This is a genomic window from Devosia sp., assembly GCF_014860165.1.
Classification (GTDB): Bacteria; Pseudomonadota; Alphaproteobacteria; order Rhizobiales; family Devosiaceae; genus Devosia.
Genome location: NZ_JACZKG010000058.1, coordinates 1 through 56,976 on the forward strand (window position 1 = coordinate 1; position 56,976 = coordinate 56,976).

General features: G+C 63.1%; 53 protein-coding genes and 1 tRNA gene (1 of these 54 only partly in view). 23 read left to right on the plus strand and 31 right to left on the minus strand.

What is annotated here, in order from left to right; translation table 11 throughout:
- Positions 1 to 100: 100 nt before the first annotated feature.
- The 6 genes from IH615_RS14015 to IH615_RS14035 all read right to left on the minus strand — a co-directional run bounded on the left by IH615_RS14015 (position 101) and on the right by IH615_RS14035 (position 5,178).
- Complete coding sequence (locus IH615_RS14015; RefSeq protein WP_291362557.1) at positions 101 to 805, minus strand: hypothetical protein; 705 nt, start codon at positions 803 to 805, stop codon at positions 101 to 103.
- The gene (locus IH615_RS14020) at positions 802 to 1,749 is read right to left on the minus strand and encodes a TraM recognition domain-containing protein (protein WP_291362559.1); all 948 of its coding nucleotides are present in this window, start codon (positions 1,747 to 1,749) and stop codon (positions 802 to 804) included. The genes IH615_RS14015 and IH615_RS14020 overlap by 4 nt, the downstream gene beginning before the upstream one ends.
- On the minus strand, positions 1,635 to 2,321 hold the full coding sequence (locus IH615_RS22265) for a helicase HerA-like domain-containing protein (RefSeq protein WP_366485156.1): 687 nt from the start codon (positions 2,319 to 2,321) through the stop codon (positions 1,635 to 1,637). The genes IH615_RS14020 and IH615_RS22265 overlap by 115 nt, the downstream gene beginning before the upstream one ends.
- A 242-nt stretch (positions 2,322 to 2,563) precedes the next feature.
- Positions 2,564 to 3,139 (minus strand): hypothetical protein, encoded by a 576-nt coding sequence (locus tag IH615_RS14025; protein WP_291362561.1) that lies wholly within the window; start codon positions 3,137 to 3,139, stop codon positions 2,564 to 2,566.
- A gap of 241 nt (positions 3,140 to 3,380) precedes the next feature.
- Positions 3,381 to 4,250 (minus strand): hypothetical protein, encoded by an 870-nt coding sequence (locus IH615_RS14030; RefSeq protein WP_291362563.1) that lies wholly within the window; start codon positions 4,248 to 4,250, stop codon positions 3,381 to 3,383.
- Positions 4,251 to 4,305: 55 nt separating this feature from the next.
- The gene (locus IH615_RS14035) at positions 4,306 to 5,178 is read right to left on the minus strand and encodes a hypothetical protein (RefSeq protein ID WP_291362565.1); all 873 of its coding nucleotides are present in this window, start codon (positions 5,176 to 5,178) and stop codon (positions 4,306 to 4,308) included.
- Between the two features lie 803 nt (positions 5,179 to 5,981).
- Here IH615_RS14035 and IH615_RS14040 point away from each other — a divergent pair.
- From IH615_RS14040 to iolG, 10 genes are all read left to right on the plus strand, one after another.
- A complete protein-coding gene (locus IH615_RS14040) occupies positions 5,982 to 6,776 on the plus strand; it encodes a hypothetical protein (RefSeq protein WP_291362566.1) in 795 nt (264 codons plus the stop codon).
- Between the two features lie 128 nt (positions 6,777 to 6,904).
- A complete protein-coding gene (locus IH615_RS14045) occupies positions 6,905 to 7,243 on the plus strand; it encodes a tyrosine-type recombinase/integrase (protein ID WP_291362569.1) in 339 nt (112 codons plus the stop codon).
- Positions 7,243 to 7,836, plus strand: a complete 594-nt coding sequence (locus IH615_RS14050; RefSeq protein WP_291362571.1) for a GIY-YIG nuclease family protein — start codon at positions 7,243 to 7,245, stop codon at positions 7,834 to 7,836. The genes IH615_RS14045 and IH615_RS14050 overlap by 1 nt, the downstream gene beginning before the upstream one ends.
- Positions 7,837 to 7,953: 117 nt before the next feature.
- Positions 7,954 to 8,029 (plus strand) — tRNA-Ile (locus IH615_RS14055).
- Positions 8,030 to 8,154: 125 nt separating this feature from the next.
- Entirely contained in the window at positions 8,155 to 8,886 is a 732-nt protein-coding gene (locus IH615_RS14060) for a phosphotransferase (protein WP_291362573.1), read from the plus strand.
- Positions 8,887 to 9,079: 193 nt separating this feature from the next.
- On the plus strand, positions 9,080 to 9,913 hold the full coding sequence (locus IH615_RS14065; RefSeq protein WP_291362574.1) for a TIM barrel protein: 834 nt from the start codon (positions 9,080 to 9,082) through the stop codon (positions 9,911 to 9,913).
- A gap of 79 nt (positions 9,914 to 9,992) precedes the next feature.
- Positions 9,993 to 10,934, plus strand: coding sequence for a sugar ABC transporter substrate-binding protein (locus IH615_RS14070; protein WP_291362576.1), 942 nt, complete (start codon positions 9,993 to 9,995; stop codon positions 10,932 to 10,934).
- A gap of 182 nt (positions 10,935 to 11,116) precedes the next feature.
- On the plus strand, positions 11,117 to 12,142 hold the full coding sequence (locus IH615_RS14075) for an ABC transporter permease (RefSeq protein WP_291362578.1): 1,026 nt from the start codon (positions 11,117 to 11,119) through the stop codon (positions 12,140 to 12,142).
- A 23-nt stretch (positions 12,143 to 12,165) separates the two neighbouring features.
- The gene (locus IH615_RS14080; protein ID WP_291362580.1) at positions 12,166 to 12,951 is read left to right on the plus strand and encodes an ATP-binding cassette domain-containing protein; all 786 of its coding nucleotides are present in this window, start codon (positions 12,166 to 12,168) and stop codon (positions 12,949 to 12,951) included.
- Between the two features lie 70 nt (positions 12,952 to 13,021).
- On the plus strand, positions 13,022 to 14,059 hold the full coding sequence (gene iolG / locus IH615_RS14085; RefSeq protein WP_291362582.1) for an inositol 2-dehydrogenase: 1,038 nt from the start codon (positions 13,022 to 13,024) through the stop codon (positions 14,057 to 14,059).
- A 147-nt stretch (positions 14,060 to 14,206) separates the two neighbouring features.
- Here iolG and iolB read toward each other — a convergent pair whose 3' ends face one another.
- The 6 genes from iolB to IH615_RS14115 all read right to left on the minus strand — a co-directional run bounded on the left by iolB (position 14,207) and on the right by IH615_RS14115 (position 21,276).
- Positions 14,207 to 15,007 carry a 5-deoxy-glucuronate isomerase gene (gene iolB / locus IH615_RS14090; protein ID WP_291362584.1) on the minus strand — a complete coding sequence of 267 codons (801 nt, stop codon included), beginning with the start codon at positions 15,005 to 15,007 and terminating at the stop codon, positions 14,207 to 14,209.
- Entirely contained in the window at positions 14,952 to 15,206 is a 255-nt protein-coding gene (locus IH615_RS14095) for a hypothetical protein (RefSeq protein ID WP_291362586.1), read from the minus strand. Before IH615_RS14095 ends, iolB begins: the two co-directional genes overlap by 56 nt.
- Before the next feature lie 42 nt (positions 15,207 to 15,248).
- Positions 15,249 to 16,166, minus strand: a complete 918-nt coding sequence (gene iolE / locus IH615_RS14100; protein WP_291362588.1) for a myo-inosose-2 dehydratase — start codon at positions 16,164 to 16,166, stop codon at positions 15,249 to 15,251.
- 166 nt (positions 16,167 to 16,332) lie between these two features.
- The gene (gene iolD / locus IH615_RS14105) at positions 16,333 to 18,180 is read right to left on the minus strand and encodes a 3D-(3,5/4)-trihydroxycyclohexane-1,2-dione acylhydrolase (decyclizing) (protein ID WP_291362590.1); all 1,848 of its coding nucleotides are present in this window, start codon (positions 18,178 to 18,180) and stop codon (positions 16,333 to 16,335) included.
- Between the two features lie 145 nt (positions 18,181 to 18,325).
- Positions 18,326 to 20,263: a 5-dehydro-2-deoxygluconokinase gene (gene iolC, locus IH615_RS14110; RefSeq protein WP_291362592.1), complete on the minus strand. Its 1,938-nt coding sequence runs from the start codon at positions 20,261 to 20,263 to the stop codon at positions 18,326 to 18,328.
- A 170-nt stretch (positions 20,264 to 20,433) separates the two neighbouring features.
- Entirely contained in the window at positions 20,434 to 21,276 is an 843-nt protein-coding gene (locus tag IH615_RS14115; RefSeq protein ID WP_291362594.1) for a MurR/RpiR family transcriptional regulator, read from the minus strand.
- 121 nt (positions 21,277 to 21,397) lie between these two features.
- Here IH615_RS14115 and IH615_RS14120 point away from each other — a divergent pair, with 121 nt between their 5' ends.
- Together IH615_RS14120 and IH615_RS14125 are read left to right on the plus strand one after the other, a co-directional pair.
- A complete protein-coding gene (locus IH615_RS14120) occupies positions 21,398 to 22,519 on the plus strand; it encodes a Gfo/Idh/MocA family oxidoreductase (RefSeq protein ID WP_291362596.1) in 1,122 nt (373 codons plus the stop codon).
- Positions 22,516 to 23,352, plus strand: a complete 837-nt coding sequence (locus tag IH615_RS14125) for a sugar phosphate isomerase/epimerase (protein WP_291362598.1) — start codon at positions 22,516 to 22,518, stop codon at positions 23,350 to 23,352. The genes IH615_RS14120 and IH615_RS14125 overlap by 4 nt, the downstream gene beginning before the upstream one ends.
- On the opposite strand, the gene IH615_RS14130 is transcribed toward IH615_RS14125, so the two are convergent.
- Complete coding sequence (locus IH615_RS14130; RefSeq protein WP_291362600.1) at positions 23,349 to 24,224, minus strand: LysR family transcriptional regulator; 876 nt, start codon at positions 24,222 to 24,224, stop codon at positions 23,349 to 23,351. The genes IH615_RS14125 and IH615_RS14130 overlap by 4 nt on opposite strands.
- Before the next feature lie 134 nt (positions 24,225 to 24,358).
- Between IH615_RS14130 and IH615_RS14135 the strand changes: the two genes are divergently transcribed.
- Positions 24,359 to 25,855, plus strand: a complete 1,497-nt coding sequence (locus IH615_RS14135) for a CoA-acylating methylmalonate-semialdehyde dehydrogenase (protein WP_291362602.1) — start codon at positions 24,359 to 24,361, stop codon at positions 25,853 to 25,855.
- A 21-nt stretch (positions 25,856 to 25,876) separates the two neighbouring features.
- On the opposite strand, the gene IH615_RS14140 is transcribed toward IH615_RS14135, so the two are convergent.
- From IH615_RS14140 to nirB, 4 genes are read right to left on the minus strand one after another with little or no spacing between them, the layout of a single operon-like run.
- Positions 25,877 to 27,598, minus strand: a complete 1,722-nt coding sequence (locus IH615_RS14140; RefSeq protein WP_291362603.1) for a bifunctional protein-serine/threonine kinase/phosphatase — start codon at positions 27,596 to 27,598, stop codon at positions 25,877 to 25,879.
- A 60-nt stretch (positions 27,599 to 27,658) separates the two neighbouring features.
- A complete protein-coding gene (locus IH615_RS14145) occupies positions 27,659 to 28,492 on the minus strand; it encodes a formate/nitrite transporter family protein (RefSeq protein WP_291362605.1) in 834 nt (277 codons plus the stop codon).
- A gap of 57 nt (positions 28,493 to 28,549) precedes the next feature.
- Positions 28,550 to 28,882 carry a nitrite reductase small subunit NirD gene (gene nirD, locus IH615_RS14150; RefSeq protein WP_291362606.1) on the minus strand — a complete coding sequence of 111 codons (333 nt, stop codon included), beginning with the start codon at positions 28,880 to 28,882 and terminating at the stop codon, positions 28,550 to 28,552.
- An 11-nt stretch (positions 28,883 to 28,893) separates the two neighbouring features.
- Complete coding sequence (gene nirB, locus IH615_RS14155) at positions 28,894 to 31,338, minus strand: nitrite reductase large subunit NirB (protein ID WP_291362608.1); 2,445 nt, start codon at positions 31,336 to 31,338, stop codon at positions 28,894 to 28,896.
- Between the two features lie 431 nt (positions 31,339 to 31,769).
- Here nirB and IH615_RS14160 point away from each other — a divergent pair, with 431 nt between their 5' ends.
- The gene (locus tag IH615_RS14160) at positions 31,770 to 32,123 is read left to right on the plus strand and encodes a YciI family protein (protein ID WP_291362610.1); all 354 of its coding nucleotides are present in this window, start codon (positions 31,770 to 31,772) and stop codon (positions 32,121 to 32,123) included.
- Between the two features lie 147 nt (positions 32,124 to 32,270).
- Here IH615_RS14160 and IH615_RS14165 read toward each other — a convergent pair whose 3' ends face one another.
- The 3 genes from IH615_RS14165 to IH615_RS14175 form a co-directional block, all read right to left on the minus strand.
- Complete coding sequence (locus IH615_RS14165; RefSeq protein ID WP_291362612.1) at positions 32,271 to 32,882, minus strand: LysE family translocator; 612 nt, start codon at positions 32,880 to 32,882, stop codon at positions 32,271 to 32,273.
- Positions 32,883 to 32,978: 96 nt separating this feature from the next.
- Entirely contained in the window at positions 32,979 to 33,533 is a 555-nt protein-coding gene (locus tag IH615_RS14170; RefSeq protein ID WP_291362614.1) for a fasciclin domain-containing protein, read from the minus strand.
- A gap of 115 nt (positions 33,534 to 33,648) precedes the next feature.
- Positions 33,649 to 34,590: a nucleoside hydrolase gene (locus tag IH615_RS14175; protein WP_291362616.1), complete on the minus strand. Its 942-nt coding sequence runs from the start codon at positions 34,588 to 34,590 to the stop codon at positions 33,649 to 33,651.
- A gap of 147 nt (positions 34,591 to 34,737) precedes the next feature.
- On the opposite strand from IH615_RS14175, the gene IH615_RS14180 reads away from it, so the two are divergent.
- The 9 genes from IH615_RS14180 to IH615_RS14220 all read left to right on the plus strand — a co-directional run bounded on the left by IH615_RS14180 (position 34,738) and on the right by IH615_RS14220 (position 49,956).
- Positions 34,738 to 35,991, plus strand: coding sequence for an AI-2E family transporter (locus IH615_RS14180; RefSeq protein WP_291362618.1), 1,254 nt, complete (start codon positions 34,738 to 34,740; stop codon positions 35,989 to 35,991).
- 84 nt (positions 35,992 to 36,075) lie between these two features.
- Positions 36,076 to 37,938, plus strand: a complete 1,863-nt coding sequence (locus tag IH615_RS14185; protein WP_291362620.1) for a monovalent cation:proton antiporter-2 (CPA2) family protein — start codon at positions 36,076 to 36,078, stop codon at positions 37,936 to 37,938.
- A 97-nt stretch (positions 37,939 to 38,035) separates the two neighbouring features.
- Positions 38,036 to 40,513, plus strand: a complete 2,478-nt coding sequence (locus tag IH615_RS14190) for a glycogen/starch/alpha-glucan phosphorylase (RefSeq protein WP_291362622.1) — start codon at positions 38,036 to 38,038, stop codon at positions 40,511 to 40,513.
- 106 nt (positions 40,514 to 40,619) lie between these two features.
- Positions 40,620 to 42,815, plus strand: a complete 2,196-nt coding sequence (gene glgB / locus IH615_RS14195) for a 1,4-alpha-glucan branching protein GlgB (protein ID WP_291362624.1) — start codon at positions 40,620 to 40,622, stop codon at positions 42,813 to 42,815.
- Between the two features lie 52 nt (positions 42,816 to 42,867).
- Positions 42,868 to 44,139 (plus strand): glucose-1-phosphate adenylyltransferase, encoded by a 1,272-nt coding sequence (gene glgC / locus IH615_RS14200; protein WP_291362626.1) that lies wholly within the window; start codon positions 42,868 to 42,870, stop codon positions 44,137 to 44,139.
- Positions 44,139 to 45,599: a glycogen synthase GlgA gene (gene glgA, locus IH615_RS14205; protein WP_291362693.1), complete on the plus strand. Its 1,461-nt coding sequence runs from the start codon at positions 44,139 to 44,141 to the stop codon at positions 45,597 to 45,599. Before glgC ends, glgA begins: the two co-directional genes overlap by 1 nt.
- Positions 45,580 to 47,214 carry an alpha-D-glucose phosphate-specific phosphoglucomutase gene (locus IH615_RS14210; protein ID WP_291362628.1) on the plus strand — a complete coding sequence of 545 codons (1,635 nt, stop codon included), beginning with the start codon at positions 45,580 to 45,582 and terminating at the stop codon, positions 47,212 to 47,214. Before glgA ends, IH615_RS14210 begins: the two co-directional genes overlap by 20 nt.
- 13 nt (positions 47,215 to 47,227) lie before the next feature.
- A complete protein-coding gene (gene glgX / locus IH615_RS14215) occupies positions 47,228 to 49,225 on the plus strand; it encodes a glycogen debranching protein GlgX (protein ID WP_291362630.1) in 1,998 nt (665 codons plus the stop codon).
- Positions 49,222 to 49,956, plus strand: coding sequence for a metallophosphoesterase (locus IH615_RS14220; RefSeq protein WP_291362632.1), 735 nt, complete (start codon positions 49,222 to 49,224; stop codon positions 49,954 to 49,956). The genes glgX and IH615_RS14220 overlap by 4 nt, the downstream gene beginning before the upstream one ends.
- 37 nt (positions 49,957 to 49,993) lie before the next feature.
- Here IH615_RS14220 and IH615_RS14225 read toward each other — a convergent pair whose 3' ends face one another.
- From IH615_RS14225 to ureC, 11 genes are all read right to left on the minus strand, one after another.
- Positions 49,994 to 50,458 (minus strand): GNAT family N-acetyltransferase, encoded by a 465-nt coding sequence (locus tag IH615_RS14225; RefSeq protein ID WP_291362634.1) that lies wholly within the window; start codon positions 50,456 to 50,458, stop codon positions 49,994 to 49,996.
- Positions 50,459 to 50,460: 2 nt separating this feature from the next.
- Positions 50,461 to 51,093 (minus strand): urease accessory protein UreG, encoded by a 633-nt coding sequence (gene ureG / locus IH615_RS14230; protein ID WP_291362636.1) that lies wholly within the window; start codon positions 51,091 to 51,093, stop codon positions 50,461 to 50,463.
- The gene (locus IH615_RS14235) at positions 51,090 to 51,521 is read right to left on the minus strand and encodes a DUF3995 domain-containing protein (RefSeq protein WP_291362638.1); all 432 of its coding nucleotides are present in this window, start codon (positions 51,519 to 51,521) and stop codon (positions 51,090 to 51,092) included. The genes ureG and IH615_RS14235 overlap by 4 nt, the downstream gene beginning before the upstream one ends.
- Positions 51,518 to 52,180 carry an urease accessory UreF family protein gene (locus IH615_RS14240; RefSeq protein WP_291362640.1) on the minus strand — a complete coding sequence of 221 codons (663 nt, stop codon included), beginning with the start codon at positions 52,178 to 52,180 and terminating at the stop codon, positions 51,518 to 51,520. The genes IH615_RS14235 and IH615_RS14240 overlap by 4 nt, the downstream gene beginning before the upstream one ends.
- Complete coding sequence (locus tag IH615_RS14245; protein WP_291362642.1) at positions 52,177 to 52,641, minus strand: urease accessory protein UreE; 465 nt, start codon at positions 52,639 to 52,641, stop codon at positions 52,177 to 52,179. Before IH615_RS14245 ends, IH615_RS14240 begins: the two co-directional genes overlap by 4 nt.
- A gap of 26 nt (positions 52,642 to 52,667) precedes the next feature.
- Positions 52,668 to 53,255, minus strand: coding sequence for a hypothetical protein (locus IH615_RS14250; protein WP_291362643.1), 588 nt, complete (start codon positions 53,253 to 53,255; stop codon positions 52,668 to 52,670).
- A 7-nt stretch (positions 53,256 to 53,262) separates the two neighbouring features.
- Complete coding sequence (locus tag IH615_RS14255) at positions 53,263 to 53,646, minus strand: MliC family protein (RefSeq protein ID WP_291362644.1); 384 nt, start codon at positions 53,644 to 53,646, stop codon at positions 53,263 to 53,265.
- A gap of 53 nt (positions 53,647 to 53,699) precedes the next feature.
- Complete coding sequence (locus IH615_RS14260) at positions 53,700 to 53,996, minus strand: putative quinol monooxygenase (protein ID WP_291362646.1); 297 nt, start codon at positions 53,994 to 53,996, stop codon at positions 53,700 to 53,702.
- 56 nt (positions 53,997 to 54,052) lie between these two features.
- Entirely contained in the window at positions 54,053 to 54,505 is a 453-nt protein-coding gene (locus IH615_RS14265) for a DUF4126 family protein (protein WP_291362648.1), read from the minus strand.
- A 62-nt stretch (positions 54,506 to 54,567) separates the two neighbouring features.
- On the minus strand, positions 54,568 to 55,404 hold the full coding sequence (locus tag IH615_RS14270) for an SDR family NAD(P)-dependent oxidoreductase (protein ID WP_291362650.1): 837 nt from the start codon (positions 55,402 to 55,404) through the stop codon (positions 54,568 to 54,570).
- A gap of 47 nt (positions 55,405 to 55,451) precedes the next feature.
- Positions 55,452 to 56,976, minus strand: the 3' portion of a protein-coding gene (gene ureC, locus IH615_RS14275; protein WP_291362651.1) for an urease subunit alpha. Its footprint extends 185 nt past the window's final position; 1,525 of the gene's 1,710 nt are visible here — the last part of the coding sequence; its start codon lies off the right edge, out of view; its stop codon occupies positions 55,452 to 55,454.

Consider the following 56,976-nt stretch of genomic DNA (forward strand, 5'->3'; position numbering starts at 1 on the left):
CCCCACCCGCCCAGCTGACGTGGTGGCGGGGTCCGCCCAATGTGTTGCAATTTGAGCGGAACGAAGTGCCGACCTTCGCGATCAGATAACATGTGACCCGTCACGACCAAGGGGACTGAAATCTGAGAGGCCACCAGCGACGGGGATGGTTTGGCGCCGCCGGCATCTCGTAGAAACCTCTAAAATATCGGTCAAAACCGACCGCCGCCCACTTGTCGTACAGGTCCCTGGCAATTCTGCGATGGTCGTCACGCCTTCGCCGAAAAATGTCCGCCCCAGGCAATTCGATGCGGACCACGGCGTCAAGGAAGGCCTGACTGTCGCCGCCGTAGCGGCTCCCGCGCAGCGCCTGTTCGAGCGCCGCAGCGACCGGCGCCAAATGTAGAATGCTATTGTCGCGAATGCACTTGATCGCTCCGGCCAGGTCCCCCGCTAATCCGGAAGTCCCGATGTGCAAGTTGCGGTTGGGGCCTCGAACATCAGCGTCGTCGTACATGCTCAGTTCACCCAACAGTCCGCCAAGATAGTACTCAACCATCTTTTCCGGGGGATAGTCTGCTGCGACAAGGCCGACGCCCGGAAGAGTTTCCCGGTTCGTCTCACCGGGAAGGTTTGGCCCTGTGAACGCGTCGAAGCGCGGCAAGTTTAGGTGGTTGATTGGCAAATCGTGTTCGATGGCCACCAACGCATGGCCGGCCTCATGCATGATGACACAAACTGTGAACATTGACCGAAGTAGTTGCGTCTTCCTATCCATCGGCGTGACGAAGAAACTATCAAGAATATGAGTGTTTGATTTTGTCATTTCATAACATTAATTGTATCTTGTGAAACTGGTAGTTTTATTTGTGAGATGCGTGAAAGGCGTCCAGATATTTTTGTTTTTGTTCCGTATTTCTTGGAGATGAGATAGGACTCAGCCATCTTAAGTTCTTTGAAGTCGTCGGGAGAGACCACAAACTCCCGACTGCTCCTCGCTGAGCCAACGCCAGTTGCCACCCCTTCCACGACCTGGGCTGTTACCTCTACCTTTTGGAAGGTGCCGGAATATTGCGACGCCAACTCCGCATTCGTCGGCGAGTTGAGCTGGTGCACTATCAGAGTGTTCACCGAGGCCAGAACCTGGTTCAGGAAGGATGTGCCACCCGTCAAAACAGAGACTTCGAGATCCGCAAAGCTCTGCCCCGACAGAACAACGCGGGCGCCGTAGCTTCGGCCTTGGTTCACAAGATTCAGCACCTGCTGACCGACGAAGGTCGAAATCTCATCCAAAACAATCAGCCAAGGGCCGTCTCGCTGCGAGAGCGTATTACGCGCATCGTTTATGACGAGCTTGCCCAGTGCCTTGGATAGATCGGGGAAAGTCAGGGCAGGTAGCGCGAAGTATGCGACCGCACCCTCGTCCCTGGCCCGGTCCAGTTGAAGGACAGGAGCGCCGCCATAGACGTCAAAAAGATGAGCCGCCGACGATCGCGCCAGATTGCGGATGAGCGCGCGAAGTCCCTCAATTCCCTCATTTTCCGCGTTACCCTGATCGACAACTTCCGAGAGAAGGCTATCCGCATTCGGTATCGTCTTGGCGTGGCGCCGCACCGCCTTCACCATGGCTTTAACGGACATGAGCTCTTGAATGCTCAACAGGTTAACAGGTTCTCCGATCGCCAGCGCAACTTTGAAAACGGTCTGCATGTACCCTTTCGCCAACACTTGGTAGTAAGGCACGGACCATTCGTGCAGGGTGACCACCATGTCAGCGAGCGCCGAAAAATCCTTCGCCGTGAATGGATTATACGCGCACCCGCCGCCCAGCTCGTTTTCCGCTTGGTGAAAAGGTATGCCCGGCGCCCCATTTGCCTGGCATGTGCCACGATCTGGCGGCCAGTTTTTACGTCACCTTTCCCGTCCAAGATGAGCACCGGCAGACCACGATCGATATGTGACTCAATGAGGTTGAGCGTGGTCACTGTTTTTCCGCTCCCGGTCGTCCCGATCGTCAGCACGTGATTGTTCAAAGCACTATCAGTAATGAACGCAGGCGAACCCGTTCGCCAGTTCACGCCAACCAGGGTCTTGTCGCCTGATGCAGCCGGCAACCTCCCTGCTTTCTTTTTTGAGGATGAAGAGGCCGGGGCCGGGCGAACTCGGCGGCGAACGAGGTTCTTGGTCCCAGAGTTTGCTGCATCTTCAAACAAGAGTCGGGCAATTGCGCCTATGCCGACGCCGATGGAAGCGAGTGAAACCGCCGTCCAGGGGTCTCTTGCCAAGTCTAGCCAGGCATCTACCAGCGAATGGGCATCGAGGGTCTTGAGCGGCACATACATTCGATCGACCAGTGCCACGGCAACTGACTGTAGACGTCCGCTCGCGTAGAGAGCCAATGTCAGCAGCACGGAAAAGACGAAGCCAAGGGCACATGCAAGCAGTGATCCCGTGTACTAGGCAGCAACCCAAGGCAAGACGGCGGCTGCAATCCCTACCGGACCGAGAACCAAGGCCCCGACGAAAGCCACCAGCAGCTGAAAAACTAAGACAAAGTCTTCCGACGAGTTCGAGCCGTTCGAGGTCAATTGTTTTCCCCCTTCTGCGCAGCAGCGGTGCCGCTAGGGGTCCACTTGACGATCTTGATGTGAGAGCTTTCGCCTGCGATGCGGTGCACATATCCGCGCATGGTCTCGTCCGCGACGACGTACCAAACTTCGTCCAGTTCGAGGTTGGCCGCATGGCTGTCGATAATCTCCGCCAGTCTGCGGGGCGCCTTCTGGGTTAGCTCCAGCTCAATGCCGATTGTTGTGTTTTCGCGGCGGAGAAGCCCGTCGGGCACGTGAAACTCGCTAGCTCGATCAGGTCTACGCCACCGGTACTCGCGCTCGGTCTCAAACCGCGCGGCAAATTTCTTCTCCAGGTCCATGGCGAGATCAACAAGCTTGCTGTCATGGGAGTACGTGGCGGCTCGAATGCCCTTGACTGCCGGAAGAGTATCCCCGGCCAAGAGCCGCCCATTGTCGGTGACGAGAAGAGGACGAACATCAAAATGCGGCATCTCTGCGCGCTTCAAAATTCCTTCGTCCACCAGTTTCCGGACCCTGGCCGCAGCCGTGGAGAAATCAATCCCTCCCCAAAAACGGGCAACCTGAGCCACTGTCAAAAACCCGAAACGGTTTACACACCGCACCAACTCCAAGTCTCGTTCCGTCAAATTCACAAAGTTACTCCAAACAAAAAATACTCATTCCCCCAGCCCTGCTGCTTAGGCCCACCTGGTACCCACCCCGACCCCATGTAATCGTCCTTGATTGCGTGGGGTCGGGGTGGGTACCAGGCTCTGAAGGGCCGGAATCCAGGGCTCTAGGGGGGGAATGTCCCCACCCAAGGTGGGGACCCTATTGGGGATGGTGACTGGTGGGCTTGGTCGACAAGTCGAAGTCCACTTCGGTGGCGTCTCCGCTTCCTGAATGTGCGGGGCCGTGTCCTATCGCGTAGCCATCGGATTGATCGGCGTCGCCGCGCGAGCGGTCACGATTGGCGCGGTCTGAGGCCTCAGAAACGCTCTCTGGTAGGTCCGGCATCTGGCGAAGTCGACCGACCTGATCTTCGGCCTTTTCGGCATTGCGCTGCCGAGCTTCTCTTTCCGACTCCAAGATACCGATGAGACGGTCGCGTGACCCTGCCAGCTCCAAATGCGCCGCGATTTTCGAATTCTGATCCGCAACCAAACTGCGCAATTCGGACACGACGCCCACCGTTTCGGCGAGGGAGACGTCTTTCTCTTCGAGAACCGCATTCAGCTTGTCGATGCACGCCTGCCCCTCCAACAGTTGTTCATGCAATCCGTCTCTCTCAGCGCGCAATGTTTCCAGCTCGGTTGCAAGCTCCACAATTTCGGCCTGCTGGGCCAAATCGTGCGCAGTCATGATCTTCGCAAAAGCTGTCGATGAGCGACGTGTAAGATCGTCCAAAGCTGCACCGACTTCGTTCTTCAGGCGGGCGGCAGAGTCCAGGAGGCTAACAAAAGCGCTGTACACGCGCTCGGGTAGGACGGACGTGTCTATGTCGGGCGCTGCGATCTCGGCTTTGATTGAATCGGCCGCGAAGAAAGCGCCCACATATTTGTGCGCAGTACCCATGGAGCGCACGACGCCCTCATCAACAAGGCGCTGGCAGATCTCTGTGCGGCTTGGATTGGTACCGTTGGGTGCGCTTTCGAGGAGCTTTCGAATTTCTCCGAAGATCTTGTCGGGATCATACGCCATGGGCGCGTTCCAATTTTCGAGATGCCGAATTCCGGAATTCCGGAATTTCGGAAGTTCAGCGGCGGTAGCGCTCAGGCAGGTGCAGGAGGCTGCGGCGATCAGGGGCAGGGGAGCTTTCTGTCGGCGCGCGTGCGAGCGAGAGTTTGGACCCGCCGGGGTCGAACTGGACGAGACCGACATTGGGCAGGTGGTACTTTCGAACCAATGCGTCCGCCTCTGAGATGACCGCAGACGGTGCAACCAACCAATAGGTGTCGAAGAACGTCGACTCCCAGCCGACGCGCGCGAGAGCACGATACAATTCGTCAAGGCCCGGCTTAATGAACACGAACACACCGACAACCTCGATGGCCGCGTCAGTTCCTGTGTGGATTGCAACCAATGACGGAGAAACCGCCGCCGTCGTGCCCGGCCACCTTCTATATTTCACTGCCTGAACAGAATGCGGAGCGACCAGGCTTGGCATTTGATCTGCCACCGTCGTCAGTGCGTGATTCCGAGCCTTATGGCCTTCAACCAAAGCGGAAATATCGCCATCAGACTTAGCGCGTACTTCGTCCAGCACCCTGCGCAGGTCACGCACAGACCGGACGTTGCCAGGAGAGAATATGAGCTCGATGGCACGCTCGAGGTCGGTCTCAGAGATGCGCGAGAGCAGTTCCAGATGGGTATAGGGCCGGCTCAGTGCCAGCTGAAAGAACTCTGGTGGCAAGTGCGGGGAGTGAGTCAGCACAAATTCATAGGCGCTGCACATCTGGCGCAGTGCATGTTCTGGTTTGCCTGCTGCGACTGAGGCTTGCCCCCAAAATGTCATTCCCGTCGCCACGTTGCCGAGGTTGCGCCAACTGGCGATCGCCTCAGGCACTGCCCACCAATTTGGAGAGCGCGCCGCGTCTTTGAGGACAGAATCGATGCTACTTGCTTTCATACGTCCACAATAATGTGGACAAAGCAGTTTGCGCAACCCAGGCGCGCTGGTCGCTTCGAAATGGGTTAACCGCCGGGAAAGTGGGCTTGGCCAATTTGATAGGTTCGCGATCGATCGGCGGACCGGGTCAGGGGTCGGCGCAAGTTGTCGTGCCCAAGTCGCGCTACTCGCGACTTGGGACCCCACTCCGCCTCTTGCCTTGATCTGCCATGCCGGCTGTCGCGCCCTGCGCTCCAACCCGCCTTCGCTTAAGCTACGCCGGGCTGGGCTAGGATCGCGCCGGCCTGACAGCTCAACCCCTTCCCGCACCACTCCGCAATATCCGTGCGACCGGTTGAGGCGAGATTGTGTAGTCCTCGGAGCTGCTGTGGGGCACGATCAAAACTTCACACCAAACTTCACCCCTATGCAGGTGATTTTTGGGGTGAAGTTCCCATTCAATGGGGGGAACTTCGGTGCCTTCTCTCGAATTTTCGATTTTTCTTCACAAATGTTGACCCCTACGAGGAGCCGGGCGACCATTTTTGCATGCTGAATTTGAAAGATTCTTTTGCGATCCCAATCCTGCCGATTGACGCCCAGCGCGCCATGGTCGCGATAATTTCCTCTACGCGATCGACACCGATGCCAGAGAGTCTCATCACCCTGAAAGCCGCGGTTGCCATGCAAGAACTTGGTGGTCTCATATCCGTTAAAGCGCTCCGGACAGCGATCGAAAAGGGTGCTTTATTGGCTTGGCAACCCGGCGGTCCGGCCGGCACCGTCTACGTCACCCGTGCGTCCGTTCTTACTTGGATTTCAAAATGTCGCGTCGCTCCGAACCGCCCCACCTCTGGCTCCGTCCTGCCCGTTACAAGGCAGACGGCAAGCTATGGAAACGTGCGGTCTGGGTCATCGTCGACGGCGGACAAGAGCGCAGCACTGGCTGCGGCCTTGAAGAGCGCGCGGCAGCTGAGCAGGCGCTCGCGGAGTACATAGGCGACAAGCACGAGCCGTCCCGAAAGAAGGGCCAGGACATCTCTGAGATCCTGATCGCTGACGTTGTTGCGGTCTATATCCGGGACAAGATTAACGACCAGAAGCGCCCCGAGAAAGCTGCCGAGCGCTTCGTCCAACTCCTTGAGTGGTGGGGTACGAAATCCCTCGACGACATCAACGGTCGCTCCTGCCGGGACTACGTGGCGTACCGGTGTTCGATGCCCTGGAAAAGCGCCAGGCCCGACGTCACCGGCAAGCCGGCTCGCATGGTAACCGCTGCCGGCGCCAGGCGCGAGCTCGAGGATCTGCGTGCGGCCGTGAACTACCATCAATCCGAAGGCTATCACCGCGAGATCGTGAAGGTGACGCTCCCAGCGAAGTCGCCGCCACGGCATCGGTATCTGCGCCGGCCTGAACTCGCCATTATGGTCTGGATAGCTTGGCGCATGCGCGAGAACATGAAGATAGTGCGCGGCCCGAGAAAGGTCAGCCCGTGGTGTCCAGCAAGCGGCCGGCAAGGCACATCGCCAGGTTCCTGCTCGTTGGTGCGTATACCGGTACCCGCGCTGCGGCGATCGGTTCAGCAGCTTTCGAGCCGACACCGGGTTGCGGGTGGGTAGACCTGAAAACTGGTCTCTATTATCGAGCCGAGCAGGGTCAGATCGAGAGCAACAAGCGGCAGCCGACGATTCTACTTCCCCGACGGCTCCTCATGCACATCCGGCGCTGGAAACGCGCCAACCCGTCTATGAAATATGTCGTCGAGTACAGAGGGCGGGCCGTCGCCGAGGTTAACAAGGGCTTCGCCCGCTTGGTCGAGCTGGCTGGACTGGGCGCCGAGGTCGTGCCGCATACCCTCCGGCACACTTGCGCGACCTGGTTGTCCCAACGCGGGGCGTCCATGACCGACGCCTCGGCGTTCTTGGGGATGAGTCAGGCGATCTACGAAAAGACATACCGGCACCACTCACCGACGCTGCGGTCGCCGGGTTGGAACGCGCCGCCCATCTGGGAAATATTCGACCCGCAGTTTCATCCCAGCGAGATTATCGTTGACGACGGTTGGGTTGAGGAAGAGGCGGCGTGATGCTCACAGAGACAGAGAAGTCCTTCCTTCAGTCTCAGGGGCTCTCAGAATCTGATGTCTACGATGCGCGCGGCCAATCCTCCGCCTCTTGGAAAGCGGGGGTCAGAGTTGCAGGATTGTCCGTGGTGCTCGGTTCGCCATGCAACAACGGCGGCCATCGCCTACGCACACGGTCTGGTCACTGCGTTCAATGCGACACCAGCAAGCTCTCTTACCAAAAGCGCCACCACTCTGAGGGTTACGTCTACATCGCGGGTTCTCAGAAGGCTCAGGTCATTAAGGTTGGCACCGCTGTGGATATAGATCAGCGGGAGCGAAATCTGCGTGGGCAATCGTATGCTGGCATAAGCGATTGGACGATGCTGTTTTCGGTGAAGGTGGACGCTGGCGGCAAAATAGAAGGCGAGGTTCTCAGGGATCTCAACCGGATTGCCATATCGCGCGCCTACGAGAAGGACGGTCGGCAACAGGACGCTGGCGAAGTGTTGCGGACCGATTTCACGACTGCCTTGAATGCGATGTTCCGTGCGCTCAAGCAGGTCAAATTTGACGAGCCCTGGCGGTCGTCAGCCTGGTCCGAATACGATTGGTAGCGGCCGGAACATCTGTTCTGGGGCCCGGCGATGGCCCGGAGATAGCCGTGAACAGACAGTGATTTCGGGCAGGAGGCCCTTGCCCTCCACCGCCGGAAACCCTAGGAAAACCGGCAAGGGCCTATAGCTCAATGGTTAGAGCCGACCGCTCATAACGGTCTGGTTCCAGGTTCGAGTCCTGGTGGGCCCACCATCAAATTCGAGAGCGCGCTGGACTAGCCCAAGGCAGGCATTTACCGCCGGGCTGGTCCTGCGTTGTTCCCTAGCCTGTGATCAGGCTAGGCTGGGCGCTCGTCGGGTCGGTCGGGGATGTTGCCAGTGGGATGGGAAGCACTCGGGCAGTGGGGTGACGACGCAGTTTGCATCGAACCGCTTACCGGCGGCGTCGCCAATGATGTGCGGAGCCTGCGCATCAACGGGAAGCTCGCGGTCGGTCGCCTCGGCTCCAGGAGCGACGCGGATCTCGCGTGGGAAACCGGGCTGCTGCTGCATCTCGACCGTCACGGTCTGACCGTGCCCGTGCCCATCCCGACCATGGACGGCCGGTTGTTCGTGAATGGTCTGGTCGTCATGGAATATGTCGAGGGTGGATCGCCCGAAACGGAGGCCGACTGGCGCCGTGTCGCCGATACGCTCCGTGCTCTACATCGGCTGACGCAGGGCTGGCCGCAGCGACCGGGTTGGCGGTCGTCGACTGACCTGCTGCATGCCGAAACTGGCACCAGGATCGACCTTACGGCCATGCCGTCGGAGGGCGTGGCACGATGCCGCGCAGCATGGGCGCGGCTTGCCGGGCGCGCGACCTGCGTCGTTCACGGCGACGCCAATCCGCGCAATATCCGTATGACTGCGGACCGGGTTGGGCTGATCGACTGGGACGAGTCCCATGTGGATGTTCCCGACCTTGACCTGGAGCTACCGCACAACGCCGCTGATCTCGATCCTCGGGCGTGGGACATTGCGGAGCAGGCGTCGGCGGCGTGGGAGGCTGCTGTTTGCTGGGATGACGACTACTCGAAGGAGCGACTGGCCCAGGTCAGGGCCGTCTGAGTTCCGTTCGCCAGACATATTTGCCGTTCGATGTCCCGGTATCAGAGAATATTTGATCGGCACTTTCGGCCGCATCAGGTGTTTACGTCGACCGATTTTGGAATGAATATTCCGCGTTGACAATTACACGGAACCTGTGTTTCATCTCTGGCAAAGACCGGGCGGTTTCAAACCTGTTCGGCGTCGTGGGGAGATGTCGGCCTTGTTGCTCGATTTCGCGATCAATCACATGAGCGCGCCGCAGCTCATGCTTGCAGATTTCTTGTCCTTTGCTCGCGGTTTGCAGGTCCCGCGCGTGGAGATCCGCAACGATATTGCCGGCAATGCCATCCTCGATGGTACCGCGGCTCCAGAGGTCAGGCGGCTCGCCGCAGAAAATGATGTAGCGATCATTTCCATCAACGCCCTGCAACAATTCAACCATTGGTCCGCTACCCGCGCCAACGAAGCCGAAGCTCTCGTCGCCTATTGCGCGGAGAGCGGTGCGAAAGCGCTGGTGCTGGTTGCTGACAATACCGGCCAGGGCATCGACAGTGACGTTCGCGTTGAGAATGCGGTCGAGTCCCTGCACGGATTGCTGCCCATCCTGCGGCGGTTTGGTATCGTCGGCCTGGTTGAGTGCCTGGGTTTCGAAACGTGTTCGCTGCGCTCCAAGAAGGAAGCAGTCGCCGCCATCGACCGGGTCAATGGCCGCGATGTGTTCCGGCTGACGCACGATACCTTCCACCACCATCTGGCCGGGGAGCCGGGACTGTTCCCGGAACTGACCGGGCTGGTTCATATCTCCGGCGTCGATGACCCCGCGGTTGCGGTCGGCGATATGCGCGATGGCCATCGGGTGCTGGTGGGACCTGGGGATCGACTGGACAATATCGGCCAGATCGCGGCGCTGCGGCGGGGCGGCTACCGCGGGCCGCTGTCGTTCGAGCCGTTTGCCGAAGAACTGCGCCACCTGGCCGATCCGGCTGCGGCAGTGCGCAAATCCATGAATTTCGTCATCGACGGCCTCAAGGCGCGCGCCGCCTGAGACCAAGGCACTTCCCGATAGGGAATATCCGGAGAAAACGGGGGCGAAACCGGACGCCCGCTCTGTGGAGGAGAACGAAATGAAGAAGATCGCATTGGCCGCCCTGGCGACCACGATGTTGACGTCGGGCGCCATGGCCGAGACGGTCGGCGTTTCGATGGCGCTGTTTGACGATAATTTCCTGACCGTGCTGCGCAACGGCATCGAGGAATATGCCGGCACGCTCGAAGGCGTCGAAATCCAGATTGAAGACGCCCAGAATGACGTGGGCAAACAGCTCAACCAGATCCAGAACTTCATCGCCTCGGGCGTCGACGCCATCGTCGTCAATCCGGTCGATACCGATGCCACCGAAGCCATGTCCGCGCTCGCCGATCAGGCCGGCATTCCGCTGGTCTATGTCAACCGCCAGCCGGTCAACCTGGAAAACCTGCCCGACAACCAGGCTTTCGTGGCGTCCAACGAAGTGGACTCCGGCACGCTCGAGACCAAGGAAGTCTGCCGCCTGCTGACCGAGGCCGGCAAGACCGAAGCCAATATCCTGGTGATCATGGGCGAACTGTCCAACCAGGCTGCCCGCCAGCGCACCCAGGACATCCACGACGTGATCGCCACGCCGGAATGCTCGTTCATGAAGATCGTCGACGAGCAGACCTCCAATTGGCAGCGCACCCAGGCCGCCGACCTGATGACCAACTGGCTGTCGGCAGGGGTGGCATTCGACGCGGTCATTGCCAACAATGACGAGAGCGCCATCGGCGCCATCCAGGCCATGAAGGCCGCCGGGGTCGATATGGCCAGCGTCGTTGTCGGTGGTGTCGATGCCACGCAGGATGCCCTGGCTGCCATGCAGGCCGGCGACCTGGACGTTACCGTGTTCCAGAATGCCGCGGCGCAGGGCTCCGGGGCACTCGATGCGGCGCTGGCCCTTGCTCGCGGCGAAGCCGTGGAGCGCGAAGTGTGGGTGCCGTTCGAACTCGTCACCCCCGCCAATATCGGTGATTATCTGTCGGCCAACTAAGCGGCCGGCCGCATGACACAATCGGGGTGACGGCGACCTGCCGTCACCCGTCACAACTGCCCGCCCGCGCCGAATTTGGTCACGCGGGGCGAAATCCGGGCGTAGACTATAAGCCCGCGCCTGTGCCGCCATGCCCAGGCCGACCTTGCAGCAAATGGATGCGAAATCCGAAGGGGGAGATCATGGCAGAAGCGGCAACCGCAACCGGCACTGCTGGGGCGCCGGATAAGTCCAGGCGCCAGCGTCCGGCAGAGTTCAACGTCTTTATCGGGCTTATCCTGATCGCGCTGGTGTTCGAGGTGCTGGGCTGGATATTCCAGGGCCAGAGCTTCCTGTTCAATTTCCAGCGCCTGTCGATCATGGTGCTGCAGGTCTCGATCGTGGGCATTATCGCCGTGGGCGTGACCCAGGTCATCATCACCGGCGGTATCGATTTGTCGTCGGGTTCGCTGGTCGGCGCCACTGCGATGATCGCCATGAGTCTGGCGCAGGTTTCGACCCATGAACGGGCCGTTTTCCCGGCACTCACCGACCTTCCGGTCATCATTCCGGTCGCCGCGGGGCTCATATGCGGCCTGGCCGCCGGCCTCGTGAACGGGGCGCTGATCGCCTACACCAAGATCCCGCCCTTCATTGCCACGCTGGGCATGATGGTGACCGCGCGCGGCTTCTCCAAGTGGTACACCAAGGGTCAGCCGATCTCGTTCCCTACCGAGGGCTTTGCCTCCATCGGGGCGGGGATGAACCCGGTGCTCATCTTCATCATTGTCGCGGCGCTGTTCACGCTGATCCTGCGCTTCACCGTCTACGGCCGGCGTACTTATGCCATAGGCTCCAATGAGCAGGCGGCCCGGGTCTCGGGCATCAATGTCGAGCATCACCTGATGCTGGTCTATGCAATTGCCGGCGGTCTGGCGGCCCTTGCCGGCATCGTGCTGGCCGCTCGCGGTCTTACCGCCCAGGCCGGCGCCGGCGTGATGTATGAACTCGACGCCATCGCCATGGCAGTTATCGGCGGCACCTCGCTCTCGGGCGGCCGCGGTTCGATTATCGGTACCACGCTGGGCATGCTGATCTTCGGCGTCATCATCTCCGGGTTCACCTTCCTGAGGCTCGACGCCTACTACCAGGAGATGATCAAGGGCGCGATCATTGTCATCGCCGTGGTGCTGGACGTCTATCGCCAGCGCATGCGCGGCCGGTCCTGACCGGATCAGGGGAGGAAATCAACATGTCCGCTGACGATCGCAAAATCATCCTGCGCACCGAAGCCCTGACCAAGCACTATGGCGGCGTTCACGCGCTCGAGGCTGCCGACTTCATCCTGCGCGATGGCGAACACGTCGCCATCGTGGGCGACAACGGGGCGGGCAAGTCCACTTTCGTGCGCCAGATCACCGGCGTCGAACAGCCGACTTCGGGCAAGATCTTCTTTGATGGGCAGGAAGTCTCGTTCAAGAACCCGATCGAAGCCCGCGACCACGGCATCGAGACCGTGTTCCAGAACCTGGCGCTGGCCGACGACCTGGACGTGCCGTCCAACCTGTTCCTTGGCCGCGAGGAGACCTATTTCAACCTTGGGCCGTTCAGCATTCTCAATGAACGCTCTATGACCCAGAAGGCCGTTGGCGCGCTGCAGACGACGGGGGTCAAGATCCCCGACGTCAAGAACAAAATCCGGAACATGTCCGGCGGGCAGCGCCAATGCGTGGCCATCAGCCGGGCGGCGACCTTCGCCAGCAAGCTCATCATCATGGACGAGCCCACGGCAGCGCTCGGCGTGCAGGAAACCGCGCAGGTGGAAAACATCATCCGCGGCCTCAAGAAGCGCGGCATTCCGCTCATCCTGATCAGCCACAATCTGCGCCAGGTGCTCGACCTGGTCGACAAGGTCTGGGTCTGGCGCCGGGGCCGAATTGTCGGCGCCGTCGACCGCGACAAGACCGACGGCAACGAAATCGTCTCGCTGATCACGGGCGTCAAGTCCGGCATCGACGGTGAGGCGGCCTTCGTCTAAATCCTGCCTCCATCTCCCGACGTAACTTGCGGGCCGCCTTCAGGGCGGCCCTTATTTGAAGAGGACTATCATGACTGTTCGTTTCGGCCTGCTGGGCGCCGGCCGCATCGGCAAGGTGCATGCCAAGGCCATTACCGCGAGCCCAAAGGCCAAGCTGGTCGCAGTGGCCGATGCCTTCGAGAAGGCTGCCGCCGACCTCGCTGGCCAGTATGGCTGCGAGATCCGCACCATCGCGCAAATCCTGGCCTCTGATGATATCGACGCCGTGGTCATCTGCACGCCGACCGACACCCATGCCGACCTGATCGAGCAGTTCTCGCGCGCCGGCAAGGCAATCTTCTGCGAGAAGCCGATCGACCTCGACGTCGAGCGGGTCAAGGCTTGCCTCAAGGTGGTCGATGCCGAGGGCGCGACGCTGATGGTGGGCTTCAACCGCCGCTTCGACCCGCATTTCATGGCCGTGCGCGATGTGATCGCCAAGGGCGAGGTCGGTGCGGTGGAGATGGTGACCATCGTCTCGCGCGACCCCGGCGCGCCGCCGGTGGACTATATCAAGCGTTCGGGCGGCATCTTCCGCGACATGACCATCCACGATTTCGACATGGCGCGCTGGCTGCTGGGCGAAGAGGTCGACGCCGTGACGGCGCAGGCCTCGGTGCTGGTCGACAAGGCGATCGGCGAGGCGGGGGACTATGACAGCGTTTCGGTGATGCTCTCCACCGCCTCGGGCAAGCACGCCACCATCTCCAATTCGCGCCGCGCCACCTATGGCTATGACCAGCGCATCGAGGTGCATGGCTCCAAGGGCGCCGTCGCCGCCGAGAACCAGCGGCCGGTGTCGATCGAGATCGCCAATGCGGCCGGCTATACCCGCCCGCCGCTGCATGACTTCTTCATGACACGCTATACCGAGGCCTATGCCCGCGAAATCAGTGCCTTCATCGACGCTGTGGAGTCGAAGTCCCCGGCTTTGCCGAGCGGGCTGGACGGGCTGATCGCGCTGGCCATGGCCGATGCGGCGCTGAAGTCGGTGAAGGAGGGGCGGACGGTCAAGCTGAGTGAAGTGACCGGGGTGCTGGCGGACAAGAGCGTGTTCCAGGGGCGGTAGGAGGTCGTCGGCCCTAATGCCAATGGGGCCCCTCCAGCGTCATCACCCGGCTTGTCCGGGTGATCCATACTTCAGAGCGCGGGAAAGATGGATTGCCCGGACAAGCCGGGAAATGACGACCATACGAGACCTGGATAGGGACGCGGCCTAACTCAACAGCCACTCATGCTCGCGCGCATTGTGGAATTTCCACACCCGCCGCGGCCCGGCCATGACGTTGAGATAGTAGAGGTCGTAGCCCGCCGTGGTTCCCACCGGGTGGTAGCCCTTGGGGACCAGCGTCACGTCGCCATCTTCCACCGCCATGGCCTCGTCCAGGCTCCGGTCATCGGTATAGACGCGCTGGAAGGCAAAGCCCTGCGGCGGGTTCAGGCGGTGATAGTAGGTTTCCTCGAGCAGGCTTTCGTGCGGCAGGTTGTCCTGATCGTGCTTGTGCGGGGGGTAGGACGACGTATTGCCCTGGGGGGTGATGACCTCGACCACCAGCAGCGAGTGAGCCGCGCCATCGTCTTCGGGCATGATGTTGTAGACGTGGCGGACATTGGCGCCGCGGCCGCGGGTGATGCGGGGATGCGTGCCGGGCGCGATGACCCTGGCCGGGAAGTCGCCGCCGCCGGGCGCGGCGCAGACGGCCAGCTCGAGCACGGTGGTGGCATCGGCCACCCATTCGCTGCCTGATGGCACGTAGACGGCCCAGGGCGCGCCCTCGAAGGGGCTCATGCGCTCACCGATCTCGCCGAAATCTACACCATCCACTGATATCCGCGCCTTGCCGCTCACCAGCACCAGGCACAGCTCCTGCGTCCCGCTATTGCCGCCGGTCACCGTGCCGGCGTCGAGCCGGTGCAGGGCGAAGCCGACATAGGTCCAGCCGGCCGAGGCCGGGGTTACCTCATGAACGAGGCCCGTCTTCGCCTTCGGGCGGATTCGCAGGCGGGAGTTGCTCATCGGTCGTCCCCTCCTTGGGGAAGGCATAGAAGAAATTGTAGAGCGAATAGGCGAGGGCCGCGCCCACCAGCAGGCCCCAGAAGGGCTCGCGGTTCCACAGCCATTCCCAGGCGCACCACACCGCGAGGAACCCCGTAACGGCGACGCGCCGCCACAGGGGTCGAAACCAATTCAGGTCATTGGGCTTTAGAGCCAACACGGCATCCTCCTGGACATGTCTGGAGGGGTTCTACGGGAAAGCTCACCGGTTAGGAAAGCCCTGGGTTTCGACGGTGTAGCCGGCTGATGTCATGACGCGCATCAGTTCCTTGTAGCCGACCTGCGCCATGCGCAGGGGTGGATTGGGCTTGGGGTCCTGTTCTGCCTCAACGACGAACCAGCCTTCGTAGCCGTAATCGGCGAACTTCTGCACGATGGAGCCGAAATCCAGCGAGCCGTCGCCGGGGACGGTGAAGGCGCCCAGGGCTACGGCATCGAGGAAGGATTGCCTGCTGCGGTCGAGCTTGTTGATGACGTCCATGCGGACGTCCTTGACGTGCACGTGGTTGATGCGGGCGTGGTGATTGTCGATGGCGCGGAGCACATTGCCGCCGGCAAAGGCCAGATGGCCGGCATCGAGCAGCAGCGGGATGCCCTCGCCGGAATTCGCCATGAAGGCGTCGAGCTCGGCCTCGGTCTCGACCACGGCCGCCATATGATGGTGATAGCTTAGCGGCATGCCCTGCTCGGCGCACCATTCGCCGAACTGGGTGACCTTGCGGGCATAGGCCTTCATCTCGTCGTAGGCGAGTTTCGGCTTCTGCGCCAGCGGGATGTCCCGCTTGCCCTGGATGGAGCGGCCGACTTCGCCATAGACGATGCAGGGCGCGTCGACGGCCTTGAACAGCTCGATCATGGGCGCGATGCGGGCCTGATTGGCGGCGAGGTCTTCGTCGACCAGCGTGCCGGAAAACCAGCCGCCGCAGAGCGTCACGTCGGCGGCCTTGAGGATGGGGAGCATGACCGAGGGATCGTCGGGGAAGCGGCGGCCCTTTTCCATGCCGGTAAAGCCGGCCGAGCGCGACTGGCGCAGGCATTCCTCCAGCGATACGTCATCGCTCAGTTCAACGAGGTCGTCGTTCCACCACGCAATGGGGGACATGCCGAGTTTGGCTTTCAAGGTGTTTGCTCCAAGTTTTTTTGCCCACGGGGCCAGTTCATTTCGCGATGTCATCCCGGCGAAGGCCGGGATCCATGTCCGCGTATCGCCCCAGCTACTGTGTTTGCGGCGCTTGCCGGACCTGGATTCCGGCCTTCGCCGGAATGACCCAGTGGTTGGTAGCCAGCTACCCCGCGCGCTGCGCCTGCAGGGCCTTTACATAGGCCTCGCGGGCTGCATTGACCTGTGGGCGATCACTCACCTCGGGCACGGCCACGTCCCACCAGTGGCCACCGGCATCGGTGGTAATCAGGGGGTCGGTGTCGATGACGATGACGGCGGTGCGGTCGGCGCTTTCGGTTTCCTGCAATGCCGTTTCCAGTTCGGCGATCGAGCTCACCTTGCGCGCGATTGCGCCCATCGCGGCGGCGTGGGCGGCAAAATCGATTCCGGGCAGGGTGACATGGTGGGTGTCCTTCAACAGATTGTTGAAGTTCGCGCCGCCGGTGGCCATCTGCAGGCGGTTGATGCAACCGAAGCCCGCATTGTCGAGCAGCACGATGGTGAGCTTGGCGCCCAGCATGATCGAGCTGACAATCTCTGAATTCATCATCATGTAGCTGCCATCGCCGACCATGACGACGACGTCGTCATTGGGGCGGGCCAGCTTGACGCCGAGGCCGCCTGCGATTTCGTAGCCCATGGTGGAGAAGCCATATTCCATGTGGTAGCTGCCCGGGCCGCCGGCCTTCCACAGCTTGTGCAATTCGCCCGGCAGGCCGCCCGAGGCGCAGACCAGCGTGGCGCTTTCGCGCGCGCGCTGCACTGCGCCGATCACCTGGGCGTCGGAGGGCAGTTCGGCATTGGTGGAGGCGGTGGCCTGGTCGGCAGCAATCAGCCACTCGTCCTTGCCGGCTTTGGCCTTGTCGGTCCAGGCAGGTTCGGCCTGCCAGCCGGTCAGCGCCTGGTTGAGCGCGTCCAGGCCCACCCTGGCATCGGCGACCAAAGGCAGCGCGTGGTGCTTATGGGCGTCGAAGGGCTGGGTATTGAGGCCGATGATCTTGAGGTTGTCGTTCTTGAACAGCGCCCAGGAGCCGGTGGTGAAATCCTGCAGACGGCTGCCGACGGCGAGAACGACATCGGCCTCCTCGGCCAGCGCGTTGGAGGCGGAACTGCCGGTGACGCCGACCGAGCCCATGTTGAGGGGGTGATCGTGTGGCAGGCTGGATTTGCCGGCCTGGGTTTCCATCACCGGAACGCCATGACGTTCGGCGAAATTGCGCAGGGCCTGGCTGGCCTCGGAATAGAGCACGCCGCCGCCGGCAATGATGACCGGGTTCCTGGCCTGGAGCAGGGCGGCTGCCGCCTCGGCGAATTCGTCGGCATCAGGCATCGGACGGCGGATGTGCCAGACCTTTTCCGCAAAGAAGCTCTCGGGATAGTCATAGGCCTCGGCCTGCACGTCCTGGCAGAGGCTGAGCGTGACCGGACCGCATTCGGCCGGGTCGGTGAACACGGCCATGGCGCGGCGCAGGGCCGGGATGATCTGCTCGGGGCGGGTGATGCGGTCGAAATAGCGGCTGACGGGCTTGAAGCAGTCATTTACGGTGACCGTGCCGTCACCGAAATCCTCGGCCTGCTGCAATACCGGGTCGGGCAGGCGGTTGGCGAAGACGTCGCCGGGGAGAAGCAGGACCGGCAGGCGGTTCACATGGGCCAGGGCGGCTGCGGTGACCATGTTGAGCGCACCGGGGCCGATGGAGGTGGTGCAGGCCATGAAGCGGCGGCGGAAGCTGGCCTTGGCATAGGCGATGGCCGAATGGGCCATGGCCTGCTCGTTCTGCGCCCGATAGGTGGGCAGGGTGTCCTTGATGCCATGGAGCGCCTCGCCGATGCCGGCCACGTTGCCGTGGCCAAAAATGGCGAAGACGCCGCCGAAGATCGGCACGGTCTCGCCGTCGATCACGGTCTTCTGCATGGTCAGGAATTTCGCCACGGCCTGGGCCATCGTGAGGCGGATCGTGTTTGGGCTCATTTGGCCTTGTTCCTCGTAGTAGCGCCTAGACGCTGATAATTCGGTAGACCTCATCCTGAGCTTGTCGAAGGACGAGGTCGTGGCAACATGGTGCTAGATCAACTTCGTGGTTCGACAGGTCACCATGAGGTTGATAGGCAACAGGCTACGCCGCCTTGCTCTCGCCCAGCCGCTCCCATACCTCAACCAGTGCGCCGAACTTGCGGGCCATGTCGGCCACCGCATCCTCGTCGCTTATTGTACCTGCCAGCCAGCTCTTTGCCGACTCCGCAAAGATGGTGCGGCCGACGGCGAAGCCCTTGACGGTGCGGGAGGTGCGGGCGGCGGCAAAGCTGGCTTCGAGCACTTCATGGGAGGCCTCGAGGCCCAGCAGCACCACGCCACGGCAATATGGGTCGTTGGCTTCGATGACCTGATCGATGGCCGCCCAGGCGGCGCGGCTGGCCTGCGGCTCGAGCTTCCACCAATCGGGCTTGATGCCAGCGTCATAGAGTTCGGTGAGGGCGCGGCTGATGGTGTCGTCTGCCAATGTGCCGTGCTTGCCGGCGATGATCTCGACCAGCAGGTCGCGGCCCACCTTGCGTGCAGCCTCATAGGCCGAGCGGAGCTTTTCGACCTGGGCGCGCTTGAGGTCGGCTGGGTCGTCGGGATGATAGAAGCAGAGCACCTTGATGCAGTGATCAACCGGCCAGTCGACCAGCCGCGAGCCGAGATCCTGGCTGAATTCGAATTGCAGCGGCCGTGAGCCCGGCAGCTCGATCGGCTTGCCGATCCAGAAGTCCTTGATGCCGCCAGCGGCGAAGAGCGCTTCGCGGCCATACTTGTCGTCGAGCAGCATGCCGAAGCCGGGCCGGCCATTGGCCACTTTCACGGCGGCCTTGACGGCCAGGGTCTTGAAGGCGGGGATACGCGCCAGCAGCCTGGCATCGCCATTGGCCAGGTCTTCGAGCTGGCTACGATGGTCGATCGCCAGGGCGGTGAGGCTCGGAATGTCGCGGCGGCGGTTCGTCGCCCAGTGAATGTGGTTGAGCCCGGCATCCTTGCGCAGGGCGCGTTCGCTGCTGCCATGGGCCAGGAAATGGCTGAGCTCTTCCCAGCTCGGATATTCCGGGGCGCAGAGCAGGCGGGATACCGCGAAGGCGCCGCAGGCATTGGCCCAGGTGGCGCTGGTGGCGTGGGGTTCGCTCTTCAGCCAGCCGCGCAGCCAGCCGCTCATGAAGGCGTCGCCGGCGCCCAGGACATTATAGACTTCGATCGGGAAGCCCTTGCCGACAATGCCGTGTTCCAGGTCATCGGGAATGGCGCCGTCATAGACAATGCAACCCATGGGGCCGCGCTTCAGGACGATCGTGCCGGAGGATAGGGAGCGGATCGTCCTGAGCGCGGAGAGCAGGTCGGCCTGGCCGGAGGCGATGAGCACCTCTTCTTCGGTGCCGACGATGAGATCGCAATCGGGCAGGATGGACTTGTATTTCTCCGAGACGATGTCGGAGGCGACATAGCGCTCGAAGCCGGCATCGTGGCCGGCCAGGCCCCATAGATTGGGCCGATAGTCGATATCGAAAGCAACACGCGCGCCATTGGCCTTGGCGAGGCGGATGGCCTTTTTCTGGGCGGCCTCGCTGTTGGGGCGGGAGAAGTGCGTGCCAGTGACGACAATTGATCGGGCCGAGGCAATCAGCGCTTCGTCGATATTGCTTTCGTCGAGCGCCATGTCGGCGCAGTCGGTGCGATAAAAGATCATCGGCGAGACGCCTTCGGCCTCGACCGAAAGCAGGACCAAGGCCGTGAGGCGGTTGGGGTCGGTGGCGACGCCCGAGGTTTCGACACCCTCGCGATCGAGCTGTTCGCGGATGAAGCGGCCCATTTGCTCGTTGCCGACGCGGGTGATCAAAGCCGACTTGAGGCCCAGGCGGGCGGTGCCCACGGCGATATTGGCGGGGCAGCCACCAACCGATTTGGCGAAGGTGCCGATATCCTCCAGCCGCGTCCCGATCTGCTGGCCATAGAGGTCAACCGAGGCGCGGCCGATGGTAATGACGTCGAGAGTTTTCGTCCCGTCATCGGGGTGCGCGTTGGTCACGGCAATCCTCCCATGCGGCCTTGGGCCAATATGCAATCATCCAGCGCTGCTGGTTGCAGCAACGAAACACAAATTCTGACTATTCGTCAATCTGGAATATTCATTCCAACACTGGAATTCAACTGTCCCGCCCAGAATGCGATCATAATCCGTTCATCGCGCAGTGTGGCTCAGCCGCGTCGACGCTTTTCGGCAATGGAAACGGTCAGGGCCATGGCGAAGGCCATGCTGGCGGACAGCGAGCGGAAGCCGGCATGGTCGGCCTCCACCACCTCGAACCATTCGGCGGAGCACTCCGCCAGCGGCGAGAAGGCCGAATCGGTGAGCGATACGACGGGAATGCCGCGGGCGGCCATCGAGCGGGCCTGGGCGGCGCTCTCGGACGCGTAGGGAGAGAAGCTGACGGCGAAGGCGGCATCCCTTGCCGTGGCCATGGCCAGCATGTCGTCGTCGATGCCGGCGGAGGTCCCGACCAGTTGGCAGCGCACCTTCAGCTTGCCAAAGGCATAGGCCATGTAGCTGCTAATTGGATAGGAGCGGCGCTTGGCGATGAGGTAGATGGTATCGGCGCCGGCCAGCAACGTCACCGCGCGTTCAAACGCCTCGGGCTCGACGGCAGCGGCAATGGCGTCGATGGAGCGATGCGCCGCTGCGACGAAGCCATTGAAAATGGTGGTGCTTTCGGCGAGCGCCGCGCCATCCTGCTCCAAAATGCGCAGGCGTTCCTCGTAGGACGAAGTGCGTTCGCGCAGGCGGGCGCGAAACAGCAGTTGCAGGCCGGAAAAGCCGTCAAAACCAAAATGCTGGGCAAAGCGCACCAGCGTGGAGGGCTGCACATCGGCCGACAGCGCGATGCTGGCGGCGGTGCCGAAGGCGATTTCGTCGGGATGATCGAGGGCATAGACCGCCACCTGCGTCAGCCGCTTGGGCAACTCGCCCTTGCGTTCGAGAATGGTGGCGCGGAGGGCGTCGAAATCCTGCGGGGGCTGCAATTTGGCTGATGTATCGGGCATGGCGTGCTCTCGCTGTTGTGCCCATAATCCCCAATATGGGGCGGCAATCAAGTCGCGTTAGAAAGCCTATTCCGGAAATGGAATAGATGAACTATTCATTTCGCCAAGGGCGGAGGACGGAATGAAAACAACAATCGGCGTTGGCCTTGTCGGTACCGGCTATATGGGAAAGTGCCACGCATTGGCCTGGAACGGGGTCAAGGCGGTGTTCGGGGACGGTCCCAGGCCGCTCCTGGTCCACTTGGCCGAGGTCAATGCCGACATCGCCCGGCAGCGGGCCGATGAGTTCGGCTTCGCGCGGTCGACGGGCGACTGGCGCGAGCTGATCGCCGACCCTGAGGTCGACGTGGTGTCGGTGACCACGCCCAATGCGTTTCACGCCGAAATGGCCATCGCGGCGCTGGAGGCGGGCAAGCATGTCTGGTGCGAAAAGCCGATGGCGGTGGCGCTCGATGATGCCGAGCGCATGGCCGCAGCGGCCAGAGCGTCGGGCAAGGTGGCGGTGCTGGGTTACAATTATATCCAGAATCCCCTCGTGCGGCAGATCGGCGCCATCCTTAGCGAGGGCACGATCGGGGTGGTCAACCATGTCCGTCTTGAAATGGATGAGGACTTCATGGCCGACCCCGAGGCCCTGTTCTACTGGAAGAGCGAGGCGAGCTCTGGCTATGGGGCGCTGGACGATTTCGGTGTGCATCCCCTGAGCCTGTTGCAGGTGATGTTCGGGCCGGTCACCAGGGTCTTCGCGCATCTCTCCAAGCCCTATGCCGACCGGCCCACCAAAGACGGCACGCGCCGGGCGGTGGAGACGTTCGATATCGCCAGTGTACTGTTTGAGCTGGGTGCGGGGATAAGTGGCGTGATGGCGCTCAGCCGGTCGGCCTGGGGCCGCAAGGGGCGCATCGCGCTGCAGATTTTCGGCAGCAAGGGCAGCGTCGTCTACGACCAGGAGCGAATGAACGAGCTGCAGCTCTATGTCACCTCGGACAAGCCGACGGAGCAGGGCTTCCGCAGCATTCTCGCCGCGCCCCAGCACGGGCCCTATGATCGATTCATTCCGGCGCCAGGGCATGGGCTGGGCTTCAATGATCTCAAGATCATCGAATGCCATGAGCTGCTCAAGGCGATAGAAGGGGAGCAGGCGCGGGTGATCGACTTCGAGACCGGGCTTGGCATCGAACGAGCCGTGCATGCCATGGCGCAGAGTCACCGGGAGCAGCGCTGGGTCGACATAGGGGCATGACGATGCAGAAACTGCTGGTGCTGCAATCGCTTTGGGCGATGCAGGCTCTTCGCGATGTGCCGGTCGAGCGGTCGCTGGAGGAGAATGTCGCCTTGATCAAGGGCGCCGGCTTCGACGGTTTCGGCACGATGTGGGAGGATGACGCGACGGCGCGGAGGAGCGCGGAACTGGCGCGTGCCGAAGGGTTGGTGGTCGAGGGCTTGTGCCTGCCCACCGATATCGGGCAGGTCCCGGCGGCGCTGGAGCGGGGGACCAGATATGGCCTCCATCACCTCAACCTGCAGCTCAATATGCGCCCGCGGACGCTTGCAGAGGCGGTGAGCCTGCTGCAGCGGCTGGAGGCGATGACGGCGCAGGTGGATTTCCCGGTTTATGTGGAGACCCATCGCGGACGGCTGACCAATGACCTGCTGTTCACGCTCGATCTGCTTGAGGCGGTGCCTGATGTGAAGCTGTTGGCGGACCTGTCGCATTATGTGGTGGCGCGGGAGGTGGAACTGCCGGTGTCCGACGAGACCGACCGGCAGATTGGCCAGATTCTGGATCATGCATGGGCCTATCATGGACGGGTCGCGGGGAGTGGGCAGGTGCAACTGCCGCTGAGCTTTGCGCAGCACCAGCCCTATGTGGAGCAGTTTGTCGCCTGGTGGACGCGGGGCTTTGCCAGTTGGCGCCGGCGGGCGGCTGATGACGCGGAACTGAGCTTCATGTGCGAGCTGGGGCCGGGGCCCTATTATGCGATTTCGGGGGGCGATGGCCGCGACCTGACCGATCGCTGGAGCGAGTCGCTGCTGATGCAGAGACTCGTGCGCGACATCTGGAGTGCCGGCTAGAAAATGGCGTGGTCGCGCCGGACAATGTCAGTCAGGAATTCGGCCACGGTGCCGACGCGGCGGATGGAACGCAGGTCTTCATGCACCACGGTCCAGTAGCTGCGCGTCAAGGTGTGCTGCGGCAACACGGGCACCAGATCGGCGTCGGGCCGCGCCATGAAGGCGTGGAGGATGCCGATGCCAGCGCCTGACCGGACCGCCTCGGTCTGGCCCATGGCCGAAGAGACCGCGAGGCTGGAGCGCCAGCCCTTGAGGAACTCGGCGGTGTAGTCGAGCGAGGTGGTATAGAGCAGGTCCTCGACATAGCCGATGAGGCGGTGGTCGGCGAGTTCATCGAGCGTTAGCGGCGTGCCATGCGCGGCGAGATAGGCGCGGGCTGCATAGAGGCCGAGGCGATAGTCGGTCAGCTTGCGGGCGACGAGCCGACCCTCGCGGGGGCGTTCCAGGGTAACGGCTATGTCGGCCTCGCGGCGGGAGAGGGAGAAGGCGCGCGGCACCGGAACCAGCTCGATGCGCAGGCCCTTGTGGCGCTCGGTCAATTCGCCGAGTCGCGGGGCGAGAAAGGCGACGCCGAAGCCGTCGGGCGCGCCAACGCGCACGCTGCCCTCAATGAGGCTATCGGCGCCGGTTGCTTCCCGGGCCGCCAGCATGGCGCTTTCCATCCGCTCGGCATGGACGAGAAAGCGCTCGCCATCCCCCGAAAGCTCCGAACCGTTGGTCTTGCGGGTGAAGAGCTTGCTGCCGAGCGCCGTTTCGAGCGCGGTAAGCCGCCGGGCGACGGTGGCGTGATTGAGCGCGAGGGATTTCGCAGCCCCCAGGATCTGGCCGTGGCGGGCGACGGCGAGGAAAATGCGAACGTCGTCCCAGTTCATTGCGCCTCCTAAGTCCTTCTACCCGCGTTGTGGGCGTGCATGTGCTATAATTTTCGCACAACAGATGCGAAATCTATCGTGTTGCGATGCGTGAGGTGTAGCGCCAAGAGTGTTCCGCAACAAGGGAGACTCTCATGCGCAGCATCGGCCATTTCATCGACGGCGTCGAAACATCGGGCAACAGCGCCGAATTCCAGGACGTGTTCAATCCTGCAACGGGCGAGGTACAGGCGCGCGTGGCCCTTGCCACCGAGGCGGACCTGAACGCCGCCGTGGCTTCGGCCGCCGCCGCCCAGCCCAAGTGGGCCGCCACCAATCCGCAGCGCCGCGCCCGCGTGTTCTTCAACTTCGTGGCGCTGATCAATCGCGACATGGATGCGCTGGCCGAACTGCTGAGCGCCGAGCATGGCAAGACCGTCGAGGACGCCAAGGGCGATATCCTGCGCGGGCTGGAAGTGGCCGAATTCGTGGCGGGCGCACCGCACCTGCTCAAGGGCGAGTTCACCGATGGAGCCGGGCCGGGGATCGACATGTATTCCATGCGCCAGGCTGTCGGTATTGGCGCGGGCATCACGCCGTTCAACTTTCCGGCCATGATCCCGCTCTGGATGCTGTCGCCGGCCATCGCCGCCGGCAATGCCTTCATCCTCAAGCCATCGGAGCGGGACCCGTCGGTGCCGGTACGGCTGGCACAGCTGGCTATCGAGGCCGGGCTGCCCAAGGGCGTGCTCAACGTCGTTCACGGCGGCAAGTCGGTGGTCGACGGCATCCTGCACCACGAGCAGATCGGCGCCGTGAGCTTTGTGGGTTCGACGCCGATCGCCCGCTATGTCTATGCAACGGCCGCCTCCGAGGGCAAGCGCGTGCAGGCTTTCGGCGGGGCCAAGAACCACATGATCATCATGCCCGACGCGGACATGGAAAAGGCTGCCGACGCGCTGATGGGGGCCGGCTACGGCTCGGCCGGCGAACGCTGCATGGCGGTTTCGGTTGCCGTACCTGTCGGCAAGGAGACGGCCGATCGCATCGTTGCTGCTCTCAAGCCGCGCATCGAGAAGCTCAAGGTGGGTCCGGCGACCGACAAGGCATCCGAAATGGGCCCCGTCATCACCAAGGCGTCCAAGGATCGTATCGCGGCGCTGGTGGAATCCGGCATCGCCCAAGGCGCGACCCTGGCGGTCGATGGACGCGGGTTCACGCTGCAGGGCTATGAGAACGGCTATTTCGTCGGGCCAAGCCTGTTCGACAATGTCACATCAGAGATGGACATCTACAAGGAAGAGATATTCGGGCCGGTGCTGTCGGTCGTCCGCGCCAAGACCTATGAGGACGCGCTCAAGCTGACCATGGACAATCCCTATGGCAATGGCACGGCGATCTTCACCCGCGACGGGGACGCGGCGCGGGACTTCGCGGCGCGGGTCAATATCGGCATGGTCGGTATCAATGTGCCCGTGCCGGTGCCGCTGGCCTATCACAGCTTTGGCGGCTGGAAGGCGAGTGCCTTCGGCGACCTCAACCAGCATGGTACGGACGCGATCAAGTTCTGGACCAGGACCAAGACTGTGACCGCGCGCTGGCCATCGGGCATCAAGGATGGCGCCGAATTCCAGATGCCGACCATGAAATAGAAACGGAGTTGGGACGCTGGCCTAGCGTCCCAACAACAGCGTCAGCAGCACGGCGACTGTGCCCGCCAATGCGAGGCAGAGCAGTTGCCAGAACAGCACCGGGTTGCGGACCAGCAGGGAGCGTGGCGGCATGGCGGCGAAGGCTGGATTGGGATGGCGGAGGTCGTAGATGAACTCCGACAGTGCCTCGTAGCGCTGTGCTGGGTCGGGGTGGACGGCCTTTTCGATTGCGCGATCGACCCATTCGGGGATGCGATCGGCGGGTGCGGTCTGATAGCGCAGACGGGTGAGGTTGCTGCGATTGCGCAGCATTGCCGCATCGGCGCCGTAGGGTAGCTGTCCCGTCAGCATCTGGTAGGCAATGACGCCAAGGGAGAACTGGTCGGAGCGGTCGGTGCCGGTGTCGCCGATGCGGTATTCCGGCGCCGCATATTGCACGGTGCCGAGCAGGGCTTCGTTCTCCACCGGCTGGGCCTCGACCACGCCGGCCACCTTGGTGGAGCCGAAGTCGATGATGACAACCGTGCCGGTCCTGTCGATCATGATGTTGTCGGGGCGCAGGTCCTGGTGCACCATTTCCTGGCGATGGAAGGCGTTGAGGCCACGGGCGATCTGCTCGACCAGATCGCGCACTGCGTTGAGATCCGGGCGCGGATTGTCGGTCATCCACTGGGTGAGGGTCTGCCCATCGACATATTCGGTGGCGAGATAGAGGTAGTGACGTTTGCGGTCCTGCTGGTGGATGCGCAGGGCATGCGGCGTATTGAGACGCCGGGCAATCCACTCCTCCATCATGAAGCGACGGAGGAATGTCGGGTCGTCGCGCATGTCGAGACCCGGAACCTTGATCACGGCGACGCGGCCATCGGTGTTGTCCTGGGCTAGAAAGACCTGGCTGCGGCCATTGGCGTGCAGGGGGCGCAGGATGCGGTAGCCGTCGAAATCGGTGCCGGGCTCGATGGGTGGGGGAAGTGGCAGGTCGGCGGACTGACCGAGGAAGTCGGCGGCCTCGCCGCCGGGCAGGGCATCGATGCGGGCGATCTGGATGGTGAGATTGTCAGTGCTGCCATTGCCGAGGGCACGCGTGACAATGTGCCGGGCGGCGGCGTCGAGATCGTCGGGATGATCCTCGATGGCCTCGGCGACAATGGCGCCATCGACATGTTCGTGGACGCCGTCGGTGGTGAGCACGAAGATATCGCCGACCCCGACCGGGACGCTGCGGTAATCGACCTCGACATTGCCACCAATGCCGAGGGCGCGGCCCAGATAGAAGCGGTCTGCGCCGGCGGCGATACGGTGGTCCACCGTCAGTTGCTCGAGTGAGCGGCCGGCGAGCCGGTAGATGCGGGAATCGCCGATGTGGAAGATGTGGGCGGCGCGCGATTTCAGCACCAGCACGCTCAGGGTGCAGACATAGCCGCTATCGACATCATCGGCCTGGCGGGCGCGGGTCTGGGCGTGGAGCCAGGCATTGGTGGCCGAGATGACGCGGTGGGCCGATGTCTTGACCGGCCAGGAGTCGGATGTGTCGTAATAGTCGGCGAGGAAGCTCTTGATCGCCGTCTGGGCGGCGATGGAACTGACGTCGCTGCTGGAGATCCCGTCAGCCAGGGCGATGGCTATGCCCTTGAGGTCGAGCGCCGGTTGGGTCGGGATCAGCGCGCCATAGAAATCCTGATTGGCCGGCTTGAGACCCTTGTCGGAGTGTTGTCCGAGGGAAATGGCGAGGCTGGCGCTCATGAGGCTCCTGGACTGAACAGGCGCCCCGCCATGCGGGACGCCTGTCACAGTGTGTGTAGCCTATTCGGCGGGAGCATACTTGAGCGAAGCAGCGCGCTGCGTGGCTCGGCTACCATGGGTGGCGTAGAGCGCCAGCCCGACAAAGGCGAGGCCGCCGACCATGTTGCCGATGACCGTGGGGATTTCGTTCCAGATCAGGTAGTCCATGATCGAGAACTGGCCGCCCAGCATGATGCCCGAGGGGAAGAGGTACATGTTCACGATGGAATGCTCGAAGCCCATGTAGAAGAACAACATGATGGGCATCCACATGCCGATGACCTTGCCGGATACCGAGGTCGACATCATGGCGGCGACGACGCCGGTCGAAACCATCCAGTTGCAGAGCACGCCACGGATGAACAGGGTCAGCATGCCGGCGGCGCCATGGGCGGCATAGCCGACGGTGCGGCCTTCGCCGATATGGCCGATCTTTTCGCCGATGGCATCGGGCGCCTGGCTGAAGCCGAAGGTGAAGATGATGGCCATCATCACCGCAACCGTGAAGGCGCCGGCGAAATTGCCGGTGAACACCAGACCCCAGTTGCGCAGCACGCCCGCCAGGGTGACGCCGGGGCGCTTGTCGATGAGGGCGAGGGGCACGAGCGTCATGACGCCCGTCAGCAGGTCGAAGCCCATGAGGTAGAGCAGGCAGAAGCCGACCGGGAACAGGATGGCGCCGGCCAGCGGCTGGCCGGTCTGCACGTTGATGGTGATGGCGAAGGCCGCAGCGAGCGCCAGGATGGCGCCGGCCATATAGGCGCGGATCAGCGTGTCGCGGGTGGACATGAAGACCTTTGCCTCACCGGCGTCGATCATCTTGGTCACAAATTCTGAAGGTATGACGTAGGCCATTTTTACTCCCTGCCGCAGGCACCGCCTGCGGCTCCTTATTGACGGTAATGAACTAAGCTATTCGGCGGCGACCAGGTCGGCCGTGAACGCCATGAAAATGCGACCATCGACCAGGTCGATGGGGTAGGTCTTGACCTGGCCCTCGTCAGCGCCGAGGGCCTGGCCGGTGGTGAGGTCGAAGACCCAGTTGTGCAGCGGGCAGGTGACGGAGGCGCCGTGAACGATGCCTTCGCTGAGCGGACCATGCTTGTGCGGGCAGCGGTTTTCGATGGCGAAGACCTGGTCTTCCTGGGTGCGGAAGACCGCGATCTTGCCGGCCGGAGTGTTGACGCAGCGCGAGCCGCGGCGGGGAATGGCGTCGATGGTGCCGATCTCGATCCAGTCGCTCATGAAGGCTCTCCCTATTCTGCTGCTACGGGCATGCCGAATTCGGCCATGGCGGCGAATTCGTGCGCGTCCTTGCCGTTGACGCGCTCCTCCCAGGGGTCAATCTGGGCGAAGGTCTGCGAATAAACGAAGCGCTCGTAATAGTGACGGCGCTTTTCCTTGTCGGTGACGACATTGGCCAGGATAGACGGTGTGCCGACGCGCTTGGCCCACTTGTAGATACGTTCGAGATAGCGGCCCTGCTCGCGGTAGAGCTGGGTGAGGGCAACGATGATCTCGAGCGCCTCGTCCTCGGTATCGGCATGGCAGAGCAGCTCGGTGCCCTTGATGTCGAGGCCGGCGGCGCCTGCGAAGTGGATGTCGTAACCAGAGTCGACGCAGATGACGCCGATATCCTTGCAGGTGGCTTCGGCGCAGTTGCGCGGGCAGCCGGAGACGGCGAGCTTGACCTTGGCCGGGGTCCAACTGCCCCACATGAACTTCTCAAGGCGGATGCCGAGGCCGGTCGAATCCTGGGTACCGAAGCGGCACCAGTCGGAGCCGACGCAGGTCTTGACCGTGCGCAGGCCCTTGGCATAGGCGGCGCCCGAGACCATGCCGGCGGCATTGAGATCGGCCCAGACCAGAGGCAGGTCTTCCTTCTTGACGCCCAGCAGATCGATGCGCTGGCCGCCGGTCACCTTGACCGCCGGAATGGCGAACTTGTCGGCGACATCGGCGATGGCGCGCAGTTCCTTGGGATTGGTCATACCGCCCCACATGCGCGGAACGACGGAATAGGTGCCGTCCTTCTGGATGTTGGCGTGGACGCGCTCGTTGATGAAGCGGGACTGACCGTCATCTTCGTATTCGCCCGGCCAATCGGAGACCAGGTAGTAGTTCAGGGCAGGGCGGCACTTGGCGCAGCCGCAGGAGGTCTTCCACTCCAGCTCCTGCATCACGGCCGGGATGGACTTGAGGCCCTTGGCGATGATCAGGCGACGGACGTCGTCATGCCCGTATTCCGTGCAAGGGCACATGGGCTGGACGGCGGCGGGATTGTAGGCGTCACCCAGGGTGACGTGGAGCAGTTGTTCGACCAGATGCGTGCAGGAACCGCAGGATGCGGAGGCTTTGGTATGGGCGCGCACGCCGTCGAGGGTGTTGAGACCCTTGCCAGTGATAGCGCCGGTGATCTTGCCTTTGCACACGCCGTTACAGCCACAGATCTCTGCCTCATCCGGCAAGGCTGCAACGGCCGCCATAGGGTCCAGGGCGGCACCGCCCTGATATGCCTGGCCGAATATGAGTGTGTCGCGCATTTCGCGGGTATCGACGCCGCGCTTGAGCAGGTCGAAATACCAGGGGCCATCGGAAGTCTCGCCGTAGAGCACGGCGCCGATGATGCGGTCGTCCTTGAGCACGAGGCGCTTGTAGACGCCGGCGCTGGCATCGCGGAGCACCACTTCCTCGCGGTCCTCGGCTTCGCCGAAATCGCCAGCGGAGAAGAGGTCGATGCCGGTGACCTTGAGCTTGGTCGAGGTGACCGAGCCCTGGTAGGCGGAAGGCTGGCCGGCCAGGGTCTTGGCCAGGACTTCGCCCATTTCGTAGAGCGGAGCGACCAGGCCGTAGCAGGTGCCGCGGTGTTCGGCGCATTCGCCCAGGGCGAAGACGTGGGGGTCATCGGTGCGCAGCTGGTCGTCGACCACGATACCGCGGTTGACGGCGAGGCCGGCGGCCTTGGCAAGGCCGGAAGCCGGACGGATGCCGACGGCCATGACGACCATGGAGCAATCGATGATGGTGCCGTCGTTGAGCTCAACGCCTTCGACGCGGTCGGTGCCCAGCACCTGCTTGGTATTGGCCTTGGTGATGACTGATATACCGCGATCCTTGAAGGCCCTTTCGAGCAGGTAGCCAGCGGCGGGATCGAGCTGGCGCTCCATCAGGGTGGGCATCAGGTGGAGCACGGTGACATCCATGCCCTGCATCTTGAGGCCGGCGGCGGCTTCGAGGCCCAGCAGGCCGCCGCCGATGACCACGACCTTGCAGCCGGGGCCGGCGGCCAGCATTTTGTCGACGTCGTCGAGGTCACGATAAGTGACGACGCCGGGCAGTTGATGGCCCGGCACGGGGGGAATGAAGGGGCTGGAGCCGGTGGCGATGACCAGCTTGTCGTAATCGGCGACGATGCCGTTGGTGGAGACGACGCGGCGGGCTTCGCGATCGATCAGCGTGACCGGCGAGGACTTGTGCAGCGTGACATTGTTGGCGGCGTACCAATCATCGCCATGGGTGATGATGTCCTCATAGGTCTTCTCGCCCGAGAGGACCGGAGAGAGCATGAGGCGGTTGTAATTGACGCGGGGTTCGGCGTTGAAGATCGTGACGTCGAACTGGCCGGGCGCGGCCTCGAACAGATGCTCGAGCATGCGCCCGGGGGCCATGCCGTTGCCGATGATGACTAACCGTTCTGCCATCCGTGTCTCTCCACCTGCCGCCGAAGCGGCGCGAAAACAAAAAAAGCTGCCAACCGACCCCGCCCGGCCCGAGGACCGAAAGCGTCTGTCAGTTGGCAGCTCTGCCTGAAGCGGCGCCCAGCTCTGGACCCCGAAATCGATGACACCCGCAGGTGCCGCAACAGGAGTAATGCACATAGTGTGCCAAGCTGCGGCCGGGCGAAGTTAGGCAGTAAAAGCAGCAGCTTAGGGGAATGGAGGTAGCGCAGACCCAGCGGGGTTTGGGCGGGAGAGACGCCCAAACCAACGTCAAACTGCGTAAGATTTAGGCAAGAGGCGGTTTTGCGTCGAAGGTGCACAAGCGGTGATCATAGTTGCCGGCGTGTCGAATTCGCGCTTCTTCAAACGTTGCGTCAGCAGCGCCGCATGGCGCGGGTGGATAGGAGACGACGATGAAGTTCATGACAATGGTCAAGACGACCAAGGCTGACGTGGGAGCGCCGCCGATGGCGCTGATGCAGGCGATCGGCCAACTGGGGGCCGAGGCCGGCGCGGCGGGTGTGCTGGTGACGCAGGGCGGGCTGATGGGCAAGGATGAGAGCGCCTTCATCGCCATCCGCCAGGGTAAGGTTATGATCACCGATGGCCCGTTTGCGGAGAGCAAGGAACTGGTGGGCGGCTACGCGGTCTACGATGTGCCATCCAAGGCCGAGGCGGTGGACTGGGCGACGCGGTTTGCCAAGCTCCATACCGAGCATTGGCCGGGATGGGAGGGGGAGATCGAGGTGCGGCCGATTTTCGGATAGGGGGCCCAAGCAGCCCAAACTCCCCACCGCGTTCCCTCGAGCTTGATCCGACGGTTTATTGCTGCCTGCGCCGCGTTGAGAGTGGCCCTCAGGTCAAGCCCGAGGGAACGCGGCGGATGGACAAGACGCGCGGCAGGACTGTGTCGTTCAGTGCTGCCAGACGACGAGGCCGGCGGCAGTGGCCATCATGGCTCCGGCGGTCTTGTTGAGGCGACCCAGGGCGCGCGGGCTCTTGAACATTTCGCGGGCGGCCGAGGCCAGCCAGGCATAGCCGCAGCCGATGATCAGCAGCACGACCACCACGATGAAGGTGAGCTCGGCGAAGGCGACCGGGTTCATCTGGTCGAGCGGGATGACGGTGGGCAGAATGGCCAGATAGAAGACAATGGTCTTGGGATTGCCCATGGTCAGCGAGAAGCCGGCGAGGAAAGTCTTCCAGCTGCCTTCGTTCTTGGGCTTCATCTGCTCGGAGCCCGGGCGAGCCGTCCAGAACTTGTAGGCAATGTAGAGCAGGTAGGCGGCGCCGGCCCAACGGATGACCACGAAGACCGGGCCGAACCAGGTGGCGATGGCGGCGAGGCCGAATACGGCAAAAACGAAATAGACCAGATCGCCGGCCAGGATGCCGAGCACCATCGGGAAAGCACCCTTGAAGCCGCCGCCCAAAGCGCGGGCAACAACGGCTGCGACGCCGGGGCCGGGCACCAGCACAGCGATGGCATAGGCGATGGTGAAGGTGGCGAGGGTGAAGAGGTCCATTGCGGTGGTCTCGGTTTGGGAGGCGGACACTAGCGCCCACACCGGCGAAAAGCAAAGGCCCCGCACAGGGCGGGGCCTTCGCAAGTCCAGGCAGGATTATTTCGGCAGAAGCACGTCATCGACGACGTGGATCACGCCGTTGGACTGGTTTACGTCGGCGATGGTGACGCGCGCTGCGCCGCCCGACTCGTCGTAGATGTAAACGGTGTTGCCACGAGCCGTAGCTATGAGGGTATCGCCGCTCACGGTGCGAATATTGAACTGGCCATTGCTGCTCGCAGCGATGCCAGCCAGCAGATCGGCGGCTGAAACCTTGCCAGCTACGACGTGGGCGGTCAGGACCTTGACCAATTGCGCCTTGTTTTCGGGCATCAGCAGGGTGTCGACAGTGCCAGCAGGCAATTTGCCGAACGCCGCATTGACCGGAGCAAAGACTGTGAAGGGGCCGGCACCCTGCAAGGTCTCAACAAGGCCGGCGGCGGTGACGGCAGCGACCAGGGTTGTGTGGTCGGATGAGTTCACCGCGTTCTCTACGATGTTCTTGTCAGCGAACATGGCGGCGCCGCCAACTCTTGGATTGTCCTGGCCGAAGGCAATGGTGGTAGAAAGCAGAACAAGTGCGGCCCCGGTGGCCAGCTTGGTAAAGTGCATGATCGTCTCCCTGTTGAAGCCGGCCGTGGGTTCAGTTCCGACGGTTCGGTTGCAGGCAGGTACGGCCCCGGGCGCGAGGCGGTTTCAGACATTGCATCACGCGTGAGTGATCAGGTCAGGGCAGCCGGGCAAGGCGCTCAAGGAGCAGCGCGAAGAAGCCTTCGGCGTTGCCGTTGCGCAAATAGTTGACGTTCCGCACCTTGCCAGTGACGTGCCAGTAATCGGCCACCGTCATGCCCACGGTCAGTTCGCTCGCGGTCTCGACTGTCACATTGCAGTGGCGGCCTTCGAAGAGGTCCGGTTGCAGCAGGTAGGCGATTACTGTCGGGTCGTGCAGCGGGGCGCCGGCCCAGCCGTATTTCTGCAGGTCGAAGGTCTCCGAGAAGGTCAGCATGGCGTGGACCGCCTCGCCCGACCGGTTGCCCATGGCGCGGATGGCGTCCAGGCGCTGTGGGGTGGACTGAATCTGGTGGGTCACGTCGAGCGGCAGCATGGTGATCGGGACGCCCGAGCGGAGCACGACATCGGCCGCTTCGGGATCGACATAGATGTTGAATTCGGCCGCGGGCGTGATGTTGCCCACCTCGAAATAGGCGCCGCCCATCATGACGATTTCGGCGATCCGCTCGGCAATGGCGGGCTGCTTGACCAGGGCCACGCCGATATTGGTCAGCGGCCCGAGGGTGCACAGGGTGATGCTGCCGGGCTCTGATGCCATCAGGGTGTCGATGATGTAGTCGACGCCGTGCTGGTCTTGCAGCGGAATGGTGGGGTCGGGCAGGTCGGGGCCGTTCATGCCGGTCTCGCCGTGGACGTGCTCGGCGGTCACCAGATGCCGGCGCATCGGGCGGGCGCAGCCGGCATAGACGGGAATGTCGCGGCGGCCGGACAATTCGACAACCTTGCGGGCATTGATGGCGTTGTAATGCAGGCCGACATTGCCGGCCACGGCGACAATGCCAAGCACGTCGAGTTCTTCGGGCGAAGCAAGAGCCAGCAGGATAGCGACGGCATCGTCCTGGCCAGGATCGGTGTCGATGATGATTTTACGCGGCATGAAATGACCTTGGCAGGAATGCGAATCCGGGCGGCACACTAGCTGTTGGTGCCATGGTGGTCGACAACCCCGCAATGGCTTGTTCAACGGAACGTTTGCACACAGGTGACGTTAGGTTGGCGCGAGGGGTCGCAAGCGAGATTTGACATGGCACGCGCAGCCAAGCCAGCGACACCCAGAGACATGACCGAGAGCCAGTTCGAGCGCGTGGCCGCTAATGCTGCCCGCCTGGCGGTGGTGTTTGTCGGATTTTTGGCACTGCTGTTCGCGCTGCAGGTGGGGCAGGTCTTTCTGGCTCCCGTTACCCTGGCGATCGTTATCGGGCTGATGTTCGGGCCAGTGGCTGATCGGGTCGAACGTTTCGGGGTTCCGCCCGCCCTGTCGGCGGGCATCGTGGTCCTCATGCTGATCGGGGTGATTGCCGGTGGCGTGATGCTGTTCTCGGGGCCGCTGTCGGAATGGGTGGCGCGAGGCCCCATGATCTGGAACAAGCTGCAGCAGCAACTCGCCACCCTTGAGGGGCCGCTCGAGGCGGTCGCGGCGGTGCAGGAACAGATCACTTCGATCTTCGGCAGCGACAACGCCATGGCGGTGACGGTCGAGGATGGCGGACAGATGATCGGGGTCGCCATGCTGGCGCCGGCGATCCTGGCGCAGGTGCTGATCTTCCTTGCCAGCCTCTATTTCTTCGTGGCGACACGGGACCACATCCGCATCTCGGTGCTGTCGCTGTGTGTCAGCCGGCGCATGCGCTGGCGCACGGCGCATGTGTTCCGCGATGTGGAGGCGAAGGTGAGCCGCTTCCTGCTGTCGATCACCTTCATCAATGGCTGTGTGGGCTGCGCGGTGGCGCTGGCCATGTGGGCGATCGGCGTGCCTTCGCCGCTGCTGTGGGGCGCGATGGCGGCCGTGCTCAACTACATTCCCTATGTGGGGCAGGGCGTCATGATGCTGGTGCTGCTTGCGGTGGGGCTGGGCACGGAGACGGACTTGCAGAACATGTTGTTGCCGGTGGGTTGTTACCTGGCGATCAACTTCGTGGAAGGGCAGATCGTGACGCCGCATTTCATTGGCCGGACCATGACGCTCAATCCGTTCCTGATCTTCCTTTCGATCACGTTCTGGCTGTGGGCCTGGGGGCCGGTGGGTGGGCTGGTGGCGGTGCCGACCCTGCTGATCGCCACCTCGGTGCTGGCCCATATGCTGCCCAGCAAGCCGATGGTGCCGAGCCGGCCGGTCCGCCGGACGCGCAACATGACCGACCGCGACGAGTTGTTGGCCAACACGGCCCGCGCCATCCGCGAGCAGGCCGAAGAGGAAGAGAAGCCGGCCGGAAAGCGCAAGGAGGAGCGATTGGAGCCCCCTGATGGAACCGCGCCGACCGGGGCGTCTCCAGCGTAAGTCACCCATTCCGCCATCGTCCTTGACGGCGCGACTGCGGGACGAAAGAGTCGGCACCAGGTTTTACGGCGCGGGGTTCTTTTGGTGGCGGGTGAAGTTGCTGGACATGCGGCGGAAGCGGCCGCGCATGGTGTCGACCTGATCCCGGTGGTCGCCCTGCTGGGTGCCGCCGTCATCGCGGTGCCGCTGTTCAAGCGCATCGGGCTGGGCTCGGTGCTGGGCTACCTGGCGGCGGGGCTGCTGCTGGGGCCATCGGGAATTGGCCTCATCAACGATCCCGAATCGGTGCTCACCACGGCCGAGCTGGGCGTGGTGATGTTCCTGTTCATCATCGGCCTCGAAATGGAGCCCGCCAAGCTCTGGGCGCTGCGCAAGCAGATTTTCGGCCTTGGGCTCATTCAGGTCGCGACCAGCGGTGCACTGCTAACCGGGGTGGGCGTCTTGCTCGGCTTTGCGCCTGTCGTCGCTTTCATCTTCGGCATGGGCTTCGTGCTGACGTCGACCGCTATCGTCATGCAGATTCTGGGCGAGCGTGGCGAACTGGCGACCGATAGCGGCCAGCGCATGGTGTCTATCCTGCTGCTGGAAGACCTGGCGATCGTTCCACTGCTGGCTGTGGTGGCGTTGCTAGCCCCCGGCACGGGCGAACAGGTCGACCTGGTCTCCCGCCTGCTCGGTATTGCCGCGCCGATCGGAGCAGTGCTGCTGCTCATCTTCGTGGGCAGGCGCATCATGAATCCGTTCTTCGGCCTGCTCGCATCGAGCAAGCTGCGCGAAGTCATGACCGCAGCGGCCCTTCTGGTGGTGCTGGGCGCGGCATTGCTGTTCCAGGCCAGCGGGCTTTCCATGGCCATGGGCGCGTTCCTGGCGGGCGTGCTGCTCTCGACCTCGACCTTCCGGCACCAACTTGAAGCCGATGTGGAGCCGTTCCGTGGCATCCTGCTGGGCCTGTTCTTCCTGGCCGTGGGCATGTCTCTGGATATCGGCACCGTGGGGGCGAACTGGCAGATCATCGCCATGAGTGTCGCCGCCTATATGCTGGTCAAGGCGGGGGCCATCTATGCCATTGCGCGACTGCTGCGATCGGGCCACGCGGAGGCGCTGGAGCGTGCCGTGCTGATGGGGCAGGGCGGCGAATTCGCCTTCGTGCTCTACACCACGGCGGCGACGGCCGGTATTATCGATGGGCCGACCAACGCGATCTTCACCGCCACGGTGATCGTCTCGATGGCGCTGACACCGTTCTTCATCATCGGCCTGCGTTTCGTGCTGCCCAAGACGGCGGAACAATCGATGGATGGCGTGGAGCAAGCCGAAGGGCTGTCCGGCCGCATCCTGATCATCGGCTTCGGTCGCTTCGGGCAGATCGCGAGCCAGCCGCTGCTGGCCATGCACCATTCGGTGTCGATCATCGACAATGATACCGAGATGATACGCGCTGCGGCGAGCATAGGCTTCAAGGTGTATTATGGCGACGGGACGCGCCTGGACATCCTGCGCGCCGCCGGTGCGAGCACGGCCGACCTGATCCTGATCTGCACCGACAGGAAGGAACAGACAACGCGCATTGCCGAACTGGTGCGCGACGAATTTCCGCTGGTACGGGTCATGGCGCGCGCCTTCGACCGCGCCCACGCCATCGAGCTGGTCAAGACCGGCGTGGAGTATCAACTGCGCGAACTGTTCGAATCGGCGCTGGAATTCGGCGGCGAAGCGATCCGCTCACTCGGTGCCGGCGTCGAGGAGTCCGAAGAGATCGTGGAAGGGGTGCGCATGCGCGACCGCCAGAGATTCGACCTGCAACTGGCCGGTGAAGACTGGCGGAACCTGGGGCAGCTGCTGATCAGCAATGCACAGGACCAGGCGCGCGAGAGCGGGGTGACGGTTCCGCAGGCAGAAGCGGAAGATGCCGTCGCAAAGAGCACCCAGCCGGCGCAGCCGGCATAGGAGGGCATTGACGCATGGGGGCTTTCGCCTGCCCAAATTAAGTGCAAGACTAAAGTCTCTAGAGGGGAATACATCGTCATGAAACCTGGATTGCGATATGCCGCAACAGCCGATCGTTTACGACGCCCCTACGCCGGAACCACGCGCCCGCACAGTTGAGGCCATCCAGGCGGAGATACTAGAGAGACTGATCTATTCAGTCGGCAAGGACCCCATCGTTGCCCGGCCGCATGACTGGCTCGCGGCGACCATCCTGACTGTGCGCGACCGGGTCATGGACCGCTGGATGGAGTCGTCCCGCGAGACATGGCGGACGTCGCACAAGCGAGTCTATTACCTGAGCCTCGAATTCCTCATCGGCCGGCTGATGCGCGATGCCATGAGCAATGTGGGGCTGATCGAGCCGGTACGCGACGCCCTCAAGAACCTCAATGTCGACCTGGGCGACCTGATCAACCTGGAACCCGACGCGGCTTTGGGCAATGGCGGCCTGGGGCGCCTGGCGGCGTGTTTCCTCGAATCCATGTCGTCGGTGAAAATTCCTGCCTATGGCTACGGCATCCGCTATGTGCACGGGCTGTTCCGACAGGAAATGAGCGAAGGCTGGCAGGTGGAATTGCCCGAGGAATGGCTGACGCACGGCAATCCCTGGGAGTTCGAGCGGCGCGAAAGCGCTTATGAGGTCGGCTTTGGCGGCCATGTCGAGCCGGTGACCGATCCTGACGGTACGGTGCGGCAGGAATGGCGGCCCAACGACCATGTGCTGGCCGTCGCCTATGACACGCCGATCGTGGGCTGGCGCGGGGCGCGGGTGAATACGCTGCGGCTGTGGAGCGCACAGCCGATCGATCCGATCCTGCTCGACAAGTTCAATTCGGGCGACCATATCGGCGCACTCGAGGAAAGCTCGCGGGCGGAAGCGATCACGCGGGTGCTCTACCCGGCCGATTCGACGGCCGCGGGGCAGGAACTGCGCTTGCGGCAGGAGTTCTTCTTCTCGTCGGCATCGCTGCAGGACATCGTGCGGCGGCATCTGCAGCAGTATGGCGACCTGGGCTCGCTGCCCGACAAGGTCGCCATCCATCTCAATGACACGCATCCGGCGATCTCGATCTGCGAGCTGATGCGCATCCTGGTGGACGACAACGGCATCAAGTGGGCCGAGGCCTGGAAGCTGAGCAAGGGAGTGTTCGGCTATACCAACCACACCCTGCTGCCGGAGGCGCTGGAGAGCTGGCCGGTGGCGCTGCTGGAGCGGCTGCTGCCGCGGCACATGCAGATCATCTACCAGATCAATGCCGAAGTGCTGACCGATGCGCGGGTTCGCGCCAAGTTCAGCGATGCGCAGATTGCCAATGTGTCGCTGATCGATGAAGCGGGCGGTCGTCGCGTGCGCATGGGGCAGCTGGCCTTTGTGGGCTCGCACTCGATCAATGGCGTTTCGGCGCTGCATACCGAGCTGATGAAGCAGACGGTATTCTCGGACCTGCACAAGCTCTATCCGGAGCGCATCAACAACAAGACCAACGGCATCACGCCGCGGCGCTGGCTGATGCAGTGCAATCCCGAACTGACCAAGCTGATCAGCGACAGGATCGGCCCGGAATTCCTCGACGATATCGACCTGCTCAAGGGGCTCGACGCCCATGCGGACGATCCGACGTTCCAGGGGCAGTTTGCCGCCGTCAAGCAGGCCAACAAGCAGAAGCTCGCCAAGCTGATCAAGGACCGCATGGGCATCGTGGTCTCGCCGGACGCGATGTTCGACGTGCAGATCAAGCGTATCCACGAATACAAGCGACAGCTGCTCAACATCATCCAAGCTGTTGCTGCGTATGATGAAATTCGCGCCCATCCGGAACGGGACTGGGTGCCGCGCGTTAAGATCTTCGCGGGCAAGGCGGCACCGGGCTACTGGAACGCCAAGCTCATCATCAAGCTGATCAATGACGTCGCCAAGGTCATCAACAACGACCCGGCGGTGCGCGGGCTGCTCAAGGTGGTGTTCCTGCCCAATTACAATGTCAGCCTGGCCGAAGTGATCGTTCCTGCCGCCGACCTGTCAGAGCAGATTTCGACGGCCGGCATGGAAGCGTCGGGTACCGGCAACATGAAGTTCATGGCCAATGGCGCCATTACCATCGGCACGATGGATGGCGCCAATGTCGAGATGCACAAGGAAGTGGGGGCGGACAACATCGTGATCTTCGGCCTCACGACCGACGAGGTGAATGACAAGCGGGCCCGCAGCGAGGTGCCACGGGCGGCGATCGACAGTTCGCCGCGGCTCAAGGAAGCGCTGGAGTCCATTTCGTCGGGCGTGTTCTCGCCTGACGATCCGCACCGCTATCGCGACCTGATCGGCGGGCTCTACGACCATGACTGGTTCATGGTGGCGCGGGACTTTGATGCCTATGTCGCTGCGCAGGCAGCGGTGGATGCCATCTGGGCCGATAAACGGCGCTGGAACGCCATGGCGATCCGCAACACCGCGCGTGTCGGCTTCTTTTCGTCGGATCGGACGATCCGGCAATACGCACAGGAAATCTGGGGTGTTCCGGTAGCGTCGACATGATGGCGGGCGGCGGTCGGGAACTGGCTGACAAGATCGGGCCGGCTGCTGTTTTATGGTTCAGGAAGCGCAGCCGGAAGGCGGGCGTTTTCGTCGGGGGAGCGTGCGTGTGACCAAAGAAGACTGGCAAGCCGATGCACGGGAAGTGGAAGCGATCGTTGCCGGTCGCCATCACAACCCGTTTGCATTTCTGGGGCTGCATGAGATCAACGGGCAATGGGTGCTGCGGGCGTTCATCCCGCATGCCGAAATGGTGTCGGCCTATGCGCTGGACGGCGTGGCGCTGGGCCACCTGATCCCTCGGCATGCTGGCGGTTTCTTCGAGGGCAAGGTCTCCATCGAAAAACGCCAACCGGTTCGCTACCGCGCCAAGAATGCGGGCGGAGAGTGGGACGTCTATGATCCCTATTCCTTCGGGCCCGTGCTGGGGCCGATGGACGACTACTATATCGGCGAAGGCAATCACCTGCGGCTGTTCGACAAGCTTGGCGCGCATGAGATGGAATTCGAGGGCATCCACGGCACCCATTTTGCCGTTTGGGCGCCCAACGCTCAGCGCGTGAGCGTGGTCGGGCTGTTCAACGAATGGGACGGCCGCCGCCATCCGATGCGCAAGCGTTTTGAGAACGGCATCTGGGAAGTGTTCATTCCCGTGCTCGGCACCGGGACGCTCTACAAGTATGAAATTGTCGGGCCCGATGGCGTGGTGCAGCCGCTCAAGGCCGACCCGTTTGCGCGGCAATCCGAATTGCGCCCCCGGACTGCCTCGGTGGTGCCTGATCCGACCGAGTTCACCTGGACTGACGGCAAGTATATCGAGGAGCGGGCAACCCGCGACTGGCGGCGTACGCCGATGTCGACCTACGAGGTGCATCTGGGCAGCTGGCGGCGCCGGCCGGATGGCGGATTCCTGTCCTACGACCAGTTGGCGGAGCAGTTGGTGCCCTATGTGGCCGACATGGGCTACACCCATATCGAGCTGTTGCCGATCACTGAGCATCCGTTCGATCCGAGCTGGGGCTATCAGCCGACGGGGCTTTACGCGCCAACCTCCCGCCACGGCGACCCGGCTGCGTTTGCCCGCTTCGTCAATGCGGCGCATGAGGCGGGGCTGGGCGTGATCCTCGACTGGGTGCCGGCGCATTTTCCCACCGATGCACATGGCCTGGCGCATTTCGACGGCACGGCGCTCTACGAGCATGCCGATCCGCGGCAGGGCTACCATCCGGACTGGAACACGGCGATCTACAATTTCGGCCGGCGCGAGGTGGTGAGTTTCCTCGTCAACAATGCGCTCTACTGGCTGGAGAAGTTCCATATCGACGGACTGCGCGTCGATGCCGTCGCCTCGATGCTTTATCTCGATTATTCGCGCCAGCAGGGGCAGTGGGTGCCCAACAAGTTCGGGGGCAACCAGAACCTGGAGGCGGTGGAATTCCTGCGTCGGGTGAATTCGGAGGCCTATCGGCTGCATCCGGGCACCTTCATGATTGCCGAGGAATCCACGTCCTGGCCCGGCGTCAGCCACCCCGCCCATTCGGGCGGATTGGGCTTTGGCTTCAAGTGGAACATGGGCTTCATGAACGACACCCTGCGCTTCATGAGCCGCGAGCCGGTGCATCGCAAGTTCCACCATAACGACATGACCTTCGCCGCCATCTATGCGTTCAGCGAGAATTTCGTGCTGCCGCTGAGCCATGACGAAGTGGTGCATGGCAAGGGCTCGCTGCTGGCCAAGATGCCGGGCGATGACTGGCAGCAATTCGCCAACCTGCGCGCCTACTACGCGTTCATGTGGGGTTTCCCGGGCAAGAAGCTGCTGTTCATGGGGCAGGAATTCGCGCAGCGCGAAGAGTGGGCGGAAGCCAAATCGCTCGACTGGTACCTGCTCGATGCGGGCATGCATGAGGGCATGCGGCGGCTGATCGCCGACCTCAACCTGGCCTATCGGCAATTGCCGGCGCTGCATGAGCGCGATTGCGAGCCGGACGGTTTCGAGTGGGTGATCGGCAACGATCACGCCAATTCGGTGTTTGCCTGGCTGCGCAAGACACCCGGCAGCGACCCGGTGCTGGTGGTCAGCAATTTCACGCCAGTGCCACGTGCCGGCTACAAGATACCCATGCCGATCGCCGGCAACTGGGTGGAGCGCATCAATACCGATGCGGGCTGGTATTCCGGGTCGAACACCGGGAACCAGGGTGTGGTGAAGGCCTATGCGGTCGAGGGCCAGCACTGGCCGGCGGAAGCGGAGGTTTACCTGCCGCCGCTATCGACGCTGTTCCTGAAGTTCGAGCCGGCCTGACCGGCAGAAGTGAGATAGTCCCGGCAAACGGGCATAGTGGAGGGTTAGAAGAATGGCAGACTACAGGACACCATCGCCGCTGGCCCGCGAGGCCATGGCCTATGTGCTGGCCGGTGGGCGCGGCACGCGCCTGATGGAACTGACCGACCGGCGCGCCAAGCCGGCGGTGTATTTTGGCGGCAAGTCGCGCATCATCGATTTCGCGTTGTCCAATGCGATCAATTCGGGCATCCGCCGTATTTCGGTGGCGACGCAATACCAGGCGCACAGCCTGATCCGCCACCTGTCGCGCGGCTGGAACTTCCTGCGCCCCGAGCGCAACGAGAGCTTCGACGTGCTGCCGGCCAGCCAGCGGGTAGCCGAGGACATGTGGTATGCCGGCACCGCCGACGCGGTGTACCAGAACATGGACATCATCGAGGATTACGGCGCCCGCTATATCGTGATCCTGGCCGGCGACCACATCTACAAGATGGACTACGAAATCATGCTCCGGCAGCATGTGGATACGGGCGCCGACGTGACCATCGGGTGCCTGGAAGTGCCGCGCATGGAGGCCACCGGCTTCGGCGTGATGCATGTGGACGGGCGCGACCGGGTGGTCGATTTCGTCGAAAAGCCGAAAGACCCGCCGGCAATCCCGGACAGGCCGGACACGGCGCTGGCCAGCATGGGCATCTATGTGTTCGAGACGCGGTTCCTGATGGAACAGCTGCGCCGCGACGCGGCCACGGAGGGCTCGAGCCGCGATTTCGGCAAGGACATCATTCCCTATATCGTCAAGAACGGCACGGCCTGGGCGCACCGTTTCACCCGGTCCTGCGTGCGCTCATCCAAGGAAGACGTGGCCTATTGGCGGGACGTCGGCACCATCGACGCCTATTGGAAGGCTTCGATCGACCTGACCGATATCGAACCGCAGCTCGATCTCTATGACCGCGACTGGCCGATCTGGACCTATGCCGAGATCACGCCGCCGGCCAAGTTCGTGCATGATTTCGACGGCCGCCGAGGCTCTGCCGTCAATTCGCTGGTGTCGGGCGACTGCATCATCTCGGGCGGGCATCTGCAAAGGACGCTGCTGTCAACGGGGTCGCGCGTCCATTCCTACTCGGTGCTCGAGGAGGCGGTGGTGCTGCCCTATTGCGATATCGGGCGCAATGCGCGGCTCAAGAAAGTGGTGATCGACCGCGGCGTCAACATTCCGGAAGGGCTGGTGGTGGGCGAGGACCCCGAATTCGACGCCAAGTGGTTCCGCCGCACCGACGAGGGCGTGACCCTGATCACCCAGCACATGATCAACAAGTATCTGGCGGGCCGATGATCGAAGTTCTCTCGGTTGCCTCCGAGGTCTACCCGCTGATCAAGACGGGCGGGCTGGCTGATGTCGCGGGCGCCCTGCCGGGCGCTCTCGGCAGCCGCGGCGTTACCATGCGAACGCTGGTGCCGGGTTACCCTTCCGTCATGAGCAAGCTCAGCGGCGGACGAGTGGTCAAGGAGCTCGACGACCTGTTCGGTGTGCCTGCCAAGCTGATCGCTGCGCGGGTCGCGGGGCTCGATGTCATCGTCATCGAGGCCCCGGCGCTCTATGACCGGCCCGGCAATCCCTATGTCGGTCCGGACGGCTGGGACTGGCCGGACAACTGGAAGCGCTTTGCAGCCCTGAGCTGGGTGGCGGCGGAACTGGGCATGGGCATGGTCGAGGGCTATCACCCCCAGGTCATCCATTGCCACGACTGGCAGTCGGGGCTGGCGCCGGCCTATATCAAGTATGCGCCGATCAGCACGGTCAAGACTGTGATGACCATCCACAACATGGCGTTCAAGGGGTTCTTCGGCCCCGAGATCTTCGGCCAGCTGCGGCTGCCGCCGCACGCCTTCGGGGTGGGCGGCGTCGAATATTACGGCGGCATTTCCTACCTGAAGTCGGGGATGGAATGCGCCGACTATGTCACCACGGTCAGCCCCAACTATGCCGACGAAATCCGCACGCCGGAATTCGGCCTGGGTCTCGAAGGACTGTTGAACGGCCGGGCCGACACGGTTGTCGGCATTCTCAACGGCATCGACACCGATGCCTGGGACCCGAGCAAGGATGCGGCGCTGGCGCAGACCTATTCCGCCAACACGATCCATATGCGGCAGGTCAACAAGAAGGCCGTGGCCGAGAAATTCGGGCTCGACGGATTGGATGGACCGCTGTTTTGCGTGATCAGCCGGCTGACCGACCAGAAGGGCATGGACCTGCTGCTGCAGGCGACGGACGGGCTGGTGGACCTTGGCGGGCGGCTGGTGGTGCTGGGCTCCGGCGAAGCCTATCTCGAGGATGGGTTCCGCCACATGACGGCGCGTCACCCCGGCAAGGTTGCCATTGCCAATGGCTATAACGAGGCGCTGAGCCACCTGATGCAGGGCGGCTGCGACGCCATCGTCATCCCCTCGCGCTTCGAGCCGTGTGGACTGACGCAGCTCTATGGCTTGCGCTATGGCTGCGTGCCGGTGGTCAGCCGGATCGGGGGCCTCGCCGACACGGTGATCGACGCCAATCCGGCGGCAATCTCCGCAGAGGTGGCGACGGGTGTGGTGTTCGACCCAAACAGCGCTCATGCGCTCTACGAGGCGCTGCGCAAGACGGTGCGCCTCTACCATGACGAGAAACTCTGGAAGAAGATCCAACGGCGGGGAATGAAATCGGACGTGTCCTGGGACACGAGCGCCGCGCGCTATGCCGACCTCTATGCCACCATTACCGGGCTGATGACCAATGACGATCCTGACCATTAAGACCACGCCCTATGGCGACCAGAAACCGGGCACGTCGGGCCTGCGCAAGCGCGTGACCGTCTATCAGCAGCCCAATTATGTCGAGAACTACATCCAGGCGATCTTCGATAGCCTCGAGGGTTTCGAGGGCCAGACGCTGGTGATCGGCGGCGATGGGCGCTTCTACAATGATGTCGCCATCCAAAAGGCGATCCGCATCGCCGCGGCCAACGGCTTTGGCAAGGTGCTGGTGGGGCAGGGTGGCCTGTTGTCGACGCCGGCGGCCAGCCATGTCATCCGCCACTACAAGGCGTTTGGTGGCCTGGTGCTGTCGGCGAGCCACAATCCGGGCGGGCCGGAGGGCGATTTCGGCATCAAGTACAACATTTCCAATGGCGGGCCGGCGCCCGAGAAGATCACCGACGCGGTCTATGCCCGCACCAAGGTGATCGATAGCTACAAGAGCATCGACGCGGGGGATATCGACCTCAATACCATCGGCACGCAGACGGTCGGCGGGATGGTGGTGGAGGTGATCGACCCGGTCGCCGACTATGCTGCGCTGATGGAAACGCTGTTCGATTTCCCGGCGATCAAAGCCATGTTCGCCTCGGGTTTCCGCATGACGTTCGACGCGATGTCGGCGGTGACCGGACCCTATGCCCATAAAATCCTTGAGGAAATTCTTGGCGCGCCCAAGGGCACCGTCATCAACGGCACGCCGTCGCCATCGTTCAATGACGGACATCCCGATCCGAACCTGGTCTATTGCAAGGACATGCATGACCTACTGATGACGCCCGAAGGCCCCGATTTCGGCGCGGCTTCGGATGGCGACGGGGATCGCAACCTGATCATCGGCAAGAACCGGTTCGTGACACCATCGGACTCGCTGGCCCTGCTGGCGGCCAATGCGCATCTGGCGCCGGGGTACAAGGCGGGCATAGCGGGCATTGCGCGGTCGATGCCGACAAGCGCGGCAGCCGACCGGGTGGCGGAGAAGCTCGGCATCGAAATGCATGAAACGCCAACGGGTTGGAAGTTTTTCGGCAACCTGCTCGATGCCGGCCGGGTGACGATTTGCGGCGAGGAAAGCGCGGGAACGGGCTCCAGCCATGTGCGCGAGAAGGACGGGCTGTGGGCTGTGCTGCTGTGGCTCAACATCATCGCCGTGCGCAAGCAGAGCGTCGACCAGATCGTGCGCGAGCACTGGGCGACCTATGGGCGCAACTATTATACGCGGCACGATTATGAAGAGGTCGACGCTGCCATTGCCAACAAGCTGGTCGACGATCTGCGGGCAGAATTGCCCAAGCTTGCCGGCAGAAATCTTGGCGATGACCTGCAGGTTGCCTATGCGGACGACTTTACCTACCACGACCCGGTAGATGGTTCGACCAGCGCCAAGCAGGGCATCAGGATCGGCTTCACCGACGGCTCCCGGATCGTTGTCCGGCTGAGCGGAACCGGCACGGTCGGCGCCACGTTGCGTCTCTATCTTGAGCGCTACGAGGCTGCCGATGGACGACATGATCTTGAAACCCAATCCGCCCTTGATTCCCTCATCGGAGTGGCAGACGAACTCACTGGAATCAAGCAGCGCACCGGGCGCCAAGAGCCCAGCGTCATCACCTAGCATCGGAAGACCAATGAAACCCATGCTGGTCCCCAACGGGGGCAGTATTACCCATCTGGGCGCCACGGTGACCGAGGTGGGTGTCAACTTTGCCGTCTATTCGGAGAGCGCCACCAAGATCTGGGTGTCGGTTTTCGATGAGCAGGACCAGGAGACGGACCGGTTCGAGCTGGACGTGCACCAGGATCATATCCACGCCGGGCTGATTGCCGGGCTGGCGGCCGGGGCTCGCTATGGGTTGCGGGCCGACGGTCCCTATGATCCGGACCAGGGCTATTTCTTCGACCCGATGAAGCTGCTGGTCGATCCCTATGCCAAGCGGCTCGACCGGGTGTTCGTGCGCTCGCCGCGGCTGCGGCTGGATCGGGCCGAGGCGGTCGATACGGCGCCGCTGGTGCCCAAGGCGATCGTGGTCAGCAATAGCGGCGAGAACATCCTGCCGCGCAAGAAGGCGCCGAGCATGTTCTACGAGATGAACGTGCGCGGCTACACCATGCGCCACCCCAGCGTGCAGGGGCCGTTGCGCGGCACCATCGCGGCGCTGACGACGCAGCGGGTGATCGACCACCTCAAATATATCGGGGTCGATACGCTGCAGTTGATGCCGACGGCGGCGTGGATCGACGAGGGCCACCTGCCGCAGCTTGGGCTGACCAATGCCTGGGGCTACAACCCGGTAGTCTATTCGGCGGTTGATCCGCGGCTGGCGCCGCGCGGGCCGCATGAACTGCGCCACATGACCGATCTCTATCGCAAGAACGGCATCTCGGTGATCCTGGACGTGGTCTATAACCACACCGGCGAAGGCGACGCCAATGGGCCGATGCTGAGCCTGATGGGGCTGGATGCCAGGACCTATTACCGGTTCGTGGAAGTCGACGGCAGGCAGCACCTGGTCAACGATGCCGGCACCGGCAATACCCTGCGCTGCGACCATCCGGCGACGCAGCGGCTGGTGATCGACAGCCTGCGCTATTGGGTCGAGGAAATGGGCGTTTCCGGCTTCCGCTTCGACCTGGCGACGGTGCTGGGGCGCGATCCCGGGTTCAATCCGAATGCCGAGATGCTGCAGAAGATCAAGGCCGATCCGGTGCTCAAGCAGTGCATCCTGGTGGCCGAGCCATGGGATCCGGGCCCGGGCGGCTATGCGCTGGGGCAGTTCGGCAAGGAGTTCAAGGAACACAACGACACGTTCCGCGACGACATCCGCGAGTTCTGGCGCGGCGAGGATGGCAAGATCGGCGCGCTGGCCGGCAAGGTCGCCGGTTCGGCGGAAATCTTCAATTTCGCCGGCCGCAAGCCGAGCCACGGCGTCAACATGCTGGCCGTGCATGACGGCTTCACCCTGCGGGACCTGGTGAGCTATCACGACAAGCACAACCAGGCGAATGGCGAGAACAATCGCGACGGCCACAACCACAATGCTTCGTGGAATTGCGGCGTCGAGGGCGAGACCGACGACGAGGCCATCAATGCCGCGCGCAAGCGCGATGTGCGCGCTCTGCTGGCTACGCTGTTCCTGTCACGCGGGGTGCCGCTGCTGCAGCAGGGCGACGAGATGTTCCGCACCCAGCAGGGCAATAACAATGCCTATGCCCAGGACAACGAGATCACCTGGCTGGACTGGGAAAGTGCCGATGGCGACATGGTCGATTTCGTCGCCGCGCTGAGCAAGTTTCGCAAGGCGCATGTCACGCTGACGCATGACCATTTCCTGAGCGGGCAGGACAAGAACGGCGTGCGTGACGTCGTCTGGCTGCATCCGGATGGACGCGAGATGAATGAGGGCGACTGGGGCTATTCGGGCGCATCGACGCTGGGCATGCACCTTCGGCACAAGGATGACGAAGTCCTCGTGTGGTTCAACCGCCGCAGCGAACCGGTGGTGGCGCGGCTGCCCGAGGGTGGCTGGCAGGTGGGGATCTTGTCGGATAACACCACCAGCGTCGCTGTTTCCGAGGGTACCGCGACGCTGTCGCCGCGTTCGGTCGTGGCGCTCGTCCGCCCATGATAATCGCGCAGCTCAGCGACATTCACGCCGAAGGCAGCGCGGAAGTGCTACAGCGGCTGGATCGCGTGCTGGACTGGCTGCGACCGATGCGGCCGGACGCGCTTGTTGTCAGCGGCGACCTGGCGGAGGCGGAGCACCAGCGAAGCTATCGTGAGGTTCGCGAGCGGCTGGAGAGTCTTGATGCACCGTTCTTCGTGGTGCCCGGCAATGTGGACGACCATCGTCTGATGCTGGCGGCGTTCGGCGACCGCTTCGGGTGGACACAAGAACGGCCGCTCAATGTGAGTGCCCGGCTGGCCGGAGACGCGCTGCGGGTGATCGGCCTCGATGTCACGGTGGCCGGGGCGCATCATGGCGACGCGCGGCCGGTGCTGGACTGGCTGGCAAGCGAGCTCAATTCCGGCGGGCCGCCGGCGCTGATCTTCCAGCACCAGCATCCGTTTCCTTGCGGGATCGACGGCAAGGACCGCAATATCTGCCTCGGTGGGGACGAACTCGCCCGGGTGATCGAGGAAGCCCATGACGAGGTGATCGCGCTGACCTGCGGACATGTGCATCGCCCGATGTTCACCCGCTTTGCCAATCGATCCGCGACGATGGCGCCATCGGTGGCGCGGGCGAACCGGCTGCGTATCGACGGTCGCGAGAGCGGTATCAGCGATCCGCCCGGGCTGTTGATCCACCACTATAGTGCGGGCCAACTGGTGAGCCATGTGGTGATGGTCAGCTAGGACGCTGGCGCGCGGATGACACATAGCGTCTGCGGCGTCAGAGGGGTGCTTCGACCATGCCGGCGCGGCGATAGAGGCCGATTGCCGGGGCGTTTACGGCGACGACCTTGAGATCGACATATGGCAGGCCGCGGGCCTGGAAGGCCTGAAATGCCTGTTGCAGGAGGGCATCGGCCACGCCCTTGCCGCGCCAGGCGGGAATGACGGCAATGTCCTTGATGAAGCCGGTATTCCAGCACAAGGCGAGACCAATCGCCGAGCCACTGGTATCGACCGCAATGAAGACCAGTGCGGGGTCGAATTCCGCATCACTGGCTACCGCGGACCACCAATCGGCGAAGGCGGGTACGGAGCCGAAGCCGTTGCCATAGGCGTCGGTGAGAATTGCGTGGAGCGCCTGCGGCTCGACATGCGGGAGCGCGGACGGAAGTGCACCGACGGGCCAGGTGGCTGGCGGAAGCTCGCCATCCAGATGCCGGCGCATCCGCAGGATGTAGCCCATCTCTATTCGGCCGCCTGGCTGTCGACGAAGCCGCCTGCGCGCTCGATATAGGCGATGATCTCATCGAGGCTTTCGCGGCGCAGCAGGTCGGTGAAGATATAGGGGCGGCCTTCGCGCACTTTCTGGGTGTCGCTTTCCATGACCTCGAGGCTGGCGCCGACATAGGGGGCGAGGTCGGTGTGGGTGATGACCAGCAGGTCCGAGCGCGAGATGGCGGGGCCACCCTTGCGCGGGATCTTCTCGCCCTGGGCGACGGAGATCACGTAGATGGTGAGATCGGCCAGATCGGGGGAGAAGGTGGCCGCCAGGTTGTCGCCGCCACTTTCGATCAGGATGATGTCGAGATCGGGGAACTTTCTGACGAGATCGTCGATGGCGGCGAGATTCAGCGAGGCGTCCTCGCGGATGGCGGTGTGCGGGCAGCCGCCGGTCTCGACGCCGACAATGCGATCTTCGGAGATAGCCTGGACGCGGGCGAGGATGAGGGCGTCCTCGCGCGTATAAATATCGTTGGTGACGACGGCCATCGAATAGCGGTCACGCATCGCCTTGAGCAGCATTTCGCAGAGCGTGGTCTTGCCCGAACCAACGGGGCCGCCAATACCGATCCGCAAGGGTCCGTTGAGCGATTTCATAGCAACCTCAGGATGACGAGTGCGACAAAGCCCAGCCCCAGGAACAGGCAGAGCGGCGAATAGACCCTGGCGTCATTGAGCCGGAAATTGGGTTCGGGGGTCTTTGCGGCCCACCACGCGGTATAGCCGACAATGCCACGCGCCAGGAACACCGCGGCCAGCGGCAGGCCGATCAGGCTCAGTGTCAGGCCGCCGCTGTCGTGATCGGCGAGGGCCAGGGCGATGATGCCAGCGGCGAGTGTCGCCACCGCCACCGCGAAAGAGGCGAGGCGGGGCGGCATGCGCTCGATGCCTTCGAAGCCGACCACGGTCTGGGCAAGCAGCTTTTCGGAGCGGATGGGCCAGGTGCGACCGATGGACCAGAGGAAATGGGCGGTCGAGACGGCCAGCAGGATGACGAACATCAGGGCCGCGATCAGCATGCTCATGAGCGGAATATTCTCGTGGTCAGGGTTTCGTGGGACATCTGGGCAATATCGGCGGCATAGGCCACCGCGCCAATATCATCGAGTGCGGCATGCTGGCACAGCTCGGCCATGGAGGCTATGGCCGGCTCCAGCGTGGCCATGATGGCCAGGCCATCGGACTGGCCAATGGGCACGAGGCGGACTGCCACGGAGACCTGGCTGTGAACGCTTGCCGTGAGCCAGGCCAGCAGCGTGGCGTCGAGAGCAATGCCGTGACCGGCGGCGACGGCGCCGACGGCGATGGGGTAAGGGGAGGGAGTGGGCAGGTTGGCAAGGACTGGCGTCGGCCAGGCGCGGAGGGCGGTGGCAAAGGCGGCGCCGGTGATGGTGGTTTCCTCGTGCCGCTCGCGGGCAGGGGTGAGGGCGAGGCAGAGGTCGGCGAGATCGCGCAGGACCGTCGCATCATCGCCAGCGGCGTGAGCATGCGCCAACAGGATGGCGTCGGTGCGCAGGCTGCCATGGGTCAGCACGCCCTCTATCCAGGCCTGGGTGGTGGCGCGATCATGTACCGTGCCTGATGCAATGGCGGATTCGAGCCCGGCCGACCAGGCGAAGGCGCCGACCGGGAAGGCGGGCGACAGCCAGGTCAGGAGCTTTTGCAGATCGGCACTGGTGGTCATCGGGCCAGCAGAGCGTGGCCGTGATCGGCATGGCTGTGATAGGCGCCGTGTTCGGCGAAGAACGGCTCGGAGATGTCGGTCACCGTGGCGCCAAGGCCGGCCAGCATGGTCTTGAGCACGTGGTCGCGCTTGATGAGGATGCGGTCAGCTTCGAGCTGGGCCGAGGTGTGGCGATTGCCGATATGCCAGGCGAGGCGGACCAGATGGGCGGGGTCGCGCCCGCGGACCTCATAGAGCAGTTCTTCGGCGGCGATGACTTCCACCAGCCGCCCATCTTCGAGCTGCAGGGCGCTGCCATGTTCGAGGGTGATGGTCTGGGGGAAATCCACCATGACCTCATCGCCATGCACGAGGCGCAGGAGCTTGCGGCGCAGGCGGCGCTCATCGTGTTCGAGGGTGACCAGATCGAAGGGAATGCCCTGCCCGTGATCGGGCGGAAGAAGGGAAACGACGCGCAGCATTGGCTCTGGGTAGGTCCGTGATCGGGTCAGGTCACCGTATAGAAGAACCGGCTGATCCAATAGGCCTGATAGGCGATATGCAGCAGCACCGCCGTCAGGTGGACGCGCCGGTCGGTCGAGCGGATGGCGATGGCGCACAGGATCAGGCCGAGCGGCACTTGGATGAAATATTCCAGGCCGAAACGGTTCCAGTAGGCCTCGCCCTTGATGAGCGTATCGACGGTGTCGAGGACGAAGGTGGCAGCGAAGAGGCCGAAGAACCAGCCGCGGCGCTTGAGGAAGAAATCCTCGTAGCCGTCATATTCAGCGACGCTGTCGGGGGAGAGCAGGGCGGCGAGCAGGAACAGGGTGACCGCATAGAGGATGAGGAACAGCGTGACCCCGAAGGTCCAGTATTCCAGCCGGAACAGCGCGAACTGCCACCACCAGAACAGCACGAGTTCCACCAGGATGGAGCCGATCCACAGCAGGTGAAGCGTCGACACGCGCGAGCGGTGCGGGTGCTGGATCAACCCGGCCACCGTCATCAGCAGGCGGGTAATGCCCAGGCCGACAATCATGCCCATGACGATGCGGACATGGGGGAAGAGCTCGTGGATGTCGGCGGGGTCCATGGCGGTCCTAGGGCGTGTTGGTCATTTCCGAGCAGGTGAGCACGGGTTCGGCATCTTCGCCAAGAGTGATGTCATAGAGGCTGGCATCGGCGCCCTTGGTCCACCAGGCCCATTGGCCGGAGACGTAGCGGACGCCGGAGGCAGCTATGACGGCCGCGAAGACCAGGGGTTCGGGCTCTTCGGCGATGGGCACCAGCGCCAGGAAATTGGGCGCGGCGTTGATGTAGGTGACGCTGAACGGCTCGCCCGCCGAGCAGTCGTAGAGGATTTCGCGGCGTTCGAAATCGGAGTCCGTGGCCAGTTCGAGTTCGATGGACGTTTCGACGGCCTGCGTGGGGACGGCGGCGAGCAGGGCTGTGGCGAGAAGAGCGATGAAGAGGGGCTGCGTCATGGGACCTCCGGGGTTGCTACGCCATGCTGCTATCGATGCGCGGCGGAATTGGGTCAGCGCGTATCGACATGATCGGGGTGAATGATCTCGACCTTGGATGACAGTACGAAGTCCAGAATGGCGGCGTTGAATGTCGCCAGGTGGGGCGATGCCAGGTGGCGGTCGAGGGTCTCGCGATCGTTCCACCGCTCTAAGCCCATCAGCCGGTCGGGATCGGTGACGCTGGCATGGAGATCATAATAGATGCAGCCAGATTCCCGCCGGGCTGCATCAATCAGCGCATAGGCGGCCTCCACAAACGGCTCGAGCGCGCCCGGTCGGATGCGGAAGGTGGCGACGACGTAGATCACGCTGAGCTCCCTGATGTGGGGAGCCTAGCGCAATCGGCGCGGCGCCACCATGGCGATCAGGCGAGGTAGACGATCAGCAGGGCGGCGCCGATGGCCACGGCGTCTTCGACAAGTGCGGCCGGTAGATCGCGACCGAACGCGCTGGCGAGGCGGGCACGGGCCGCAGCCCCGCCCAGCGTACCGATCACGGCGCCAAGGGCGCCAAGGACGGCGCCGGTGATCCAACTTGCCGGCATCAATAATGCGCCGGCGACCGCGCCCATGACGACGCGCGCACCGAACTGCATCCGTACCTTGCGGCTGGGCGCGGTGGGCAGTTGGTCGCCCACCAGTTCGGCGATGGCGACCAGGCTGAGGATGATGACGGCGATGATGTTGCCGAGGAAGGCGAGGGGCGTGGCGCTGAGATCGATCCAGCCGAGCCAGGCGGCCCACGAAATGGCGGCGATGGGTGTGAAGGCACGCAGACCGGCGACGACGCCAATGAGAATCGCAAAAATGTAGAGCATGGGTAGCCCCTGTGTGACGCTAGGCAGCCAGCGTGCTCCCGGCGTGACCGTCTGTCCAGAGGCTAAAGTGTTGCCGGGACAGGACGTTTGCCGTCGATGTCGGCGAGGTCGCAGTCCTGCGCCAGGGCCGCAGCGACATGGACGCGGCCGGATTTTTCCATGAGGCTCGCGTCGCGCCAGAGGCCGGATATGACGCGGCCGATGAATTGCGGCGATTCGGAATTGCCTAGATCGAAATACTGGGCGTTGCGCATGACCGCTTCCGTGCGGACGAGGCCCGGATAGAGCGCAATGGCGGCAACGTTATGCGGGCGCAGGTCATGCGCGAAGTCGGCGGCCATCTTGTCGGCGGCGGCCTTGGCGATGCCGTAGATGGCGTTGCCGTCATAGCGCTGGGCGGCCCAGAACGAGATGTTGACGATGAGGCCGGACCCGCGGGCGACCATGGCGGGGGCGGCAGCGCGGGCCGCAACGAAGGCGGCGCGCACGGCGACGTCGATCATGGCATGCCAGCGCCACATCGGTTGCTCCCAGAAGGGGCGCGGCCAGGTGAAATCGTCGCCCTCAGCCATGTTCTCGTAGCCCGGCCAGGCATTGTTGACGAGAATATCAATGGGACCGTCGGCGGCGATGGTCTCGGCGACGGCGCGCTCGGTCTGGATATCGTCGGCATGGTCGCAGACATGGACGGTCAGCGCGCCGGGGAGGGATTGTGCTTCGGCGACGAGGCTGTCGAGCGAGCCCTCGAGCTGGGGGTGGGCCGCGGCCTGCGCGTCGGTGAGTGTGCGTGCGGTGACATGCACGCGCGCGCCTTCGGCCAGCAGCGCCAGCGCGATGCCGCGACCGATGCCGCGGCTGGCGCCGGTGACGAGACAGACGGCATTGTTGATATCGCGCATGAAATGTTCCTCCCGACTCGGGGTGGAACATAGCATGAACATTTGGGCTAGAACAGGAAGTAGCGCTGGGCCATGGGGAGGGTGGTGGCGGGTTCGCAGGTGAGCAGTTCGCCGTCGGCGTGGACCTCGTAGGTCTCGGGGTCGACATCGATAGCCGGGGTCGCCGAATTGTGGATCATCGCCGCCTTGCCGATGCCGCCGCGGGTGTTGGTGACCGGCAGCAGCTGCTTGTCGACGCCCAGCTTGTTGCGCAGGCCATCGTCATAGGCGGCCTGCGAGATGAAGGTGACAGAGGAATTGGTCAGCAGCTTGCCGAAAGAGGCGAACATGGGCCGATAGTGCATCGGCTGGGGCGTCGGGATGGAGGCGTTGGGATCGCCCATGGGTGCGGCAGCGATGGAGCCGCCCAGCAGGACCATTTCGGGCTTCACGCCGAAGAAGGCGGGGCTCCACAGCACCAGGTCGGCGCGCTTGCCGACCTCGATGGAGCCGATGTGCTGGCTCATGCCATGGGCGATAGCCGGGTTGATGGTGTATTTGGCGATGTAGCGCTTGACCCGGAAATTGTCGTTGTCGCCGGTTTCCTGGGCGAGGCGACCACGCTGGCGCTTCATCTTGTCGGCGGTCTGCCAGGTGCGGATCAGCACTTCGCCGACGCGGCCCATGGCCTGACTGTCGGAGGAGATGATTGAGAGCGCACCCATATCGTGCAGGATGTCCTCGGCGGCGATGGTCTCCTTGCGGATGCGGCTTTCGGCAAAGGCGACATCTTCGGGGATCGAGGGCGACAGGTGGTGGCACACCATCAGCATGTCGAGATGCTCGGCGATGGTGTTGGTCGTGTAGGGGCGCGTCGGATTGGTCGAGGAGGGGATGACGTTGGGGAGGCCCGCGACCTTGAGGATGTCGGGGGCATGGCCGCCGCCGGCGCCTTCGGTGTGGAAAGCGTGGATGGTGCGGCCCTTGAAGGCGCCGATGGTGTCTTCGACAAAGCCGGATTCGTTGAGCGTGTCGGTATGGATCATCACCTGCACGTCGTAATCGTCGGCGACGGACAGGCAGTTGTCGATGGCTGCAGGGGTGGTGCCCCAGTCCTCATGCAGCTTGAGGCAGGAGGCGCCGGCCAGGATCATCTCGACCAGGGGGGCGGGGCGGGAGGCATTGCCCTTGCCGGCCAAGGCCAGGTTCATCGGGAAGGCATCAAAACTCTCGATCATGCGCTGGATGTGCCAGGCGCCGGTGCAGGTGGTGGCCAGCGTGCCATGAGCGGGGCCGGTGCCGCCGCCAAGCATGGTGGTGACGCCGCTCATCAGCGCTTCCTCGATCTGCTGGGGCGCGATGAAATGGATATGGGCGTCCATGCCGCCGGCCGTGAGGATACGACCTTCGCCGGCAATGATCTCGGTGGAGGGGCCGATGATGATGGTGACGCCGGGCTGGGTATCGGGATTGCCCGCCTTGCCGATGGCGGCGATCCTGCCGTCTTTGAGGCCGATATCGGCCTTGTAGATGCCGGTATGATCGACCACGAGCGCATTGGTGATGACCGTATCCACCGCGCCCTCGGCGCGG

Excerpts from the sequence above, each read along its gene's own strand:
- IH615_RS14015 (WP_291362557.1), bottom strand. The coding sequence starts at position 805 with ATGACAAAATCAAACACTCATATTCTTGATAGTTTCTTCGTCACGCCG.
- IH615_RS14020 (WP_291362559.1), bottom strand. The coding sequence starts at position 1,749 with ATGGTGGTCACCCTGCACGAATGGTCCGTGCCTTACTACCAAGTGTTG.
- IH615_RS22265 (WP_366485156.1), bottom strand. The coding sequence starts at position 2,321 with ATGTATGTGCCGCTCAAGACCCTCGATGCCCATTCGCTGGTAGATGCC.
- IH615_RS14030 (WP_291362563.1), bottom strand. The coding sequence starts at position 4,250 with ATGGCGTATGATCCCGACAAGATCTTCGGAGAAATTCGAAAGCTCCTC.
- IH615_RS14035 (WP_291362565.1), bottom strand. The coding sequence starts at position 5,178 with ATGAAAGCAAGTAGCATCGATTCTGTCCTCAAAGACGCGGCGCGCTCT.
- IH615_RS14040 (WP_291362566.1), top strand. The coding sequence starts at position 5,982 with ATGTCGCGTCGCTCCGAACCGCCCCACCTCTGGCTCCGTCCTGCCCGT.
- IH615_RS14045 (WP_291362569.1), top strand. The coding sequence starts at position 6,905 with ATGAAATATGTCGTCGAGTACAGAGGGCGGGCCGTCGCCGAGGTTAAC.
- IH615_RS14050 (WP_291362571.1), top strand. The coding sequence starts at position 7,243 with ATGCTCACAGAGACAGAGAAGTCCTTCCTTCAGTCTCAGGGGCTCTCA.
- IH615_RS14065 (WP_291362574.1), top strand. The coding sequence starts at position 9,080 with ATGTCGGCCTTGTTGCTCGATTTCGCGATCAATCACATGAGCGCGCCG.
- IH615_RS14070 (WP_291362576.1), top strand. The coding sequence starts at position 9,993 with ATGAAGAAGATCGCATTGGCCGCCCTGGCGACCACGATGTTGACGTCG.
- IH615_RS14075 (WP_291362578.1), top strand. The coding sequence starts at position 11,117 with ATGGCAGAAGCGGCAACCGCAACCGGCACTGCTGGGGCGCCGGATAAG.
- IH615_RS14080 (WP_291362580.1), top strand. The coding sequence starts at position 12,166 with ATGTCCGCTGACGATCGCAAAATCATCCTGCGCACCGAAGCCCTGACC.
- iolG (WP_291362582.1), top strand. The coding sequence starts at position 13,022 with ATGACTGTTCGTTTCGGCCTGCTGGGCGCCGGCCGCATCGGCAAGGTG.
- iolB (WP_291362584.1), bottom strand. The coding sequence starts at position 15,007 with ATGAGCAACTCCCGCCTGCGAATCCGCCCGAAGGCGAAGACGGGCCTC.
- iolD (WP_291362590.1), bottom strand. The coding sequence starts at position 18,180 with ATGAGCCCAAACACGATCCGCCTCACGATGGCCCAGGCCGTGGCGAAA.
- IH615_RS14115 (WP_291362594.1), bottom strand. The coding sequence starts at position 21,276 with ATGCCCGATACATCAGCCAAATTGCAGCCCCCGCAGGATTTCGACGCC.
- IH615_RS14120 (WP_291362596.1), top strand. The coding sequence starts at position 21,398 with ATGAAAACAACAATCGGCGTTGGCCTTGTCGGTACCGGCTATATGGGA.
- IH615_RS14125 (WP_291362598.1), top strand. The coding sequence starts at position 22,516 with ATGACGATGCAGAAACTGCTGGTGCTGCAATCGCTTTGGGCGATGCAG.
- IH615_RS14130 (WP_291362600.1), bottom strand. The coding sequence starts at position 24,224 with ATGAACTGGGACGACGTTCGCATTTTCCTCGCCGTCGCCCGCCACGGC.
- IH615_RS14135 (WP_291362602.1), top strand. The coding sequence starts at position 24,359 with ATGCGCAGCATCGGCCATTTCATCGACGGCGTCGAAACATCGGGCAAC.
- IH615_RS14140 (WP_291362603.1), bottom strand. The coding sequence starts at position 27,598 with ATGAGCGCCAGCCTCGCCATTTCCCTCGGACAACACTCCGACAAGGGT.
- IH615_RS14145 (WP_291362605.1), bottom strand. The coding sequence starts at position 28,492 with ATGGCCTACGTCATACCTTCAGAATTTGTGACCAAGATGATCGACGCC.
- nirD (WP_291362606.1), bottom strand. The coding sequence starts at position 28,882 with ATGAGCGACTGGATCGAGATCGGCACCATCGACGCCATTCCCCGCCGC.
- nirB (WP_291362608.1), bottom strand. The coding sequence starts at position 31,338 with ATGGCAGAACGGTTAGTCATCATCGGCAACGGCATGGCCCCCGGGCGC.
- IH615_RS14160 (WP_291362610.1), top strand. The coding sequence starts at position 31,770 with ATGAAGTTCATGACAATGGTCAAGACGACCAAGGCTGACGTGGGAGCG.
- IH615_RS14165 (WP_291362612.1), bottom strand. The coding sequence starts at position 32,882 with ATGGACCTCTTCACCCTCGCCACCTTCACCATCGCCTATGCCATCGCT.
- IH615_RS14170 (WP_291362614.1), bottom strand. The coding sequence starts at position 33,533 with ATGCACTTTACCAAGCTGGCCACCGGGGCCGCACTTGTTCTGCTTTCT.
- IH615_RS14175 (WP_291362616.1), bottom strand. The coding sequence starts at position 34,590 with ATGCCGCGTAAAATCATCATCGACACCGATCCTGGCCAGGACGATGCC.
- IH615_RS14180 (WP_291362618.1), top strand. The coding sequence starts at position 34,738 with ATGGCACGCGCAGCCAAGCCAGCGACACCCAGAGACATGACCGAGAGC.
- IH615_RS14190 (WP_291362622.1), top strand. The coding sequence starts at position 38,036 with ATGCCGCAACAGCCGATCGTTTACGACGCCCCTACGCCGGAACCACGC.
- glgC (WP_291362626.1), top strand. The coding sequence starts at position 42,868 with ATGGCAGACTACAGGACACCATCGCCGCTGGCCCGCGAGGCCATGGCC.
- IH615_RS14210 (WP_291362628.1), top strand. The coding sequence starts at position 45,580 with ATGACGATCCTGACCATTAAGACCACGCCCTATGGCGACCAGAAACCG.
- glgX (WP_291362630.1), top strand. The coding sequence starts at position 47,228 with ATGAAACCCATGCTGGTCCCCAACGGGGGCAGTATTACCCATCTGGGC.
- IH615_RS14220 (WP_291362632.1), top strand. The coding sequence starts at position 49,222 with ATGATAATCGCGCAGCTCAGCGACATTCACGCCGAAGGCAGCGCGGAA.
- IH615_RS14225 (WP_291362634.1), bottom strand. The coding sequence starts at position 50,458 with ATGGGCTACATCCTGCGGATGCGCCGGCATCTGGATGGCGAGCTTCCG.
- ureG (WP_291362636.1), bottom strand. The coding sequence starts at position 51,093 with ATGAAATCGCTCAACGGACCCTTGCGGATCGGTATTGGCGGCCCCGTT.
- IH615_RS14235 (WP_291362638.1), bottom strand. The coding sequence starts at position 51,521 with ATGAGCATGCTGATCGCGGCCCTGATGTTCGTCATCCTGCTGGCCGTC.
- IH615_RS14240 (WP_291362640.1), bottom strand. The coding sequence starts at position 52,180 with ATGACCACCAGTGCCGATCTGCAAAAGCTCCTGACCTGGCTGTCGCCC.
- IH615_RS14245 (WP_291362642.1), bottom strand. The coding sequence starts at position 52,641 with ATGCTGCGCGTCGTTTCCCTTCTTCCGCCCGATCACGGGCAGGGCATT.
- IH615_RS14250 (WP_291362643.1), bottom strand. The coding sequence starts at position 53,255 with ATGGACCCCGCCGACATCCACGAGCTCTTCCCCCATGTCCGCATCGTC.
- IH615_RS14255 (WP_291362644.1), bottom strand. The coding sequence starts at position 53,646 with ATGACGCAGCCCCTCTTCATCGCTCTTCTCGCCACAGCCCTGCTCGCC.
- IH615_RS14265 (WP_291362648.1), bottom strand. The coding sequence starts at position 54,505 with ATGCTCTACATTTTTGCGATTCTCATTGGCGTCGTCGCCGGTCTGCGT.
- IH615_RS14270 (WP_291362650.1), bottom strand. The coding sequence starts at position 55,404 with ATGCGCGATATCAACAATGCCGTCTGTCTCGTCACCGGCGCCAGCCGC.